At 68.6% G+C, this 55,546-nt stretch carries 53 protein-coding genes, 4 tRNA genes and 1 pseudogene (2 of these 58 running past the window's edge); 34 read left to right on the top strand and 24 right to left on the bottom strand.

Features of this window, described 5'->3' with window-relative positions:
• The 5 genes from dut to dxs form a co-directional block, all read left to right on the top strand.
• A protein-coding gene (dut, locus tag D7I44_RS16760; protein ID WP_120790533.1) for a dUTP diphosphatase crosses the window boundary here: on the top strand, positions 1-401 show its 3' portion. The gene continues 79 nt to the left of window position 1, outside the view; 401 of the gene's 480 nt are visible here — the last part of the coding sequence; the start codon falls outside the window, past its left edge; it ends in the stop codon at positions 399-401.
• On the top strand, positions 398-994 hold the full coding sequence (locus D7I44_RS16755) for a DUF3710 domain-containing protein (protein WP_245979770.1): 597 nt from the start codon (positions 398-400) through the stop codon (positions 992-994). The genes dut and D7I44_RS16755 overlap by 4 nt, the downstream gene beginning before the upstream one ends.
• Positions 994-1,752 (top strand): DUF3159 domain-containing protein, encoded by a 759-nt coding sequence (locus D7I44_RS16750; protein ID WP_120790532.1) that lies wholly within the window; start codon positions 994-996, stop codon positions 1,750-1,752. The genes D7I44_RS16755 and D7I44_RS16750 overlap by 1 nt, the downstream gene beginning before the upstream one ends.
• 65 nt (positions 1,753-1,817) lie before the next feature.
• Complete coding sequence (gene acnA / locus D7I44_RS16745) at positions 1,818-4,628, top strand: aconitate hydratase AcnA (RefSeq protein WP_120790531.1); 2,811 nt, start codon at positions 1,818-1,820, stop codon at positions 4,626-4,628.
• Positions 4,629-4,692: 64 nt separating this feature from the next.
• Positions 4,693-6,633 carry a 1-deoxy-D-xylulose-5-phosphate synthase gene (dxs, locus tag D7I44_RS16740; protein ID WP_120790530.1) on the top strand — a complete coding sequence of 647 codons (1,941 nt, stop codon included), beginning with the start codon at positions 4,693-4,695 and terminating at the stop codon, positions 6,631-6,633.
• Between the two features lie 3 nt (positions 6,634-6,636).
• Here the strand turns inward: dxs and D7I44_RS16735 are convergent, their stop codons facing one another.
• The 4 genes from D7I44_RS16735 to D7I44_RS16720 form a co-directional block, all read right to left on the bottom strand.
• Positions 6,637-8,814, bottom strand: a complete 2,178-nt coding sequence (locus D7I44_RS16735) for a 3-hydroxyacyl-CoA dehydrogenase NAD-binding domain-containing protein (protein ID WP_120790529.1) — start codon at positions 8,812-8,814, stop codon at positions 6,637-6,639.
• A gap of 6 nt (positions 8,815-8,820) precedes the next feature.
• Complete coding sequence (locus tag D7I44_RS16730; RefSeq protein WP_425459316.1) at positions 8,821-10,011, bottom strand: thiolase family protein; 1,191 nt, start codon at positions 10,009-10,011, stop codon at positions 8,821-8,823.
• An 83-nt stretch (positions 10,012-10,094) separates the two neighbouring features.
• Positions 10,095-11,318 (bottom strand): HRDC domain-containing protein, encoded by a 1,224-nt coding sequence (locus D7I44_RS16725; protein WP_120790527.1) that lies wholly within the window; start codon positions 11,316-11,318, stop codon positions 10,095-10,097.
• A gap of 13 nt (positions 11,319-11,331) precedes the next feature.
• Positions 11,332-11,934, bottom strand: coding sequence for a DUF3000 domain-containing protein (locus tag D7I44_RS16720; protein WP_120790526.1), 603 nt, complete (start codon positions 11,932-11,934; stop codon positions 11,332-11,334).
• Between the two features lie 64 nt (positions 11,935-11,998).
• Between D7I44_RS16720 and D7I44_RS16715 the strand changes: the two genes are divergently transcribed.
• Positions 11,999-13,207 carry an alpha/beta hydrolase gene (locus tag D7I44_RS16715; RefSeq protein ID WP_162940341.1) on the top strand — a complete coding sequence of 403 codons (1,209 nt, stop codon included), beginning with the start codon at positions 11,999-12,001 and terminating at the stop codon, positions 13,205-13,207.
• Here D7I44_RS16715 and D7I44_RS16710 read toward each other — a convergent pair.
• Positions 13,188-13,616, bottom strand: coding sequence for a SufE family protein (locus D7I44_RS16710; protein ID WP_120790524.1), 429 nt, complete (start codon positions 13,614-13,616; stop codon positions 13,188-13,190). The two genes, D7I44_RS16715 and D7I44_RS16710, sit on opposite strands and share 20 nt — an antisense overlap.
• The gene (locus tag D7I44_RS16705; RefSeq protein WP_120791030.1) at positions 13,609-14,496 is read right to left on the bottom strand and encodes a sulfurtransferase; all 888 of its coding nucleotides are present in this window, start codon (positions 14,494-14,496) and stop codon (positions 13,609-13,611) included. Before D7I44_RS16705 ends, D7I44_RS16710 begins: the two co-directional genes overlap by 8 nt.
• 105 nt (positions 14,497-14,601) lie before the next feature.
• Here D7I44_RS16705 and zapE point away from each other — a divergent pair, with 105 nt between their 5' ends.
• The 5 genes from zapE to D7I44_RS16675 all read left to right on the top strand — a co-directional run bounded on the left by zapE (position 14,602) and on the right by D7I44_RS16675 (position 20,665).
• Positions 14,602-15,651, top strand: coding sequence for a cell division protein ZapE (gene zapE / locus D7I44_RS16700; RefSeq protein ID WP_120790523.1), 1,050 nt, complete (start codon positions 14,602-14,604; stop codon positions 15,649-15,651).
• A gap of 213 nt (positions 15,652-15,864) precedes the next feature.
• Entirely contained in the window at positions 15,865-17,136 is a 1,272-nt protein-coding gene (locus D7I44_RS16690) for an ammonium transporter (RefSeq protein ID WP_120790521.1), read from the top strand.
• A 135-nt stretch (positions 17,137-17,271) separates the two neighbouring features.
• Entirely contained in the window at positions 17,272-18,573 is a 1,302-nt protein-coding gene (locus D7I44_RS16685) for an ammonium transporter (RefSeq protein ID WP_245979763.1), read from the top strand.
• 109 nt (positions 18,574-18,682) lie between these two features.
• Positions 18,683-20,398, top strand: coding sequence for a TIGR03767 family metallophosphoesterase (locus D7I44_RS16680; protein ID WP_120790520.1), 1,716 nt, complete (start codon positions 18,683-18,685; stop codon positions 20,396-20,398).
• A gap of 30 nt (positions 20,399-20,428) precedes the next feature.
• Complete coding sequence (locus D7I44_RS16675) at positions 20,429-20,665, top strand: hypothetical protein (protein ID WP_120790519.1); 237 nt, start codon at positions 20,429-20,431, stop codon at positions 20,663-20,665.
• 18 nt (positions 20,666-20,683) lie between these two features.
• Here D7I44_RS16675 and D7I44_RS16670 read toward each other — a convergent pair whose 3' ends face one another.
• From D7I44_RS16670 to D7I44_RS16640, 7 genes are all read right to left on the bottom strand, one after another.
• On the bottom strand, positions 20,684-21,286 hold the full coding sequence (locus D7I44_RS16670) for a pyridoxine/pyridoxamine 5'-phosphate oxidase (RefSeq protein WP_220093793.1): 603 nt from the start codon (positions 21,284-21,286) through the stop codon (positions 20,684-20,686).
• Between the two features lie 11 nt (positions 21,287-21,297).
• Positions 21,298-22,080: a creatininase family protein gene (locus D7I44_RS16665; protein ID WP_120790517.1), complete on the bottom strand. Its 783-nt coding sequence runs from the start codon at positions 22,078-22,080 to the stop codon at positions 21,298-21,300.
• On the bottom strand, positions 22,077-23,408 hold the full coding sequence (locus D7I44_RS16660) for an FAD-binding oxidoreductase (RefSeq protein WP_120790516.1): 1,332 nt from the start codon (positions 23,406-23,408) through the stop codon (positions 22,077-22,079). Before D7I44_RS16660 ends, D7I44_RS16665 begins: the two co-directional genes overlap by 4 nt.
• Before the next feature lie 65 nt (positions 23,409-23,473).
• Positions 23,474-24,670 (bottom strand): ABC transporter substrate-binding protein, encoded by a 1,197-nt coding sequence (locus D7I44_RS16655; protein ID WP_120790515.1) that lies wholly within the window; start codon positions 24,668-24,670, stop codon positions 23,474-23,476.
• A gap of 75 nt (positions 24,671-24,745) precedes the next feature.
• A complete protein-coding gene (locus D7I44_RS16650; protein WP_120790514.1) occupies positions 24,746-25,612 on the bottom strand; it encodes an ABC transporter permease in 867 nt (288 codons plus the stop codon).
• Positions 25,609-26,376 carry an ABC transporter ATP-binding protein gene (locus D7I44_RS16645; protein WP_245979762.1) on the bottom strand — a complete coding sequence of 256 codons (768 nt, stop codon included), beginning with the start codon at positions 26,374-26,376 and terminating at the stop codon, positions 25,609-25,611. The genes D7I44_RS16650 and D7I44_RS16645 overlap by 4 nt, the downstream gene beginning before the upstream one ends.
• A 28-nt stretch (positions 26,377-26,404) precedes the next feature.
• Complete coding sequence (locus D7I44_RS16640) at positions 26,405-27,688, bottom strand: amidohydrolase family protein (RefSeq protein ID WP_120791028.1); 1,284 nt, start codon at positions 27,686-27,688, stop codon at positions 26,405-26,407.
• Positions 27,689-27,850: 162 nt separating this feature from the next.
• Here D7I44_RS16640 and D7I44_RS16635 point away from each other — a divergent pair, with 162 nt between their 5' ends.
• Both D7I44_RS16635 and D7I44_RS16630 read left to right on the top strand, forming a co-directional pair.
• On the top strand, positions 27,851-28,462 hold the full coding sequence (locus D7I44_RS16635; protein ID WP_120790512.1) for a helix-turn-helix domain-containing protein: 612 nt from the start codon (positions 27,851-27,853) through the stop codon (positions 28,460-28,462).
• Positions 28,459-29,418: a PDR/VanB family oxidoreductase gene (locus tag D7I44_RS16630; RefSeq protein ID WP_120790511.1), complete on the top strand. Its 960-nt coding sequence runs from the start codon at positions 28,459-28,461 to the stop codon at positions 29,416-29,418. The genes D7I44_RS16635 and D7I44_RS16630 overlap by 4 nt, the downstream gene beginning before the upstream one ends.
• 7 nt (positions 29,419-29,425) lie before the next feature.
• On the opposite strand, the gene D7I44_RS16625 is transcribed toward D7I44_RS16630, so the two are convergent.
• Entirely contained in the window at positions 29,426-30,838 is a 1,413-nt protein-coding gene (locus D7I44_RS16625; protein WP_120791027.1) for an amidohydrolase family protein, read from the bottom strand.
• Positions 30,839-30,899: 61 nt separating this feature from the next.
• Here D7I44_RS16625 and D7I44_RS16620 point away from each other — a divergent pair, with 61 nt between their 5' ends.
• Positions 30,900-32,189 carry an amidohydrolase family protein gene (locus D7I44_RS16620; protein WP_120790510.1) on the top strand — a complete coding sequence of 430 codons (1,290 nt, stop codon included), beginning with the start codon at positions 30,900-30,902 and terminating at the stop codon, positions 32,187-32,189.
• Positions 32,190-32,200: 11 nt separating this feature from the next.
• Here the strand turns inward: D7I44_RS16620 and D7I44_RS16615 are convergent, their stop codons facing one another.
• Positions 32,201-32,818, bottom strand: coding sequence for a GNAT family N-acetyltransferase (locus tag D7I44_RS16615; protein ID WP_120790509.1), 618 nt, complete (start codon positions 32,816-32,818; stop codon positions 32,201-32,203).
• Positions 32,819-33,208: 390 nt separating this feature from the next.
• Positions 33,209-33,928: pseudogene (locus D7I44_RS18610) on the bottom strand (IS5 family transposase); the annotation flags it as partial.
• A gap of 457 nt (positions 33,929-34,385) precedes the next feature.
• On the opposite strand from D7I44_RS18610, the gene D7I44_RS18340 reads away from it, so the two are divergent.
• The gene (locus tag D7I44_RS18340) at positions 34,386-34,577 is read left to right on the top strand and encodes a hypothetical protein (RefSeq protein ID WP_162940340.1); all 192 of its coding nucleotides are present in this window, start codon (positions 34,386-34,388) and stop codon (positions 34,575-34,577) included.
• A gap of 135 nt (positions 34,578-34,712) precedes the next feature.
• Here D7I44_RS18340 and D7I44_RS16600 read toward each other — a convergent pair whose 3' ends face one another.
• Together D7I44_RS16600 and D7I44_RS16595 are read right to left on the bottom strand one after the other, a co-directional pair.
• The gene (locus D7I44_RS16600; protein WP_120790507.1) at positions 34,713-34,892 is read right to left on the bottom strand and encodes a hypothetical protein; all 180 of its coding nucleotides are present in this window, start codon (positions 34,890-34,892) and stop codon (positions 34,713-34,715) included.
• Between the two features lie 88 nt (positions 34,893-34,980).
• Entirely contained in the window at positions 34,981-35,949 is a 969-nt protein-coding gene (locus tag D7I44_RS16595) for a hypothetical protein (protein ID WP_162940339.1), read from the bottom strand.
• Positions 35,950-36,506: 557 nt separating this feature from the next.
• Between D7I44_RS16595 and D7I44_RS16590 the strand changes: the two genes are divergently transcribed.
• Positions 36,507-36,968, top strand: coding sequence for a hypothetical protein (locus D7I44_RS16590; RefSeq protein WP_120790505.1), 462 nt, complete (start codon positions 36,507-36,509; stop codon positions 36,966-36,968).
• A gap of 426 nt (positions 36,969-37,394) precedes the next feature.
• Complete coding sequence (locus D7I44_RS18335; RefSeq protein WP_162940338.1) at positions 37,395-37,535, top strand: hypothetical protein; 141 nt, start codon at positions 37,395-37,397, stop codon at positions 37,533-37,535.
• 712 nt (positions 37,536-38,247) lie between these two features.
• On the opposite strand, the gene D7I44_RS18330 is transcribed toward D7I44_RS18335, so the two are convergent.
• On the bottom strand, positions 38,248-38,505 hold the full coding sequence (locus D7I44_RS18330; protein ID WP_162940337.1) for a hypothetical protein: 258 nt from the start codon (positions 38,503-38,505) through the stop codon (positions 38,248-38,250).
• Between the two features lie 76 nt (positions 38,506-38,581).
• Between D7I44_RS18330 and D7I44_RS16575 the strand changes: the two genes are divergently transcribed.
• Entirely contained in the window at positions 38,582-38,887 is a 306-nt protein-coding gene (locus D7I44_RS16575; protein WP_120790503.1) for a hypothetical protein, read from the top strand.
• 9 nt (positions 38,888-38,896) lie between these two features.
• Here the strand turns inward: D7I44_RS16575 and D7I44_RS18325 are convergent, their stop codons facing one another.
• Both D7I44_RS18325 and D7I44_RS16570 read right to left on the bottom strand, forming a co-directional pair.
• Positions 38,897-39,157, bottom strand: a complete 261-nt coding sequence (locus D7I44_RS18325) for a ferredoxin reductase domain-containing protein (RefSeq protein WP_162940336.1) — start codon at positions 39,155-39,157, stop codon at positions 38,897-38,899.
• 227 nt (positions 39,158-39,384) lie between these two features.
• Positions 39,385-40,365 (bottom strand): diacylglycerol/lipid kinase family protein, encoded by a 981-nt coding sequence (locus D7I44_RS16570; RefSeq protein ID WP_245979759.1) that lies wholly within the window; start codon positions 40,363-40,365, stop codon positions 39,385-39,387.
• Positions 40,366-40,816: 451 nt separating this feature from the next.
• On the opposite strand from D7I44_RS16570, the gene D7I44_RS16565 reads away from it, so the two are divergent.
• Complete coding sequence (locus tag D7I44_RS16565) at positions 40,817-41,821, top strand: tyrosine-type recombinase/integrase (RefSeq protein ID WP_120790502.1); 1,005 nt, start codon at positions 40,817-40,819, stop codon at positions 41,819-41,821.
• Positions 41,822-42,109: 288 nt separating this feature from the next.
• Here the strand turns inward: D7I44_RS16565 and D7I44_RS16560 are convergent.
• Positions 42,110-42,182: transfer RNA gene (locus D7I44_RS16560), tRNA-Val, on the bottom strand.
• A 151-nt stretch (positions 42,183-42,333) separates the two neighbouring features.
• Between D7I44_RS16560 and D7I44_RS16555 the strand changes: the two genes are divergently transcribed.
• From D7I44_RS16555 to D7I44_RS16540, 4 genes are all read left to right on the top strand, one after another.
• A tRNA-Gly gene (locus D7I44_RS16555) sits at positions 42,334-42,406 on the top strand.
• A gap of 54 nt (positions 42,407-42,460) precedes the next feature.
• Positions 42,461-42,534: transfer RNA gene (locus D7I44_RS16550), tRNA-Cys, on the top strand.
• 54 nt (positions 42,535-42,588) lie between these two features.
• A tRNA-Val gene (locus tag D7I44_RS16545) sits at positions 42,589-42,660 on the top strand.
• 65 nt (positions 42,661-42,725) lie between these two features.
• Positions 42,726-43,193: a hypothetical protein gene (locus tag D7I44_RS16540; protein WP_220093792.1), complete on the top strand. Its 468-nt coding sequence runs from the start codon at positions 42,726-42,728 to the stop codon at positions 43,191-43,193.
• A gap of 41 nt (positions 43,194-43,234) precedes the next feature.
• Here D7I44_RS16540 and D7I44_RS16535 read toward each other — a convergent pair whose 3' ends face one another.
• On the bottom strand, positions 43,235-46,105 hold the full coding sequence (locus D7I44_RS16535) for an ExeM/NucH family extracellular endonuclease (RefSeq protein WP_120790500.1): 2,871 nt from the start codon (positions 46,103-46,105) through the stop codon (positions 43,235-43,237).
• A 218-nt stretch (positions 46,106-46,323) separates the two neighbouring features.
• Between D7I44_RS16535 and thrS the strand changes: the two genes are divergently transcribed.
• From thrS to D7I44_RS16510, 5 genes are read left to right on the top strand one after another with little or no spacing between them, the layout of a single operon-like run.
• On the top strand, positions 46,324-48,297 hold the full coding sequence (gene thrS, locus D7I44_RS16530) for a threonine--tRNA ligase (RefSeq protein ID WP_120790499.1): 1,974 nt from the start codon (positions 46,324-46,326) through the stop codon (positions 48,295-48,297).
• A gap of 2 nt (positions 48,298-48,299) precedes the next feature.
• Positions 48,300-48,893 carry an HIT family protein gene (locus tag D7I44_RS16525; RefSeq protein ID WP_120790498.1) on the top strand — a complete coding sequence of 198 codons (594 nt, stop codon included), beginning with the start codon at positions 48,300-48,302 and terminating at the stop codon, positions 48,891-48,893.
• 12 nt (positions 48,894-48,905) lie between these two features.
• On the top strand, positions 48,906-49,796 hold the full coding sequence (pdxS, locus tag D7I44_RS16520; protein WP_120790497.1) for a pyridoxal 5'-phosphate synthase lyase subunit PdxS: 891 nt from the start codon (positions 48,906-48,908) through the stop codon (positions 49,794-49,796).
• Positions 49,793-50,386 carry a pyridoxal 5'-phosphate synthase glutaminase subunit PdxT gene (gene pdxT, locus D7I44_RS16515; RefSeq protein ID WP_120790496.1) on the top strand — a complete coding sequence of 198 codons (594 nt, stop codon included), beginning with the start codon at positions 49,793-49,795 and terminating at the stop codon, positions 50,384-50,386. The genes pdxS and pdxT overlap by 4 nt, the downstream gene beginning before the upstream one ends.
• Before the next feature lie 9 nt (positions 50,387-50,395).
• Entirely contained in the window at positions 50,396-50,923 is a 528-nt protein-coding gene (locus D7I44_RS16510) for a DUF1697 domain-containing protein (RefSeq protein WP_120790495.1), read from the top strand.
• 6 nt (positions 50,924-50,929) lie between these two features.
• Here the strand turns inward: D7I44_RS16510 and D7I44_RS16505 are convergent, their stop codons facing one another.
• Entirely contained in the window at positions 50,930-51,742 is an 813-nt protein-coding gene (locus D7I44_RS16505; protein WP_162940335.1) for an alpha/beta fold hydrolase, read from the bottom strand.
• A gap of 64 nt (positions 51,743-51,806) precedes the next feature.
• Here D7I44_RS16505 and D7I44_RS16500 point away from each other — a divergent pair, with 64 nt between their 5' ends.
• The 6 genes from D7I44_RS16500 to secD all read left to right on the top strand — a co-directional run.
• Complete coding sequence (locus D7I44_RS16500; RefSeq protein ID WP_120790494.1) at positions 51,807-52,568, top strand: YebC/PmpR family DNA-binding transcriptional regulator; 762 nt, start codon at positions 51,807-51,809, stop codon at positions 52,566-52,568.
• A gap of 6 nt (positions 52,569-52,574) precedes the next feature.
• Positions 52,575-53,150 (top strand): crossover junction endodeoxyribonuclease RuvC, encoded by a 576-nt coding sequence (gene ruvC, locus D7I44_RS16495; RefSeq protein ID WP_120790493.1) that lies wholly within the window; start codon positions 52,575-52,577, stop codon positions 53,148-53,150.
• Positions 53,151-53,207: 57 nt separating this feature from the next.
• Complete coding sequence (ruvA, locus tag D7I44_RS16490; protein WP_120790492.1) at positions 53,208-53,852, top strand: Holliday junction branch migration protein RuvA; 645 nt, start codon at positions 53,208-53,210, stop codon at positions 53,850-53,852.
• Positions 53,849-54,889, top strand: a complete 1,041-nt coding sequence (gene ruvB / locus D7I44_RS16485) for a Holliday junction branch migration DNA helicase RuvB (RefSeq protein WP_120790491.1) — start codon at positions 53,849-53,851, stop codon at positions 54,887-54,889. Before ruvA ends, ruvB begins: the two co-directional genes overlap by 4 nt.
• Before the next feature lie 92 nt (positions 54,890-54,981).
• Positions 54,982-55,407: a preprotein translocase subunit YajC gene (yajC, locus tag D7I44_RS16480; protein ID WP_120790490.1), complete on the top strand. Its 426-nt coding sequence runs from the start codon at positions 54,982-54,984 to the stop codon at positions 55,405-55,407.
• Between the two features lie 66 nt (positions 55,408-55,473).
• Positions 55,474-55,546, top strand: partial view of a protein translocase subunit SecD gene (secD, locus tag D7I44_RS16475; RefSeq protein WP_120790489.1) — the 5' end (the start) only. Its footprint extends 1,673 nt past the window's final position; the window shows 73 of its 1,746 coding nt (coding positions 1-73); its start codon is at positions 55,474-55,476; its stop codon lies beyond the right edge, outside the window.

The following is a 55,546-nucleotide window of genomic DNA, read 5'->3' as shown; positions in this document are numbered from 1 at the left end:
TGGTCTCGACGGAAGCCGTGCGCATCGCCCCTGGCCAGCGGGTCACCGTCGGCACGGGCGTCGCGGTGGCGCTGCCCGACGGCTATGCCGGATTCGTCGTGCCGCGCAGCGGACTGGCCGCACGGCACGGCATCACGATCGTCAACGCACCGGGCACCGTCGATGCAGGCTATCGGGGCGAGATCAGGGTCACCCTGCTCAACACGGACTCATCGGAGTCCTACGAGGTCGCCGTCGGCGACCGCATCGCCCAGCTGGTGCTCGTTCCCGTCGCCCGTGCGACCTTCGTGCCCGTCGTGGCGCTGCCCGACAGCGTGCGCGGCACAGGCGGTTTCGGGTCGACGGGGTATTCGAGCGAGCGCATCACGGGGGAGAACACGACCACAGGAGAGAGCGCGTGAGCGACATCGAGCCGACCGAGTACGAGAAGTCCGCCCCTGAGGACCGCGAGACAGAGGGGCCGCTCGATGACGGCGAGGCGAACCCCGTCCGTCCGTACATCGACCTGGGCGGCGTCAAGGTGCTGCCGCGCGAGGGCCTGCACCTGCGCCTCGAGATCGAGGAGGAGACCCAGCGCGTCGTCGCGGTCAGCCTCGACTACGCCGGCTCGACCCTGCAGGTGCAGCCGTTCGCTTCGCCCCGTTCGAGCGGGCTCTGGCACGAGATCCGCGGCCAGATCGGCGAGCAGGTGGGCGCCCAGGGCGGGCGCGTGACGGAGCGCGACGGGGTCTTCGGCCCCGAGCTGGTCGCCGAGGTCCCCGTCGCCGGCGGCGTGCCCGGCGAGACCCGCATCGCGCGCTTCATCGGCGTCGACGGCCCGCGCTGGTTCTTGCGCGGCGTGATCTCCGGCGACGGCGCCATCAAGCCGGAGGCGGGCGAGGCGGTCGAAGACCTGTTCCGCAGCATCGTCGTCGTGCGCGGCTCTGTGCCGATGCCGCCCCGCGACCTCATCCCCCTCAAGATGCCGCCGACCCCCTCGGCACCGAGCGCCTGATGACCGACGACCGCGAAGCGCAGGGCGACGCCGAGGCGACGGATGCTTCAGCCGAGGAGTCTCTGAGCACGGCGCTCGGCGCCGCGGCGGCCAAGAACACAGGGCTGGGCGCGCTCGCGGGCGAGCAGGCGCCGAGCGGCGATGCGCTGCTGCGCGCCATGGGCGGTGTCCGCGGCATCTGCGAGGCCGTGCTGCCCGGTCTCGCCTTCATCGTCCTCTACACGGCGCTCATGACACCGCTTCCCGACACCGCGGTGCCGATCGCGCTGGGGGCATCCGTTCTCATCGCACTGGTCTTCACGGTGTGGCGCGTCGCCCGGAAGGAGAACGTGACCCAGGCGGTCGCCGGGCTCATCGGCGTCGGCGCGAGTGCGATCCTCGCGATTGCGACCAACCGGCCCGTCAACAACTTCGCGCTCGGCCTCGGCATCGACGCGCTCTACGGGCTGGCCTTCCTGGTGTCGGTGCTGGTGCGCTGGCCGATCATCGGCATCGCCGTCGGCTACCTCTACGGCGAGGGCGTCGCGTGGCGGAAGCACAAGGCGACCTACCGCGTCGCAGTCGTCTCGACACTGCTCTGGCTCGCCCTGTTCGTGGCGCGGCTGGCGGTGCAGGTGCCACTGTTCCTGGCCGGGAACACCGCGGCCCTCGCGATCACGCACCTCATCATGGGCGTGCCCCTCTATGTGCCCGTTCTGCTCGTCACGTGGCTGCTGGTGCGCGACGTGTACGCTCGCAAAAACGGCGCGCAGAGCTAGGCGCACTGCTACAGTTATCTCGACGTCAAGATAAATTCCATCGGAACGCCAAGGAGGCCGACCCCGTGTCAGCAGTCAACAGCTTCGGCGCGAAATCAACGCTCTCAGTCGGGGGAACCGACTACGAGATCTTCCGCGTCGACAGCGTAACCGGGTACGAGAAGCTCCCGTTCAGCCTCAAGATCCTGCTCGAGAACCTGCTGCGCACCGAAGACGGCGCCAACGTCACGGCCGGGCAGATCGAAGCGCTCGGCAGCTGGGTTCCGACGGCGGAGCCCGACACCGAGATCCAGTTCACGCCCGCCCGCGTCGTCATGCAGGACTTCACCGGCGTGCCCTGCATCGTCGACCTCGCCACCATGCGCGAGGCTGTCGCGGCCCTCGGCGGCGACCCGAAGAGGATCAACCCGCTCGCGCCGGCCGAGATGGTCATCGACCACTCGGTGATCGCCGACCTGTTCGGCCAGGCCGACGCGTTCGAGCGCAACGTCGAGATCGAGTACGAGCGCAACGGCGAGCGGTACCAGTTCCTGCGCTGGGGCCAGACGGCCTTCGACGACTTCAAGGTCGTGCCGCCGGGCACCGGCATCGTGCACCAGGTGAACATCGAGTACCTGGCGCGCGTCACCTTCACGCGCGAGGTCGGCGGCGTCCTGCAGGCCTACCCGGACACGCTCGTCGGCACGGACTCCCACACGACGATGGTCAACGGCCTCGGTGTGCTGGGCTGGGGCGTCGGCGGCATCGAGGCAGAGGCTGCCATGCTCGGCCAGCCCGTGTCGATGCTCATCCCCAAGGTGGTCGGCTTCAAGCTGACCGGCGCGATCCCGACCGGCGTGACCGCGACCGACGTCGTGCTCACGATCACCGACCTGCTGCGCAAGCACGGCGTGGTCGGCAAGTTCGTCGAGTTCTACGGCGAGGGGGTGAGCGCCGTGCCGCTCGCGAACCGCGCCACCATCGGCAACATGAGCCCCGAGTTCGGCTCGACCGCCGCGATCTTCCCGATCGACGACGTGACGCTCGACTACCTGCGCCTCACGGGCCGCCCCGCCGAGCAGGTCGCGCTCGTCGAGGAGTATTCGAAGCAGCAGCACCTGTGGCACGACCCGTCGCACGAGGCCGAGTACTCGGAGTACCTCGAGCTCGACCTGTCGACCGTCGTGCCGTCGATCGCCGGGCCGAAGCGCCCCCAGGACCGCATCGTGCTCTCCGAGGCGAAGACGCAGTTCGAGAAGGACCTGCCGAACTACGCCGACGGCATCGATGAGACCGACGTCGACGAGGCGATCGCCGAGACCTTCCCGGCATCCGACCCGATCGCCGTCGGCGCGCACGCGCACAACGGCGTCGCGCACCACCACGTGAGCCACGCGCCGGCCGTCGCCTCGAAGCCGTCTCAGGTGACCCTGGCCGACGGCACGAGCTACACGCTCGACCACGGAGCGGTCACGATCGCGGCGATCACCTCGTGCACCAACACGTCGAACCCGTCGGTCATGCTGGCCGCCGGCCTGCTCGCCCGCAATGCGGTGAAGAAGGGTCTCAAGGCGAAGCCGTGGGTCAAGACCACGCTGGCCCCCGGGTCGCGCGTCGTCACCGAGTATTACGAGAAGGCCGGTCTCACGCAGGACCTCGAGGACCTCGGCTTCTACACGGTCGGCTACGGCTGCACCACCTGCATCGGCAACTCGGGCCCGCTCATCGAAGAGGTCTCGGCCGCCGTCAACGACAACGACCTCGCCGTCACCGCGGTGCTCTCCGGCAACCGCAACTTCGAGGGTCGTATCAACCCCGACGTCAAGATGAACTACCTCGCCTCGCCGCCGCTCGTTGTGGCGTACGCGCTGGCCGGGTCGATGAACTTCGACTTCGAGAACGACGCTCTGGGCGCGGATGCCGAGGGCAACGGCGTCTACCTGAAGGACATCTGGCCCTCCGCGGATGAGGTGCAGTCGACGATCGACTCGTCGATCAACAACGAGATGTTCACCCGCCAGTACGCCTCGGTGTTCGAGGGCGACGACCGCTGGAAGAACCTGCCCACCCCGACCGGCTCGGTCTTCGAGTGGAGCGACGAGTCGACCTACGTGCGCAAGCCCCCGTACTTCGAGGGCATGACGCTCGAGACGAGCCCCGTCGCCGACATCGCCGGCGCGCGCGTTCTCGCCAAGCTGGGCGACTCGGTCACGACCGACCACATCAGCCCCGCGGGCTCGATCAAGAAGGACTCGCCGGCCGGGCAGTACCTCGACGCGCACGGCATCGAGTACAAGGACTTCAACTCCTACGGCTCGCGCCGTGGGAACCACGAGGTCATGATCCGCGGCACCTTCGCGAACATCCGTCTGAAGAACCAGCTGCTCGACGGCGTCGAGGGCGGGTACACCCGTGACTTCACTCAGGCCGATGGTCCGCAGTCGTTCATCTACGACGCATCCGTCAACTACAAGGCAGCCGGAACGCCGCTGGTGATCTTCGGCGGCAAGGAGTACGGATCGGGCTCGAGCCGCGACTGGGCGGCCAAGGGCACCAACCTGCTGGGCGTCAAGGCGGTCATCACCGAGAGCTTCGAGCGCATCCACCGCTCCAACCTCATCGGCATGGGCGTCGTCCCGCTGCAGTTCCCCGCGGGCGAGTCGGCCGATTCGCTCGGCCTCGACGGCACCGAGGTCGTCTCGATCTCGGGTCTCGAGCAGCTGAACGAGGGCACCACGCCGAAGACGGTGCACGTCACCGCTGAGCCGAGCGAGCACTCGCCGGCCGGCAAGCAGACGGTGGAGTTCGACGCGGTCGTCCGCATCGACACGCCCGGTGAGGCCGACTATTACCGCAACGGGGGCATCCTGCAGTACGTCCTCCGGAGCCTCGTCTAGCACACGGGTCAGCGCCGCGGTACCGCACCATGAGTGCAGGTACCGCGGCGTAACCTTTCTTACGATGTCTCTTCTCGACCAGATCCGCAGCCCGCGCGACCTCGATCGCCTGTCGGACGCGGAGCTTGTGCAGCTGGCAGCCGAGGTCCGAGAGTTCCTGATCGAGAACGTCTCGAAGACGGGCGGCCACCTGGGCCCCAACCTCGGCGTCGTCGAGCTCACGATCGCGATCCACCGTGTCTTCGAGAGCCCGAAGGACCCGATCGTCTTCGACACGGGTCACCAGGCGTACGTGCACAAGCTGCTGACGGGTCGGCGCGACTTCAGCCACCTGCGCCAGCGCGGCGGGCTGGCCGGCTACCCGCAGCGTGCGGAATCCGTTCACGACATCGTCGAGTCCTCGCACGCCTCCAGCTCGCTCTCGTGGGCGGACGGGATCAGCCGCGCCTTCACCGTGACCGGGCAGACGGGCCGCCACGTGATCGCCGTCGTCGGCGACGGCGCCCTGACGGGCGGCATGACGTGGGAGGCGCTCAACAACATCACCGACGACAACGACCGCAACCTCGTCATCGTCGTCAACGACAACGGGCGCTCGTACGCCCCGACGATCGGCGGCATGGCCCGCTTCCTCAACGGCGTGCGCACGCAGAAGACCTACCGCGACCTGTACCTCAAGTCGCGCAGCGCGGCCGACCGGCTCGGCACGCCCGGCTCTGCGCTGTACAGCGGCATGCGCGGTGCGATGCACGGATTCCTGTCGAGGGTCACCGGCAACGAGCAGCTCTACTCGAACCTCGACATCAAGTACATCGGGCCCATCAACGGGCATGACGTGGCCGCGATGGAGGAGGCTCTGCGGCAGGCGAAGAACTACGGTGCCCCCGTCATCGTGCACGCGATCACGCAGAAGGGCCGCGGCTACCAGCCCGCCCTCGACGACGAGGCCGACCAGTTCCACGCCGTCGGCCAGATCGACCCGTCGACCGGCGTGCCGCTCGCCGCCGCGGCGAGCACGCCGTCGTGGCCGTCGGTGTTCGCCGACGAGCTGCTTCAGCTCGCCGAGCGCGACCCGAAGATCGTCGGCATCACCGCCGCGATGGAGCGCTCGGTCGGCCTGCACAAGCTTGCGGAGAAGTACCCCCAGCGCGTGCACGACGTCGGCATCGCCGAGCAGCACGCCGTCGCCTCTGCCGCCGGGCTCGCGTTCGGCGGCCTGCATCCCGTCGTCGCGCTCTACGCGACCTTCATGAACCGCGCCTTCGACCAGGCGCTGATGGACGTCGCGCTGCATCGCGCCGGCGTGACCTTCGTGCTGCCGAGCTCGGGCGTCACGGGGCCGGACGGGCCGAGTCATCACGGCATGTGGGATCTCGCGCTGCTGCAGCTCATTCCCGGCATCCGCCTCGCCGCGCCCCGCGACGCCGCTCGCTTGCGCGAAGAGCTGGCGGAGGCGGTCGCCGTGCAGGACGGCCCCACCGTGGTGCGGTTCCCGAAGGGGAACGTGGGGGAGGACATCCCGGCACTGCGGCGCCTCGCCGACGGCGTCGAGGTGCTGCGCGAGTCCGACCGGAAGGACGTGCTGTTCGTCGCCGTCGGCCCGTTCGCCCGCCTCGCGCTGCAATCGGCCGAGCTGCTGGAGGCTCAGGGCATCGGCGCGACGGTCGTGGACCCGCGCTGGGTGGTTCCCGTGCCGCGCAGCATCGTCGAGCTCGCGGCCGAGTACCGCATCGTGATCAGCCTCGAAGACGGCATCCGCGTCGGCGGAGTCGGCACGCGTCTGCGGCAGGATCTGCGAGCGGCCGGCATCGACACGGCCGTCGACGAGCTGGGCCTGCCCGATGAGTTCATCGCGCACGCGACGCGCGACCAGATCCTGGCGGATGCGGGGCTCACCCCCCAGCGCATCGCCCGCGACGTCGTCGCGCAGGTGCTCGGCAGCAAGGTGCCCCGGGCCCGTGCTGCGGAAGACACGGACACCGGGGCACTGCAGCAGCGCCGCTGAGCGCTAGCCGACCAGCTGCGCCTCGCGGCTGCGCGTCTCCGCACCCACGATGCGCGGGTCGTGGAACGTGCCGCCGAAGACCCGCTCGCTCGCGCCGACGCGGTCGAGGTACGGCGTCAGACCGCCCATCTGGAACGGGAAGCCCGCGCCGAGGATGAGGGCGAGGTCGATGTCCTCAGGGGCCGAGACGACGCCCTCCTCCAGCATCCGGTGCACCTCTTCGGTGAAGCCGTCCTGCACGGCCTGCAGCACCTGCTCCTTCGTGTGCGGCGTGGCGCCCGGGTTGAGGTTCGCCTTGACGATGCGCTCGGCTTCCTTGCTGACGCCCTTCGACTTGCCCTTGGCATCCTTCTCGATCAGCTGGCCGGCAGCCGCGACGCGGTGCAGGTTCTCGGAGCGGTAGAAGCGGTCCGGCCATGCGGCGTGGTGGGTGTCGAGCACGTGCGCGCCGACCTTGAGCCCGACCAGATCGAGCAGCACCGACGGGGGCATCGGCAGGCCGAGGGGCGCGAGCGCCTCGTCGACCACACTGAACGGCGTGCCGTCGTCGACGGCGCGCATCGACTCGCCGAGCACCTTCGCGAGCACGCGGTTCACGACGAACCCGGTCGAGTCGGTCGTGATGATCGCGTTCTTCTTGAGGTTCTTCGCGACGGCCATCGCGGTGGCGACGGTCGTGTCGTCGGTCTGCGGAGCCTTGACGACCTCGATCAGCGGCATGACCGCGACCGGGTTGAAGAAGTGGAAGCCGACGAGCCGCTCGGGGTGCTCGAGCTTCGCACCGATCGCGTCGACCGACAGCGACGAGGTGTTCGTCGCGAACACTGCCTCGGGCGACACGATCTTCTCGAACTCAGCGAAGACGTCCTGCTTCACAGAGAGCTCCTCGAAGACGGCCTCGATGACCCAGTCGCAGTCCGCGTATTGCGAACGGTCGGTCGTGCCGGAGATGAGGCCCTTCAGCTTGTTGTGCTGATCGGGGTTCAGCCGGCCCTTGTCCGCCAGCTTCTGCAGCTCGTCGTGGATGTACGCGAGGCCCTTGTCGACGCGCTCCTGGTCGAGGTCGGTGATGACGACCGGCACCTCGAGGCGGCGCAGGAAGAGCAGCGCGAACTGGCTCGCCATCAGGCCGGCGCCGATCACGCCGACCTTGCCGACCTTCTTCGCCAGCGACTTGTCCGGTGCGCCCACGGGGCGCTTTGCCCGGTGCTGCACCAGGTTGAATGCGTAGATGGATGCCGCGAACTGATCGCCCGAGATGAGATCGGCCAGCGCGTCGTCCTCGCGGGCGAAGCCCGCCTCGATGTCGCCGTCCTTCGCCTTCGACAGCAAGTCGAGCGCCACGTAGGGGGATTTCGGCACCGTGCCGATGCGGCTCTCGAGGGAGTCGCGTGCGATCTTGATCGCGACCGGCCACTTGACGGTGCGCTCGATGCGCCCCGGCTGGTTCGGGCGCTCGACCTTCGTCGAGCCGGCGAGCACGCCGTCGGCCCACTTCAGCGAGTCCTCGAGGTAGTTCACATGGTCGAACATCGCGTCGAAGATGCCGAGCTCGTAGGCATCCTTCGCGCTCAGCATGCGGTTCATCTTGAGCGGGTTCTCGATCACGACCTTGAGGGCGTTCTCGATGCCGATGAGGTTCGGCAGCAGGGTCGCGCCACCCCAGCCGGGAATGATGCCGAGGAAGACCTCGGGAAGCGCGATGGCCGCTGCCGACGAGTCCACCGTGCGATACGTCGAGTTCAGCGGGATCTCGACGCCGCCGCCGAGGGCGAGGCCGTTCACGAACGCGAACGACGGCACGCCCAGCTTGCCAAGCTTCAGGTAGGTGGCGTGGCCGAGCTGAGCCAGCAGCTTCGCCGCGTCGCGGCTGGGGATCTCGGTCACCTTGCTGAGGTCTGCGCCCGCCGCGAGGATGAACGGCTTGCCGGTGATGCCGACCGCGTCGATCTCACCGGCGGCCGCGCGCTTCGTGAGCTCGTCGAGCACGCCGGAGAGCTCGATCAGGGTGGCCGGCCCGAGCGTCGAGGGTCGGGTGTGATCGCGGCCGTTGTCGAGGGTGATCAGCGCGAGCCTCTTGCCGCTCGGCAGCGCGACGTCCTTGACGAACGAATGGGTGACGACCTCGTCATCGCTGAACTGCAGCAGGGGCGAGAAGTCGATCTTCGAGTAGTCAGTCATCGCGACTTATGCCTTTCCGTTCCAATTCGGGTTCTCCCAGATGACCGAGCCGCCCTGGCCGAGGCCCACGCACATGGCCGTCAGGCCGTAGCGCACCTCGGGGTGCTCGGCGAACTGGCGCGCGAGCTGCATCATGAGACGGGGGCCGGATGCTGCGAGCGGGTGCCCGATCGCGATGGCGCCGCCCCACAGGTTGACGCGCGGGTCGTCGTCGTCGATGCCGAAGTGGTCGAGGAACGAGAGCACCTGCACGCTGAAGGCCTCGTTCAGCTCGAAGAGGCCGATGTCGTCGATGGCGAGCCCCGCCTTGCGCAGCGCCTTCTCGGTGCTCGGCACCGGGCCGAGACCCATCACCTCAGGCTCGACGCCTGCGAACGCGAAGTTGACGAGGCGCATCTTCGGGGTGAGGCCGTACTTCTCGACAGCCTCGCCGCTCGCGATGAGCGACATGGTCGCTCCGTCGGTGAGCGGGGAGGAGTTGCCCGCGGTGACCCGGCCGTGCGGGCGGAACGGAGTCTTGAGAGTGGCGAGGCCCTCCATCGTGGTGGCGGGGCGGCGGCCTTCGTCCTCGGTGGCGAGGCCCCAGCCGGCGGTGCTCTGGATGGCGACCGACACAAGGTCCGGCTGGATCTTGCCTGCCTGGTACGCGGCCTCGACCTTCTGCTGGCTGCGCATGCCGTAGAAGTCGCTGCGCTCCTTGGTCAGCGACGGGAACCGGTCGTGGATGCGCTCGGCGGTGTTGCCCATGAAGAGTGCGTCCTGCGCGACCATCTTCTCGGTCAGAAAGCGCGGGTTCGGGTCCGCGTCGAGGCCCATCGGGTGGCGCCCCATGTGCTCGACGCCGCCGGCGAGGGCCACGTCGTACGCGCCGAAGCCGATGGCCGACGCCATCGTGGTGACGCTGGTCATGCCGCCCGCGCACATGCGGTCGATGGCGAAGCCGGGAACCGACTTCGGCAGGCCGGCGAGGATCGCCGCCGTGCGGCCGAGAGTCAGGCCCTGGTCGCCCTGCTGGGTGGTCGCCGCGATGGCGACGTCGTCGATGGCGTCCTTCGGGAGGTTCGGGTTGCGCTCAAGCAGGCCGACTGTCGCCTTCACCACAAGGTCGTCTGCGCGGGTTCCCCAGTACATCCCCTTCTCGCCCGCCCGCCCGAAGGGGGTCCTGGCGCCGTCGACGAAATACACCTCGGCTGTCATGGCCACACTGCCTTTCCAAGTTCGTGGATTCTCATCGATCCTAGGAATCCGGGTGCGCCGCGGGCCGAATGGACTGTCGGAACCTACGAAGCGCTCTCTTCATCCTCTGCCGCAGGCTGTTCGGCCTCCACAAAGGCGGCGGCGATGAGCGACGCCGTGGCTTCGATCTGCCAGGGGCGCGCGCCCCCTGCGGCGAGCTGCTCGCCGATGGACCGCGCATCGATGTCGGCCGGCGGCTCCCATGCGGCGCGGCGCAGCAGCTCGGGCGTCAGAACGTTCTCGACCGGGATCTCGTGCTCGTCCGCGTAGGCGACCACGCGCTCGCGCGCGAGGCGATACCGGGCATCCGCCTCGGGATTGCGGTCGGCCCACGCGCGCACGGGCGGCACGTGGTCGCCCGATGGCCGAGACACCGGCAGGTCGTCCGTCGTGCGGCCGAGCTCGACGGCGTTCCACCACCGGTCGAGCGCGCTGCGGCTTGCGCGCCCCGTGAACTCCTTGAGGTCGGCGAGCTCCCGTTTCGATGCGGGCATCGCCTTCGCGACGGCCGTCAGGGCGGCATCGGGCACCAGCCGCCCCGGTGCGGAGTCCTTCTCCCTTGCCAGCTCATCGCGTGCGATCCAGAGCTCGCGGGCGACGGCGAGATTGCGCACACCGCGCACCGCATGGATGCCTGACAGCCGTCGCCACGGCTCGGCGCGGGGCGCCTTCGCCTCTTTCACCAGCTCTCCGTGGAACTCCTGCCTGGCGATCTCGGTCTTGTGACTCTCCTCGAGCAGCTTCTCGACCTCGTCGCGCAGATCCACCAGCAGCTCGACATCGAGAGCCGCATAGGTCAGCCAGGACTGGGGGAGCGGGCGGGTCGACCAGTCGGCGGCCGAATGCTCCTTGGCCAGGTGGATGCCGAGCAGGCTCTCGGTGAGCGGGCCGAGCCCGACGCGCGGCAGCCCGAGCAGGCGCGCGGCCAGCTCGGTGTCGAAGATCTCGACAGGGTCGAGGCCGACGTCGCGCAGACAGGCGAGATCCTGGCTGGCCGCGTGCAGCACCCACTCCGCGCCGACGATCGCCTCCTGCAGAGCGGTGAGGTCGTGGCCGACCTCGGGCTCGAGCGCCACGGGGTCGAACAGGAAGACCCCGGAACCCCTGCGGAAGACCTGAATCAGATACGCGCGCTGCGAGTACCGGAATCCGCTCGCCCTCTCCGCATCGACCGCGACGGGCCCGTGCCCGCCTGCAAGGGCCGCCACCGCGGCCTCGTAATCGGCGGCGGTGGCGGTCACCGAATACTCGACGGCGTTGTTCGTCACAGTGGCTTTCGTATCAGGCACGCTTGCTCTTGGGTCTCCTCAGTGAGAGTACGCTCACACCCTCCGCCGTCGGGGGGATTCCGGCCAGCATGCACACCAGATCGCCCCATGCCTCGACGTGGGAGGCGAGGTCGAAGTCAGTCGGGGTCCACGAGGCGCGCAGCTCGATCTGGGCGCCGTCGCCCTGCTTCGCGAGCTGGCCGAAGCCGGTCGAGATGATCTTGGTCGCGGTGCCGGAGGCCGAGTGGTACCCGGTATGCCGGCTCTCGAGGGCGTCCACCAACCACGACCACGTCACGTCCGCGAGGAACGGGTCGAGGCCGATGTCGGTCTCGAGTGGCGCCTGCGCGAAGCACACGACCCGGAAATTCCCGCCCCATTCCTCGGAGCCCTCCGGGTCGTGGAGCAGCACGAACCGCCCGGTGCCGAGCTCGGAGTCGACGCCGTGCCGCTCGGGCGTCACGTCAGCGGCAAGCGCGAACGACTCCGGAGCGAGCTGTCCGGGGGCGCTGATCGGCGTGAGGCGCAGATCAGGCCGGATGACAGCCTGCTTGATGGAATCCAACGCGGCGGTGAACTCAGGCGAGGCCCCGCGCCCGGACGGTGTGGACGACACAGCAAGAACATTAGGGTTCAAGGTGAGGGTGCGCGATCAGGCACGCCGCGCGAAGGGGGTCGACATGGCCGGTTGGCGCAGGCGCGTCGGTTATCCGCTGGTGTTCGGCGCAGTCGGGGCCGCGACCTTCGCGGTCGTGGCCGCCGCGTCGTCGGTGCTCATCGCGCGCAAGGTGCTGACGCCGCCGCGGCGCCGCGACGAGGACGTCATCGTCCGAGCTGTGGCACCCGACGCGTCCGTCATCACCCTCTCGCCGACACCGGAGTCCCTGCTGCGCGGCGACTACAGCTTCTGGTTCGACCACGACGCGGGGCACGCGCGCCTCGGTCCGATCCTCTCGCGCAGCGGCGTCTCGGTGACACGCCGCGTCGAGCGCGTCAGCTTCGGCGACCTGACGCGGGCGAAGCGCGGGCGCATCAGCGGCTGGTGGTATGTGCGGCCGGAGGAGCTCGGCGTGCCGGTGAAATCGATCGGCATCGACACCGACGGGGGAGTGGCGCCCGCCTGGCGCTTCAATGCGCCGAAAGGCGACGACGGCGTGCGCAGCGGGAAGTGGGCGATCCATGTGCACGGTCGCGGAACGCAGCGGCAGGAGTGCCTGCGCGCCGTGCCGACCTTCCGCGAGCACGGCTGGACGAGCCTCGTCATCTCCTACCGCAACGACGGCGACGGCCCGCGCAGCGACGATGGCCGATACGGCCTCGGCTCGACGGAGTGGCGCGACGTCGAGGCAGCGATCGAGTACGCCGTCGACCACGGCGCCACCGACATCGTGATCATGGGCTGGTCGATGGGCGGTGCGATCGCGCTGCAGGCCGTCACCCGGTCGCCGCACTCCGAGCTGATCCGCGGGGTGGTGCTCGACTCGCCGGTGATCGACTGGGTCGACACGCTGCGCTACCAGGCGGGCGAGCTGCACGTGCCGGACCCGATCACCGAGAGCGCTCTCAAGATCCTCGACGCGCCGTGGGGCGGCCACCTGACGGGCGCCGCCGCGCCGATCGGCCTGCCGGAGCTCGACTTCGTGCAGCGTGCCGATGTGCTGAGCACGCCGATCCTGCTGCTGCACAGCGATGACGACGGCTACGTGCCCGCGTACGCCTCGCGAGCCCTCGCAGCCAGGCGCCCCGACATCGTGACGTTCGTGCGGTTCACACGCGCGCGCCACACGAAGCTATGGAACTTCGACCCGAAGAAGTGGACGAAGGCGATCAGCAGGTGGCTCGACCAGCTCGACGTCGGAGACGGGACGCCTACGCCGCCCGGCGTTTGACGGTCACCTGGTGCTTCGCGCGCCCCAGCAGCGCGCCCATGCCACGCAGCCGCAGCGGCGACACCGCCTGGGTGAGCCCGAGCGTCTGCGGGTAGTCGTCCGGCACGGCCAGCACCTCGTCTGCCGTGAGCCCGGCGAGCCCCTGCACCAGGATCGACGCGAAGCCGCGCGTCGTCGGCGACTCCTTCGGCGCGGTGACGAACAGATGCACCACGTCCTCATCGTCGACCTCGACGAACAGGAACACCGGGCTCTGGCACTCGGCGACGCGCTCGAACAGGTCGGGGTGGTCCTGGTACCGCTCCGGCAGCTCCGGCAGCTCGTTCGAGAACTCGAGCAGCAGCTGAAGCCGCTCGCTCTGCGTCAGCGCGAGGAACTCGTCCCTGATCTCCGCGAGCGCGTCAGGCATCCGCACCCTGCTTGATCGGCACGCGCACGGCCGAACCCCACTCGGTCCACGAGCCGTCGTAGTTCTTCACGTTCTCGAAGCCCAGCAGGTGCGTGAGCACGAACCAGGTGTGGCTCGATCGCTCGCCGATGCGGCAGTACGCGATGACGTCGTCGCCGGGCTTCAGGCCAGCGCCGCCGAGGTACACCTCTTCCAGCTCCGCGCGGGTCCTGAAGGTCGCGTCCGCGGCGGCTGCCTTCGCCCACGGCACGGATGCCGCCGACGGGATGTGCCCGGCCCGCAGAGCGCCCTCCGTCGGATAGCCGGGGATCTCGGTGCGCTCGCCCGTGTACTCCTCGAAGCTGCGCACGTCGATCAGCGGGCGGCGGGCACCGAGGTGGGCGAGCACGTCGTCCTTGAAGGCGCGCACGGCCGAGTCATCGCGGGTGACGACCGGGTAGTCGACGGATGCCACGGCGGAAGGCTCCGTCGTCACCTCGCGCCCCTCGGCGATCCACTTGTCACGGCCGCCGTCGAGGAGCCGCACGTCCTCGTGGCCGAACAGCGTGAACACCCACAATGCGTAGGCCGCCCACCAGTTGTTCTTGTCGCCGTAGATGACGACGGTCGAGTCGCGCGAGATGCCCTTGGAGCCGAGCACCTGCGCGAAGCCCTCGCCGTCGATGTAGTCGCGCACAACGGGGTCGTTGAGGTCGGTGTGCCAATCGATCTTGACGCTGCCGGGGATGTGGCCGGTCTCGTACAACAGCACATCCTCGTCGGATTCCACGACGACCAGCCCGGGTTCGCCGAGGTGCGCGGCGAGCCACTCGCTCGAGACGAGCCGCTCGGGGTGCGCATAGGCGGCGAACTTCTCGTACGGGTCTGCCTGGACGGTCATCATGTGCTCCTCAACTAGGCTTGACTGACGTTCCCAACGCTAGGCGCGTGCGTGCAATGCCGCATCGGCCGCGGGTAAGACTTCGACATCTGACTGAGCACCCGCATGACGCTGACCAGCCTCACCCAGCTCGCGCCCACCATCACGGGTGAGCAGCTGCTGGCGAGCCTCACCCCGCCCGCGCAGTTCGCTCACGCGAGCTTCGACGACTACCGACCCGACGTCGACTACCCATCGCAGCAGCAGGCGGTTGACGCACTGCGCGCGTTCTCGGCCGGTGCGGCAGAGAAGAAGGGCGGTGGATTCCTGGGGCTGGGCCGCCGCAAGAAGCAGGACGACCCCGAGCAGAAGCCCGGCATCTACCTCGACGGCGGATTCGGCGTCGGCAAGACGCACCTGCTCGCAGCGCTCTGGCACGCGGCATCCGGTCGCAAGCTGTTCGGCACCTTCATCGAGTACACCGCCCTCGTCGGCGCGCTCGGCTACGCGAAGACCGTCGAGCTGCTACGGGGCTCCTCTCTCATCTGCATCGACGAGTTCGAGCTCGACGACCCCGGCGACACGATGATGATGACGCGGCTCATCACCGACCTGGTAGGAAGCGGCACGCGCTTCGCCGCGACCAGCAACACGCCGCCGAACGCGCTCGGCGAGGGTCGGTTCGCGGCGAGCGACTTCCTGCGCGAGATCCATGCGATGTCGGGCAACTTCACCACCCTGCGCATCGACGGCCTCGATTTCCGCCGCCGGGCGACGAGCGGCGAGGCGGTCGTGACGGACGGCGCGGGCGTGGCCGCCGCTGTCGATGCCGCACGCGCGGCCGGCCGCGTCGCGACCCGAGACGACTTCACCGTCTTCGTCGACCATCTCGCCACCGTGCACCCGTCGCGCTACCTGCTGATGGTCGACGGCGTCGATCTGATCGCCCTCGACGACGTCGTGCAGCTGCACGATCAGATGCAGGCGCTGCGGCTCGTGGCCTTCATCGACAGGGCGTACGACGCGGAGCTGCCGATCGTCGCTTCCGGCACGCCGCTGTCCGCGGTGTTCGACGAGCCGATGTTGAACGGCGGGTTCCGGAAGAAGTACCTCCGGTCGGTGTCGCGCATGATCGCCCTGACCGCCGCCCCGCCAACGGGGGACAATCCGAGCTGATTGCCACCGGCTTCCCGGCAATCGGAAACACGATGTTTACGCATCTCATTTCACCGTAACGACGTCGAAACACACTTCGATAAGACGTGAAACCTCTTCTCGCGAAACTGGCCGAGTCCTAGCAACCCGAAGAGAGAGGTACCTGACGTCATGTCGGTTCTCACCACTGCGACAACGGACGCGATCACCAACAACTTGAATTCGTTGTGGCTGATGGTCGCCGCCGCCCTCGTGCTCATCATGACGCCTGGCGTCGCGTTCTTCTACGGCGGCATGGTCCGCGCCAAGTCGGTCATCAACATGATGATGATGAGCTTCGGCGCGATCGCGCTCGTCTCCGTGCTGTGGGTCATCTACGGCTACTCGATGTCTTTCTCATCGGGCGACGGCTGGCTGATCCCGCACGTTCTCGCCAACCCCTTCCACGACTTCCTGCTGCACAACGAGATCCACTTCAAGGGCGGAACTGAGCTCGGTCTGCAGAGCCTCGACGTGCACGGCCTCGCGTTCGCCGGCTTCCAGGCGACGTTCGCCATCATCACCGTCGCCCTGATCTCGGGTGCCATCGCCGACCGCGCCAAGTTCGGCGCGTGGATGGTCTTCGCGGGCATCTGGGTCACCGTGGTGTACTTCCCGGTCGCCAGCTGGGTGTTCAACTTCACCGTCGGCGGCAGCACCGCGGGCGGCTGGGGTCAGCATGGCTTCTCAGACGGCGGGTGGTCGGTCTGGGGCCTCGGCGTCAACGACTTCGCGGGTGGCACGGCGGTCCACATCAACGCCGGTGCGGCCGGCCTCGCTCTCGCCCTCGTCCTCGGCAAGCGCGTCGGATTCGCGAAGGGCATGGCCAAGCCCCACAACGTGCCGCTGACCCTGCTCGGCGCCTCGCTGCTGTGGTTCGGCTGGTTCGGCTTCAACGCCGGCTCCGAAGGCGCCGTCGACGGCATCTCGGCCCTCGCGTGGGTCAACACCCTCGCAGCTCCGGCCGCAGCCACCATCGGCTGGCTCATCACCGAGAAGATCAAGGACGGCAAGCCCACCTCGATCGGCGCCGCCTCGGGCGCTGTCGCGGGCCTGGTCGCCATCACCCCGGCCTGTAACATCCTGTCGCCCGGCTGGGGCATCGTCCTCGGTCTGATCACCGGTGCGATCTGCTGCCTCGCGATCGAGCTCAAGTGGCGTCTCGGCTTCGACGACTCGCTCGACGTGGTCGGCGTCCACCTCATCGGCGGTCTCGTCGGCACCCTCTACATCGGCTTCTTCGGCAACGGCATCGGCCTCCTCGACACCGGCTCGTTCTACCAGCTCGGTGCGCAGGCGATCGGCGCCTTCGGCGTCGCGATCTACTCCTTCGTGCTCGCGTTCGTCATCGGCTGGATCATCCAGAAGACGATGGGCTTCCGCATCACGAGCGAGGACGAGAGCGCAGGCGTCGACTCGGTGGTCCACGGCGAAGAGAGCTACGCGCTCGACGCCGCCATCGGCTGAGGCATCCGCACTCACTGCATACCCGAACAGAAGGGCCGCCGGTTCACCGGCGGCCCTTCGTCGTCGAAACATCCCGTTAACACCGAGCCAGGAGACTGACACAACCCCGAAACATACGAGAGGCGAGCCCCAGCAATGTCGGTCCTCAACGGCGACTCCCAATGGCTGATGATCTGCGCAGCCCTCGTGCTGCTGATGACGCCGGGCCTCGCCTTCTTCTACGGCGGCATGGTCCGCGCGAAGTCCGTCATCAACATGATGATGATGAGCTTCGGCGCCATCGCCCTGGTGAGCGTGCTGTGGCTGCTCTACGGCTATTCGATGTCGTTCGGCGTCGCCGACGCGTCGGGCCGCATCACCGACTGGCTGATACCGCACGTGCTGCTCAACCCGTTCGCGAACGTCGGCCTGCATGACTTCCTGCCGATCCACGCCGACGGCACCATGTCGGCGCTCAACGCCCACGACACCTACTCGCTCGCGTTCGCCGGCTTCGAGGCGACCTTCGCGATCATCACCGTGGCACTCATCTCGGGCGCGATCGCCGACCGTGCGAAGTTCGGCGCCTGGATGATCTTCGCCGGCGTCTGGGTCACCGTCGTCTACTTCCCGGTCGCGAGCTGGGTGTTCAACTTCACGACGGATGCCAGCGGCAGAGTCGTCGACGGCGGCTGGCTGGTGCACCGGCTCGGCCTCAGCGACTTCGCGGGCGGCACCGCCGTCGAGATCAACTCGGGGGCGGCCGCGCTCGCCCTCGCGATCGTGCTCGGGCGGCGCATCGGGTTCACGAAGGGCATGGCCAAGCCGCACAACGTGCCGCTCACCCTGATCGGCGCCGCGCTGCTGTGGTTCGGCTGGTTCGGGTTCAACTCGGGGTCGGCGCTCGGGGTGAACACCTCGGCGGCGCTCGCGTGGGTGAACACGCTGGCCGCGCCCGCCGCCGCGACCATCGGATGGATGGTCGCCGAGAGGCTCAAAGAGGGCAAGCCGACGTCGATCGGGGCGGCGTCCGGCGCGGTCTCCGGCCTCGTCGCCATCACCCCGGCCGGCAACGTGCTGACGCCGGGCTGGGCGATGGTGCTCGGTGTCGTCACCGGCGTGCTCTGCTGCCTCGCCGTCGAGTTGAAGTGGCGATTCGGGTTCGACGACTCGCTCGATGTCGTCGGCATCCACCTCGTCGGCGGCCTCATCGGCACCCTGTTCATCGGCTTCTTTGGCGCCGGGATCGGGCTGCTCGACACGGGCTCATTCCGTCAGCTCGGCGTGCAGGCGATCGGCTCCATCGCGGTCGGCATCTACTCGTTCGCCATCGCCTACGCGATCGGCTGGGCGCTGCAGAAGACGATCGGCTTCCGCATCACCAACGAGGACGAGAGCGCGGGAGTCGACAGCATCGTTCACGGTGAGGAGAGCTACGCGCTCGACCCGCGGTTCTGATCCGCTGACCCGGTCCGTTCACCGGCAGGTACGGATGCCGCGACCGTTGTTCACCGGACACGGGCACTGAGGCCACCTCAGAGCAACCCGCGCTGGCGAGCCTGGCCGCGTGCAGAAGGTGTCTCGACGCACGGCCCTGATCGGTGGGGCCGGTGTCCTCGCACTCGCTCCAACCGCACTGGCCGTCGGTCTCGCGCCGCGCAGGTTCGCCGCGGCGCTCGTGCCCGCCGCGCACCGACCGCTCGAGACCCGGGGCACGACGCTCGAGTCCGCGGCGGCGCCGCAAGGGAACGGCCCCTACCGGCGCCTCACCGCTGGTCCCGGCTATGCGCCTGTGCTGCGCGAGGACCTGGCGTCACGGGCATCCGCCACCCCGTCTCTCATTCCGCTCGCCGCCGTCGTGCAACTCACCGACCTGCACATCGTCGACGCGCAGTCGCCCGCTCGGTTCGAGATGTTCTCTGCGGCGAACGGCTCCGCGTTCCGACCGCAGGAGGCCCTCGGCACCCACGGAGCGGCGCGCCTCATCGCACGCATCAACGCGATCGGCGCAGCGCCGTTCACCGGGCGCGCGCTCGACGCGGTCGTCTCCACCGGCGACAACACCGACAACGGCGAGACGCTGGAACTCGACTGGTACCTCGCCGCGCTGAGCGGCGGCCAGGTCGTCGCGAACTCGGGCTCGCGCACCCTGTGGGAGGGCGCACAGAGCTCGGGCAGACCGCAGTGGTACAACCCCGAATCGCCCGTCGCCGATGTCTACAAGAAGGCGGGATTCCCCGAGCTGCCCGGGTTCTTCGGCCGCGTGGCCGCGCCCCACACCAGCGCGGGCCTCGCTGTGCCCTGGTACGCCGTCTTCGGCAACCACGACGACTCGGTCTGCGGCTCGCTCTCGAATCTGCACTCCGCATGGGACGACGTCTACACAGGCGACGTCAAGTTCACACGATTCACGACGGATGCCGCGAACGCGGCAGTGCACACGCTCTGGACCACCTCGGCGACGACTGCCGCTGCACGCGGCGCCGTGCGCGAGCTCGGCGAACTGCCCGCCCTCGACCGGCAGTGGGAGGTCACCGCCGACGAGCGTCGCCGCCCGTTCAGCAAGGCTGAGTACATCGGCACGCATCTCGCGCCAGAGAACACGGGTCCCGGCCCCGTCGGCCACGGCTTCACCGCCGACGACCTCGCGGCCGGCCGCACCTACTACACGGCTCAGCTCGCGCCCGGCGTGCTCGGCGTCTCGCTCGATTCGACGACGCCCGCGGGCCTCGCCCACGGCTCGCTAACCGATCAGCAGTTCCGCTGGCTCGAGCAGACGCTCGCCGCGCATCCCGACGAATACATCGTCGTGTTCAGCCACCACACGAGCACCTCGATGGACAACCCGCTGCCCGACCCGGACGACCCCGCGTCGCCGTGCCACAGCGGCGACGAGGTGCGGAACGTCCTGCACCGGCATCCCCAGGTCGTCGCCTGGGTCAACGGCCACGTGCACGCCAACCGGATCACGCCGCAGCGGGGGAGCGATGCCCTGCACTCGTTCTGGGAGATCACGACGGCGAGCCACATCGACTTCCCGCAGCAGGCGCGCATCATCGAGCTCGCGCGCAGCGGGCGCGGACTGCTGTCGATCTTCACGACGCTCATCGAGTCCGATGCGCCGTATCAGGCCGGCTACAGCGACGGGTCACAGACGGCACTCGCCTCGCTCTACCGCGAGCTGTCGTTCAACGACCCGCATCGGGCGCCGGGCCATGAGGGCGAGCCGACCGACCGGAACACCGAGCTGCTGCTCGCCGACCCCCTCGGCAGTGCTCTCTAGCCCACAGCGAGCGTCTTCTAGGCTGGGTCGGTGACCGTCGCCCGCGTCTTCGCGCTCGTGTGGGGAGCCCTCGCCATCAGCTGGGGCCTCTTCCTCATCATCCGCCGCAACTGGCTCTCCGAGCTCGCGCGCGAGCTCAAGCAGCAGAACGGCATGCGCATCGCGTTCGGGTCGCAGTCCCCGGTGTGGATGCTCGCGGGCGGCATCGCCTTCGTCGTGCTCGGCATCGCCTGCCTGACGGCGCTCGGCGTCGTCGCGCTGCGCTGACCGCAGCCGCACGGTCGCTCAGCCGGCTTTGCGCTCGATCGACCAGCCGTCCTCGCCGCTGGTGTACATGATGCGATTGCTCGGTCCCTCCGCGTGGCCCCGCCAGAACACGACTCGCCGAGGGGCGAGCGTGAAGCCGACCCACGTCGACGGCGGCACAAGCGGAGTCTCAGCGTGTTCGGCGTCGAACCGCGCCCACGCCGCCTGGCGTTCGGCCGCGGGGCGCGCCGCCAGCTCATCCGTGTTGAGCCACGCGAGCAGCTGCAGCGCGCGTGACCTCGTCGGGTAGGTCTCCGCGGCCTCCGCGGGGGCCTCCGGGGCGACATCGCCGGTCACGACGACCTGGCGCGCGGCATCCGGCCACACCAGCGTCATCGTCGCCCGCGGCACCGCAGCGAGCTCCGACGCCTTTCTGCTGCGCGCGTCCGTGTGGAAGCGGAGCAGCCGGCCGTCGAAGGCCGAGAGCAGCACCGTGCGCGCATCCGGGTAGCCGTCCAACCCCATGGTCGACAGGGTCATCAGCGGCTTGACCGGGTCGGCGGGGTCCGGCAGCCACATGCCGAGCAGCGCCAGCGGGTCGGCCGGTGAGGCATCCGTGTCCTCCAGGTCGCGGCCGAACATGCCGGGCAGGCTCATCCCGCGCCCGCCGGGTTGAAGCGTGCGATCTCGGTCAGGGATGCCGCGGCCTGCGCGACGGAGGCGTCCCACAGCGCCTTCCCGAACTCGGCCGACGCGTGCCGCGGGTCGCCCACGACCCCGGGGGTGCCGAAGTCGTTCGAAAGCCACCCGAAGCTCACGGGGCCGCCGTTGAACCTGATGTACTCGTAGCCTGCGAGGTGCGGCGGCGCCCAGTTCTCGACGCCGTCGAGGTTCACGAGGTCCGGCCGCAGGTGCATCACGATGGCGGTCTCGGCCGCTCCGCCATGGATACCGAGCCCGTGCTCGTCCCGGTCCTCTCCGTTCGGCGCGGGGGTGCGCGTCAGGGTCGGCATGAGGAACGTCTTGAGGCCGTACCGTCTGCGCACCTCGCGCAGCACCACCTGGAGCAGCGCCGTGTTGCCGCCGTGGCCGTTGGCATAGACGATCGTCCCCGCGCCCATGAGCGCCACCGCACGACCGGCCTGAACGAAGGTGTCGAATGCCGTCTGGGCGTCGAGCCACACCGTGCCGGGGGCCCAGCTGTGCTCGTCCGACTTCGTGTAGGCGATGGTCGGCAGCTGCCACACGTCGAGGCCCTGGTCCGCGACTCGGTCGACCGCAGCGGCGGCGATCTCGTCGGCCATCAGATAGTCGGTGAACAGCGGCAGGTGCGGCCCGTGGTGCTCGATCGCGCCGGTGGGCTGCACGACGATCGTGTCGGGGCCGAAACCCGCGGCGACCACCGGGCCGCTCAGCTCGGCGATCTTGCGGCTCATTTGCCGAACCCGCCCGTCATGACCGAGGCGGGCGCGCCGAGATGGCCGGGGTTCAACAGTCCGTCGGGGTCGGTACGAGCCTTCAACTCCGTCAGTTCCTCGACTCCGTGATCGACGTAGTACTGGTGCGGGCTGTGCACGCGGACGCCCAACTCCTGCAGCCTGGGGTAGCCGGCGTAGACGTCGCCGGCGCCCGTGTACTCCGCGGCCAGCATCCCGATCGGTGCGAGGTGACCTGCCTCGATGTGCAGCATCCCGCCCGGATAGACGGCGTGCACCTCGTCGATGCGGTCGATGAGCGCGTCACCGCCGACCTCGACGTGGAAGTACACCCTGTCCGGCGAGTTCTTCTTGAGCCACCAGATGGGGTGGTTGTAGGACAGCATCGACACCTTGACGGTCTGGTTCGCGCCCTCGCGCACGTCGGTCACGGCGCCGCCGTTCGCGGCGATGATCGCGGATGTCTGTTCCAGCGTGGCGACGTCGAGGATCGCCCGCAGCGACGACTTCCCCTTCACGATGGCTGCATCGTCAGGCAGCTTCGCTGAGATGAACGGCAGGTCCGCGCTGACGAGCCGCGGCTGCGGAGACAGGGCATGCAGCTCGCGGAGCGCCGCCTGCGCGCCCTCGAAGGAGTCGAACGCGGCATATACGGCGCGCCAGTCCTGCAGCGGCTCGAGACCGACGGTTGCCCTGACGATGATGCCGGCGGTGCCGTACGTGTGCACGAAGGTCTGCGCCTCGGCCCCCTCGACGTGCACGATCGTCGGCTCGGACGCGGGCAGTGCGACATCGAGAGCGGTGACGAAGCCCTCCCAGTTCGACCCGTGCACGATCGTCCCTGTGCCGCCAGAGCCTCCCGACAGGAATCCGCCGATCGTCGACTGCGCGGTCGACGGGTACATCCAGAGTTGCTGGCCCTGCGCGTTCGCCGCCTGCTCCATGAGGATCATCGGGGCTCCGGCCTCCGCCGTCATCCACCCCTCCCCGATCTCGACGACGGCGCGCGCCCGTGTCGTGTCGAGCACCAGCCCGCCTTCGAGCGGGATGCCCTGGCCGTAGTTGCCCGTGCCCTTCCCGCGCGTCGTCACCGGGACGCCGCGGCGCGTCGCGGCGGCCAGCACCTCGGCGATCTGCTGCCCGCTCGCCGGGTAGGCGACCAGCTCGGCGAGCCCGAGCGGCAGCTGCTCGACGAGGATGGGACTCATCAGCGCCTCGTCGACCGACGCTCGCTCGCGCGTCCTGGGGTCGGCACTGACGCCGCGTTCGCCGAGCAGCTCGGCCAGCTCGAGACGCAGCGCCTCGATGTCTTCAGCGGTGGCCCGCATGGTGTGCTCCTTCCGTGCGTAGGGGCGGCCGGACGGGAATCCGACCGCCCCCGATTCGATGCGGATTACCAGCCGAGGCTGATCTTCTTGTCGAGGAACTGGTTGGTATAGAGATCGGACGGCTGCAGGCCTGCCTTCACGTGACCGCCCGTCGCGTTGAAGATCGGCGTCGCCACCTTGAGGAAGTCCGCGACGCGGGTGTCATCGAGGTCGCCGACATAGCCGTCGCTGCCGTCGGTGGCGATCTTGAGCGCCTTCATCTGCTTCACCGCGAAGGCACCGACGTTCGCGTCATAGGTCCAGCCGTTGTTGTACGACTGCACGAGCTTGTCGATGAGGTCGTTCGTCGCCGACGGGTTCTTCAGGTAGTCGACGTCGGCCTGCTGCATGATCGGCACGAGCTTCTCGAGGCAGGGCGTGAGCGTCTGCAGATCGCCCGTGCGCACGGACATCGTCTCGGGGTACGGCGACCAGCCGGTGTCAGCGATCAGCTGGGACTTGACCGGCTTTCCCCACGCTTGGACCTCGTTCTGGTAAATGTACGGCTCGGCCGTCGCGAAGCCCTGCTGCGCGTCCTTGCCCTGCGCCGTAACGAACTTCGACGGGGTGCCGTCGTAGCTGCCGTCGAGAGTGTCCTTCGGCAGGTAGCCGGCCTCGGTCAGGTAGTCCATGTAGGCGGCGCCGCTGAAGTAGCGGACGACGCCGCCGTCCTTGTCGAGCGCTGCGCCGAGGTCCTTGATCGTGGAGACCTTGGGGTACTTGGCCGGGTCCCACATGATGATCATGGGCGACTTGTCGTTCTCGGCGAACACGGCGGTGGTGGGCAGGCTGCCCGAGAACTCGACGGCCTCGTCGGTCGAGACGTAGCCGATCGTGATCGACTTGTCCTGATACATCTGCGCGCTGACCGTCGAGTAGCCGATGGCTGGGCCGCCCGCGCGGATCTCCAGCTTGACGCCGGTCGGCTTCCCGTTGGCGTACAGGTCGCCGGTGACGCTCTTCTTGTCGGCGTCGATGGTGGGGTTCGGCCCGAGCATCTGGTACAGGTGCCCGTGGTCCGCCTCGGGGTTCCAGTCGGTCTGGGCGACGACGGTCGCCGGGCAGACGCCGGAGAGGTCGACGGCCGGTCCTGAGGCGGCGGCCGGGGCGGCCTTGCCGGTCGAGCTCGCGGTGCTCGCCGGGCTGCTCGAACAGCCGACGAGGGTGATGGCGGATGCCGAGAGCACGGCCGCCGCGATCACGAGACGCTTCTTGGTGCGCATTGATTGCTCCGTTTCGCAGGGGTGATGTGGTGCAGGTTGTGACGGTGCGTTGTGGTGCGAGAAGAGGAACGAGGGTCAGTTGAAGTCGAACCAGCGGCCGACGGCCAGCCGCCCGATCAGCCCGAACAGCAGGAAGACGACGACACCGAGCAGCGAGGCGATGATGATGGTCGCGTAGAGCTCGGGGCCCTGAAGCCGCGAGGCCGTCACCTGGATGAGCACGCCGAGCCCTGGGTTGCCGCGCTGGAAGAACTGGTCGCCGACGATCGCGCCGACGACGGCGAGGCCGGCCGAGGTGCGCAGACCCACGAAGATCGACGGCAGAGCGCCCGGGATCTGCAGCTTGGTCAGCCGGGTGAGGCGCCCGGCGCCCTGCAGCTGGAACAGCTCGCGCTGCGCCTTGTCGCTCGCCTGCAGCCCGAACAGCGTGTTGGAGACCATGGGGAACAGCGCGATCATCACGGTGACGATGACTCGGCTGAGGAAGTCGTAGCCGAACAGCGCGCCGATCAGCGGGACCAGCGCGAGGATCGGGATGCACTGCAGCACCACCGCATACGGGTAGAGCGCCCGCTCGAGGCCCTTCGCCTGCGCCATCACCATGGCCCACACCACGCCGATCAGGATCGCGACGCCGAGCCCGGTCAGCGTCACGAGCGTGGTGCGGCCGAGCGCGCTCCACAGTTCGCTGTTGAACTGCGTCGGGGTCCCGTTCGGAAGCGTGTCATGGAACATCGCCTTGAGGACGAGGTGCGGGTACGGAACGAGGAACGCGAGGCCGCGGGCGCGGTCGTAGTAACTCGCCACCGCGTACCAGCCCGCGACGAAGATCGCGAGCACGATGAGCGGCTGCCACCAGGACGCCCGCCGACGCGTCCGACGCAGCCGGGCGACGGCGACCTCGGCCTTCCGCTCGGCGACCTGCTGAAGAGTTGCGGTCACTTGTGGCCCTCCCTGAGCGCGTGCGAGACCTCGCCGACGAGTTCGGCGAATTCGGGGGTGAAACGGATGTCGGGATCGCGCGGCATCGGGAACGGGACGTCGAACCGACGTACGACCGTGCCGGGTCGCCCCGACATGACGATCACGCGCGTCGACAGATAGACGGCCTCCGACACCGAGTGCGTGATGAACAGGCCCGCGAAGCGCTGCTTGACGAACAGCCGCAGCAGCTCGTCGTTGAGACGCTCGCGGGTGATCTCGTCGAGCGCGCCGAAGGGCTCGTCGAACAGGAACAGCTCGGGGTCGAGCGTGAGGGAGCGTGCGAGGGAGGCGCGCATCCGCATTCCGCCCGAGAGCTGCTTGGGCAGGTTCTTCTCGAAGCCCGTCAAGCCGACGAGGTCGATCGCCTCCTGCGCCTTCGCCTTCCTGACCGCCTTGGGCAGCCTGTTCAGCTCCGCCAGCAGCTCGACGTTGTCGGCGACGGTGCGCCAGGGCAGCAGGGTCGCATCCTGGAAGACGTAGCCGATGCGGCCGGCGTCGACCGAGACGCTGCCGGCACTTGCCGCCTCGAGGCCCGAGGCGATGCGCAGCAGCGTCGACTTGCCGCAGCCGGACGGCCCGACGACGGAGACGAACTCACCGCGGTCGACCGCCAGGTCGACGCTGTGCAGGGCGACGGTGCCGTTCGGGAACGTCATGGCGACGTCCGAGAAGTCGAGCAGCGTCGCGCCCGTCATGACGGGCGCGGGGGTGGCTGTGCTCACGGTTTCCTCTTTCTCGGGGCGGGGGTGCTCAGGCGGTCGCTGCGAGCGATCGGGCTGCGGGTGCGGCGATGTTCCTGGTCACCTCGGTGACCGCGACGACTCGGCCGCGATGGATGACGATGCGGTCCTCTGGCGCGCGGGCGATGACGTCGACGAGCCCGGTGCCGCGGACGGCGAGGAACTCCGCGGCGGCGCCGGGCCGCGCGCCGGCATCCGGCAGCCCCATCACGCTGCGCGCGCCGTCGCTCACCAGCGCGTACGCCTCCGTCGGCGTCAGGTGCCCTGCGGTGACCAGGAGCGACGCCGTCTCGAGGGCGTCGGAGCGGCCGACCGGGTTGAACGGGTCGCGGACGTTGTCGGCGCCGGCCGCCACACGCACGCCTGCCGCGATCAGCTCGCGCAGCGCGGTGAGCCCGCGCGGCGTGGAGACCGGGTGCTGCCAGCCCTGCAGGTACAGGTTGGTGATGGGCAGCGAGATGACCCCGAGATCGGATGCCTTCACCTCGGCGATCACCTCGGCGAGCCGCTCGCGCGACAGCGTGCCGAGGCGCACGCAGTGGCCGGCGGAATACTGGCGCTCGCGCGGCCAGTCGCGCACCGCGCGGGCATAGCGCTCGATGGTGAGCGGGCCGTCGAGGCTCTCATCGGTGTGCAGATCCACCCCGAGCCCGCGGCGCTCGGCGATCGCGAGCAGCCGGTCGAGGTCGCGCTCTGGGTCGTCGGCGAGATGCGGCGCGCCGCCGACGAGGTCGACGCCGAGGTCGAGCACCGCATCGACGTGCGCGTCGGGCGAGAGGTGTCCGGCCAGCGCCACCAGCTCGATGTCCATGAGGTCGGCGAGCTCGTCGCGCACCTGGATCAGCGCGCGTGCACCACGCACCGCCTCCGCGCTCGTCGCCGTGCCGTGCGAGCTCAGGACGTCGACATGCGAGCGCACCGCGGTGATCCCGGCGGCGAGCATCGCGAGAGCCTGGGTCCGCGCACGGTCGGCGATCGATTCGATCGTCATCTCGTGCGCGTAGGCGACCCAGGACTGGATCGCGGACCCCAGATCGCCGAGCGGTGGCTGGATGAGGTCGAAGCTCAGCGCCTTGTCGAGATGCGCGTGCGGTTCGGCGGGTGCGGTGAGGAGCACATAGCCCGTGAGATCGACGACCTCGGCGCCGGACGCCGCAGCGGACGCGCCGCCGAGGGTTCCTGTCGCCCCCACCGCGGTCACGATGCCGCCCTCGATCGCCACGTCGACGACCTGGCCGTCCGGCAGCGTCGCGGCGCGCAGGAGGCGGGCGGGGCGGGGGAGTGCTGCGGTCACATCGGCCTCCGGGGCACGCATAATGTTGATGTCATCAACATTGGGAAGATGATGTTGACGCTAGGGAAACCGCGTTTCCCGCGGATTACAGCGCGGTTGCTCTTTGTAAAGAGCCGACCTTCGTCCCTTGCGTCGGTCGATTCCGTGCTGAAGTGAGGTCCTGTGACTACCGAGTTGACCCGCGTGATCGATGAGCAGGCGCTGCGCATCGGCGAGCGGATCCGCGCGCTGCGGCGTGCGAGCGAGCTCACTCTCATCCAACTCGCCGAGCGGACAGAGCTCTCCCACTCCTTCCTGAGCCAGCTGGAGCGGGGGCACGCCCGCCCGAGCATGGTGTCGCTTGAGCGCATCGCGCGCGCTCTCGGCACGAGCCAGGTCGAGCTCCTCGCAGCCGGCGACCCGCATCAGCACGACCCCGACGACCCGCGACCCGACATCATGCGCGCCCCAGAGGGCGCCAGGGGTCCGTTCTCCCAGGGCGAGGCGCGGCTGCTGGTGCACGGCGCCAGCGCGTTCGCCTTCGAGCCCATGGAGTGGGTCGGCGCCAACACCGACCCCGGGCCGTACTACGAGCACCAGGAGGACGAGTTCGTCTATGTGCTCTCCGGTCGCGTGTTGCTCGATCTGCAGCGGGAAGGAATCAGCGAGCTCGCGCCGGGCGACTCCGCCTACTACCGCGGCGGGACCCAGCATCGCTGGTGCTCGGCAGACGGAGCCGAATTCCGCATGATCGTGGTCAAGCAGGCGCCATCAGGTGTCGGGACGCGCGGATGAGCGCCGTCGAACCCGAGATCGATGTGGTCGTGGCAGAGCGCGCGCAGCTCGCCGACGGTGTCGTGCAGCTCGAGCTCGCCTCGACCGACGGCGCTGATCTGCCGTCGTGGCAGCCGGGCGCCCACATCGACCTGCTGCTCGCGCCGGGCCTCGAGCGCCAGTATTCGCTGATCGGAGCGCAGGACGACGGGCGCTGGCGCGTGGCCGTCTATCGCGAGCACCCTGGCCGCGGCGGCTCAGCGCTGGTCCACGATTCGCTCGCGATCGGCGACCTGCTGCGCGCCCGAGCGCCGCGCAATCACTTCGCCTTCTCCGCGGACCGGGCCGCGATCTTCATCGCCGGCGGCATCGGCATCACACCGATCGTCTCGATGATCGCGGCTGCGGAGGCAGCGGGAACCGAGTGGGTGCTGCACTACGCCGGGCGCTCGCGCGCCGGCATGGCGTTCGGCGAGGAGCTCGCCGCCCGGCATCCGTCGAAGGTCTTCCTCCACATCGGCTCCGAGGGAACCCGAATGGATGTGCCTGCACTGCTCGCCGAGCCAAGCGGCGCCTCCGTGTTCTGCTGCGGCTCCACCCGGCTCATGGAGGCGGTCGAGGCCGCCGTCGACTCTGCCGGGTGGCCGAGCGGGGCGCTCCACCTCGAGCGTTTCACGCCGAAGGCGCACGCGGCGGTGACCGATGAGGAATTCGAGGTGGAGCTGGAGTTCTCAGGGATGACCCTGACCGTGCCACCCGGCCGCTCGATCCTCGACACGGCGGACGAGGCGGGCGTTCTCGTGCTGTCGTCCTGCCGCGAGGGCACGTGCGGAACCTGCGAGACGCACGTCGTCTCCGGCGAGGTCGACCATCGCGACTCGGTGCTGAGCCCGGAGGAACAGGCGGAGAACCGCACCATGATGATCTGCGTGTCGCGCGCGGCGCCCGGCTGCCCACGACTGGTGCTCGAGCTCTAGGACCGCCCTACGGCTGCTCCGTGGCGGCGAGCGGCGCCCCGGTGAAGGCGGAGAGCCGCTCGAGCCCGGCCTCGGCGACGAGCCTCGCCGCGATCGGGCGAGCCCGGGCCGAGACCTCACGCGGATCGACGCGTGTGACGTCGAAGTCGGCGACGCTCTGCTTGCCGTCCACCCAGACGTCTTTGACCTCGCGCGGACCGGCGACGAACACCAGCGCCTGATACGGGTCGTGCACGACAGCCAGCGTGGGGGATTCGCCGTCGAAGACGACCACGTCGGCCTTCTTCCCCGGCTCGAGCGAGCCGATGCTGTCCTGCATCCGCAATGCCCGGGCACCCCCGATCGTCGCCAGTTCGAACGCCTCGCGTGCGGACATCGCGGTCGCCTGCAGGTCGCGGATCCGGGCGAGCAGCGGCGCGGTCTTCATCGCCTGCAGGAAGTCCTGGGCATCGTTGGACGCGGCGCCGTCGACGCCGATGCCGACATCCACGCCGAGCGCGCGCAGTTCGGCGACGGGGGCGACGCCGCTCGCGAGGATCGCGTTCGCCACCGGGTTGTGAGCGACTCCGACGCCGTGGGCGGCGAGGATCTCGCGGTCGCTGCGGTCGACCCACACGCAGTGGGCCGCCAGCGTCGGAGCATCGAACAACCCCTCATGCGCGCAGTGCGCGATCGCCGTCCTGCCGGTGCTCTGCATCGTCGCGGTGACCTCCTCGCGCACCTCGTGCAGGTGGATGTGCACGCCGTGCCCCCCTCCCGCCGCGTACTCGACCGCCTGGGCGAAGGACGCCGGCGTCGTCCGGCCGAGCGCGGCGATCCCGACACGGAAGGTCGAGTACCTGCTGGCGGCGGCCGACTCCCTCAGCGCATCCCACTCGTCGATGATCGGGGACATCTCGAAATCGCGGTCGGCGTCGCCCGAGCCGAACGACAGCACACCCCGCAGGCCGATCTCGTCGAGCGCCGCGACCACCCCAGGGGTGATCGGACCCGACGGGTCCGGGTCGGAGCAGAACATGTCGTTCGCCGTCGTCACGCCTGAGCGCAGCAGCTGCACCGCCTGCAGCAACGTGCCGTGGTAGGCCTTCTCACGGTCCATCGTCGGGTTGACAGGAGTGATCAGGTTGTGCAGCCACTCCCAGAGCGTGTATTGCGACGCGATCCCGGTGATCAGCCCCTCGCTGAAATGTCCGTGCGCGTTCACGAAACCGGGAGCGACGATGTCGAATTGGCCGCCGCGCTCCGCAGCACCGGGGTGCTGTGCGCGAAGGGCCTGATAGTCACCGACTGCGACGATCCGGTCACCCGCGATCACGACGGCGCCGTCGCGGATCGCCGCGGCCACCCCCGATCCCGCGGGTGCGGAGGTGAGCACCCATCCGCCTCTGATCAGGGTCTTCGACTGCGACGCTGCGTCCATGCCGCCGAGCGTATGCATCGCGTGTCACATCCCTGTTACACGCCCTTGCTAGAACGAGCCCATGCTCACCATCGCGGGTGCCGAGCGCATTCTCATCGACGTCGGCAGTGAACGAGACGGCGATCTGCTCATCGACGACGGGCGAGCGGATGCCACGACCATCGACGCCACCGGCTGCGTCGTCACCCCGGGTCTCGTCAACGCGCACCACCACCTGCTGCAGAGCGCATTCCGCACCCTTCCCGGCACGCGCGGCGTTCCCATGGCCGACTGGCTGCCCGCGATGGCGGCCGCATACAACCGCGCCGGCCACGATCCGGAGCTCTACGCGGCGGCGGCCGCGATCGGCGCCGCCGAGGGGCTGCTCTGCGGGGTCACGACCGTCGCCGACCATCACCTGAACTGGCCGCACGGCGCCTCCATCGCCGACACCGTCGATCTCGCGCACGCCACGGCAGTCGCAGTGCGCGCCGTCGGGGGCCGCCTCGTCTTCGTGCGCGGGTCGGCTAGGGACGACCCGGAGTGGGCAGCGCAGTCCGCCGAGGCGATCGTCACGGCGCTCGTACCCGACGCCGCCGAGACCGGGGGGATCAGTGCGGGCGGCATGCTGCAGGTCGCCGTCGGACCGGCCGGCGTGCATTCGGACTCCCGCGAGACCTTCGCCGCGCTGGCATCCGTCGCCCGCCGCTTCGGATTGCGCCGCCGCACCCAGGCCAACGAGCAGGTCGACACGGCGATCGCGCTCGACCGCTACGGGAAGCGCCCGCTCGACCTGCTCGAGGAGTGGGGCTGGCTCGAGCCCGGCGTCACCGTCGCGCACCTCTGCGATGTGACCGACGGCGAGATCTCGCGGCTCGCCGCAGCCGGCGTGACGGCGACGCACGCCCCCGGCTGTGACGTGCCGATGGGCTGGGGCATCGCTCCCGTCGCACGGCTGCTCGACGCGGGCCTCGCCGTCGGGCTCGGCACGAGCGGTGGTGGAAGCAATGACGCCGGCCACCTGCTCGCCGACGCACGCCTCGCGATGCAAGTCTCGGCGCTCGTCGGACCGCAGCTTCCCGCGCGCACCGTGCTCGGCATGGCGACACGGCACTCGGCAATGGGCCTCGGTCGCGCCGAACTCGGGCACCTCGGCGACGGGTCGGCAGGCGACGCCTGCATCTGGGACGTGTCCGGCGTCGCAGACGCGGGCGTCGACGACCCCGTTGCCGGTCTGCTCTGGGCCGCGCCGGGGCGCCGCCCGCGTGACGTCATCGTCGGCGGGCGCCCCGTCGTGCGCGACTACCGCCTGGTCGATGCTGACGAGCAGACGCTTGTCGCGCGGCTGCACTCGCGTCTCGCGCGCGGCTGATCGGCACGGATTCAGCGAATCTTCGCCGCGACCCGCGCCGCGAGCGCCGACTTGGTGTTCGGCCACTGCGCTGCGGTGATCGAGAACATCGCGGTGTCCCGCAGCAGATCCTCCTCGCCAGGCACCGCCGACGGCTGCCAGTTGCGCAGGATGCCCTCGAAGCTCGCGCCGACGGCGGCGATGCCGGCGCGCGAACGTGCGTTGCGGGCATCCGTCTTCAATTCGAGTCGCAGCACACCGAGCGCCTCGAACGCGTGCGTGAACAGCAGCAGCTTCGCAGCCGAATTGACGGCGGTGCCCTGCGCACCGGGAACCAGCCAGGTGTGGCCCACCTCGACCGCCAACAACTGAGCGCGGCCGGGCCAGTCGCGCGCGTTCGTGAACGAGGTGTGACCGACGAGCCGGCCGGATGCCTGGTCGAATTGCGCGAACGAGAGATGCGTGCCGGTTGCGGTCTGTGCGAGCCGCGCGGCGATGTATGCGTCGACGGTTTCCACGGTCGGAACGATCGTGTAGCCGAAGCTCTCCCTCCCCACGTCGACAGCCGCCCTCATGGCGTCCGCATGCGCAGCCGAAAGCGGCTCGAGTCGAACGACAGAGTCAGCGAGAACACGGGCAGACAGGGTCATGCATCGACTCTAGAGAACCCAAAACGAACAAAAGGCCCTGATCGACGGGGGAATCATCGGGAGAACCTCGGAGCGTGCTCCCCGCCGCCTACGACGCGCTCCGGCGCTGTACCCCGAACTGGGCTTTACCATCGGCGGTTTAAGTGAGCAATCATCACCATGCAGGAGGCGCTCCGGCGCAGTCTGTGACACCCGCAGTGGCGGGTCCCGGGCGCGAAACCCCGAAGATCGCGGCCGGGTCCTAGCGGGCGGTGCGCGCTTCCCCCAACCCCCCGGCGCACGCCGCCCGCGTCCACGGCGACCGTTCGCGCGGGGCCTGCCGAGAAGTTGGACGTGGCTGCGCACAGCTGTCTTCGAAGGAACTGCGTAGATCCCGGCAACGGCGGGGCGGCGTCCGCCGTGGGAGCCGCGCCGCTTGCGGTGGGCGATCTGGTCGGATGGCTCCGGGATGACGGCCGCGATGCCCCGCGCGCGCAGGTGCTGCCGGATCGCGCGAGAGGAGTACGCCTTGTCGCCGCGCACCCGGTCCGGGCGGGTGCGGGGCCGACCGGGTCCGTGGCGGCCCACTTCGAGGTGGCTCATCAGAATCGGGAACATGGGTGCATCGCCGGCCTCGCCGCGTCCGACACAAGGACGACCAGGGGAAGCCCGGTGCCGTCTACGAGGTGGTGGATCTTCGTGCTCAGCCCGCCGCGGGAGCGGCCGATCGCGTGATCAGGGGGCTCGATGAGCAGATTCGTGTAATTCGACGGGTCCCTTTTTTAGGCGCGGCAACGTGGCCGCGTGCTGGTGGGTGCGGTTCACGGTCGAGTCCACTGAGACAGCCCAGTCGATCTCCCCGGCCGTCTCCGCATCCGCCAGCAGCGCGGCCAGGACACGGTCCCAGGTGCCGTCACCCGAGTAGCGGCGGTGCCGCTTCCACGCTGTCTGCCATGGCCCGAACTCTTCCGGGAGATCCCGCCACGGCGAGCCCGTGCGGAACCGCCACACGATCGCCTCGACCACCAGACGATGATCACGAAACGGGCGTCCACCCTTCGGCGAGGCGTGCGGGATCAGCGGCTCAAGCCGCTCCCACGCTGCATCCGACAAAACCCGAGTACGCGCCACGCACCCAGACTGCCGCCAGCACCCAGCACCGGTTAGGAGACACGCCCTAGGGCCGCGAAGGCGGCGTCGAGCTGCTGCGACCCGGTCGGGGGCCGTGTCCTGGCACGCACACTTGAGCAATGACTCCGATTCAGCAGACCCGTATGAGGACGCGACGAGATTCCCAAGAGGGTGGTGGAGGACTGCCCCCGGGTGTGCAGCTTGCCGGGCAGTGGGCGTGGCGGTTCCTGGTGGTGGCTGCGGCGATCACGGTGTGTGTCTACGTCGTCGCGGCGTTGAGCGAGATCGTGATTCCGGTCCTGGTCGCGCTGCTCGTGTGCGCGTTGGTGGCTCCGCCAATGCAGTTCTTTCAGCGGCTGCGGTGGCCGAAGTGGCTGGCGTTGGCGGTATCCCTGATCGGCGTTCTTGTCATCGTCGGTGGTCTCGCTCTGCTGCTCACGGTGCAGATCCGATCCGGATGCGGGTTCACCCGCTGGCGGTCGTGCTCTCCGTTGCCGGCGGCTCCATCGTCGCCGGCATTCCCGGGGCGCTCTTCGCTGTCCCAGCCGTTGCGGTGATCCACGTGATGATCAGCTACATCGCCTCCGGCACCTGGCGCGGCGCACCTCGTGCGCGACACACGGGCATCCCGGACGGACTGACCCCCTGAGCACACGCGTCAGGGCGTCGGCGGTGCGAACGAACGCCCTGCTGGCGCGGAAGGGGCAGCTATGGTCGGTGCCGGAGCGGTGAAGGACAAAGAAGCGCCCCGGCGCGAACGCGGGGACGCTGTGAAAGCTGCGAGCTACTTTCCCGGGCTCTTCGGGTGGCTTGCCGCACGGTGGACGCTGTCTGCCGCCCGGCCGACCGCACCGGCTACCGCCGCAGTCGCGCCGTTGATGACACCCTCGACAGAGTCCACGACCTTGTCAGTGACGTTCTTCGTCCCCTCAGCACCACGCTTGATGCCTTCTCCAGCGGTCATGATGACCTTCTCTCAGTAGACCTGTGACGCTACACGCCGAACCTGTCGATTCGCCTGTGCTGAGGACACCGGCGGTTCTCCTCGCCGCTCAACGACGTCCATCGAACCCGCCGCCCTCGTCCTCCCACGCGTCGACCTCGGTCGGGCCGTCCGCGGTCTGGCCGATGACCGCGTCGAAGCGCACGGCAGCGACGGCCTGCGCCACATAGCGCTCGCGTTCTCGTTCGGCCGCCGCGAGCTTCTCAGCCTCCGCGACCATGAGCGCGTCCGCCGCACTGGCCGCCTCCGTGATCTCCGCCAGGACCATCCCCACTACTCGAGCAAGTCCGCTCTCGAGTTCATCAAGACTGGTATCTCGGATCTCGAACAGCCGGTCACGAACCGCCAACTTCGTCGCGGCGTATCCGGCAGCATCAAGGCGATCGCGAGCGGCAGCCCCGGAGATCATCGCGAGCTCGGTTCTTGTTGGCGGCCGAGTGAACTCGGCGGCTACCGCGTAGCTGCCGGGGCCTGAGTCGGTAGCGAGCGTTGCCGGCAGAAGACCGGCGACGATATGGGTCAGGCCGAGGGGCGTCGCTGTCGGCCGTGCCGCAGATTCGGCGGACTCCGCGAACTGAATGGCGCCCGCACGGGCGCGGACTTCCTCCCACCGCTTCGCTTCATACTGCTCAGCGCCATCGAGATTCCGAGCCAGAGTTTCCAGGCGCGCAGCATCTGACGCGCTGATCTCGGCCAAGAGGCGGCCCAGGACGGAACCAAGCCCGGCTTGCAGCTCTTCAAGGCTCGTGTTCGCGATCTCCAACCGCCGATCGCTGACCCTGGTGGTGACCTGGGGGTAGCCGGCTCGGTCCAGCCACGCCCGAGCCTCCGGGCCGTTCAGCGCGAGGATCTCCCCTCCAGAGGGGCGCCGCGTGAAAACCGCGTTGATCATGTAACGCTCCGGGCCGCCATCCGTGTGGACGGTCGCGGGCAGCAGGCTGGTGAGAATATGGCTGAGTCCCAAGGCAGTACCCGATTCCGTCGACTCAGACGTCGAGGATCGTGTTGTTTGCGTCATGACCGGACGGTACGCGCCCAAGATGCGAGCGCTCACATCTGCGTGTGCAGCGACGCTCTGGAACCAACATGCGATCACGCCGTGCATGGCGCGGGAGGAGCGGGTGAACGCGTCGCGCCATGCCACATGTTATTTAGCTTTGGTGGACGCGATTCGGCGAACACAAAGGCCATGGGCTCGTCGGGCGCCAGGCGTCGCGGCTCTGTGAGGTCAATGTAGTACATCGCAGCCTGTGCAGAATGCCGAGAGCCCGCGCGACGTCACCGAGGCGCAGCGTGCTCGGAGCGCTACCCGATGAACACGAGTTCGCAGTACGGGCACCAATTCGGTGGGGCGCCCGATAGCTCGTAGTCGCAGATGGGGCAATGGGGATGCACGTCTCGGTCCACCATGTGACCGCAGGTCATCGGCTTTGCGTCGTCTCGGGGGTTGACAGCCACCGGCCGCCCACGCGGGAAGCATGCGCTCCCAGATATGCCGGCGCTCGTTTCTCGACGAGAGAAGCCCAACCCTTATGTCTCGTTAGCGCATGCGGCACCGCGCGTAGTGTGAGGCCCATGACGAACTCAGTGCCTGTTATCCGTCCGGCCGACGACGGGCACCTCGGACTGTCGCGCGTCCTCGCAACCACGCTCCCCGACGCGCTTGGGACGCCCGAAGCTCCGGACCGGTACTCCGTCACCGCGATGCTCACCCGCAGACCTAGCCATTTCGAGATCGCCGCGATCCACAGCCGCGAAACCAGCGACCGCCTTGACCGCGCCGGCTACCCGACCGTTGAGCTCTCTGTGTCCGATCGACGACTGCAGATCGCCAACACAAGCCTTGAGGAACTCCGCGACGGGCTCGCGACCGTGCTCGCAGACCTGATCCGGGATATCAGCCTCGATGGACGCGAAAACGCCGCCGCTCTCGCGGAGATTCAAGAAGATCGGTCTCAGGAGGAGCTCGACCGCGTGTCAGCCGTCCTCGAGATCGCTGAGTCGGTCCACTTTCTTCCTTCGCGGCCGGCCCGTTAGGAGAAAATGCGTCGAACGCCTGTGGGGCGCCATCGCCGAGCAGCCAGCCCGTGAGGGGAAGCAGTACCTCTGCGCGGCGACGGGCCTCTCCAAGCACATGGTCGTACCGGTACTGGGCGAGGAGTGGGTTGTCGACGTCTGCCTCGCCGATCTCGAGGCGCAGGCAGGACGCTAGAGCGGAGCATGGTGGGCGACAACGGGTCGATGGACGCCACGTCGGAACTCGTGTTCCGAGATCCGGCCCTCACACTGCTGCTCGAATCGGTGCGGCCGGTCCCAGTCACCTGGCTAGTCTCTGCGACTCTCTTCGATGCGTTTGCCGCAACTTCTGTGCAGGATGGCCCAGAGCGGATGGGCTGACGTCGTCTACTTGGAGCGTATGCTCCGATCACAGGGTCACGGTGGCTCTCGATGGAGGCCAGTCCGATGGGTGACAAGTCCGCTCGTAAGAGCACTACCAAGACCCCGGCGTCGAAGACGCTGAAAGAAAAGCGGCTCGACAAGGCCGACAAGAAGGCGCGTGCCCTTCGCAACGAGAACGCCGACATGGTCGCGAGAAAGCGCTAGATCGGTGGTTCGTTCCCGGCGACCGCATCGCATCTGCCGCGGTCGCCGGGAGTGGAACCGTTTGAACGGTTCATAGGTTCCCAGCACATAGAAAAGTCTGTTTTATGGGCGCTTGTCGTGTCCGTCGGCCGCTCTCTCGATGTGCCCTCGCCAAGCTCTACGCCTCTTTCATGTGAGCGCACTCATCCGATCTCCGTAGAGTCGGCAGTCCGCGTGGATGGCGCGCCGGAAGTTCGGCTGATGCTGACTCATAGAGGCGGTCTGTTTATGCGTTGACGCCCACGATGACGGGGGCGGTTCATGGTGGAATCCCGTCCGCCCGTTGGGCGGGCGGGATTCCTTCAAATGAGGAGAACCGATGGACACTCCGAAGCCAGGACGGCCGCCCCGCCGACAACGCCAACACCCGCGCCTGCCTGTACGGGAGCCGGCTTAGACGATATGAGTCTTCGGCCGGGTTGTTGAGGCTGGGGCCTCGATTCGAGTATGCGTGGGTTGCCAGCCGAGATGGTTGGCCTATCCGACAGGCGAATGTGGAGGCCCCAGTTGTTTGCTCAGCGTACGAGCGTCGGGCTCGATGTGCACGCGCGCAGTGTGGTTGCTTGCGCGATCGATGAGGCCACCGGAGAGGTGGTCCACAAGCGGAGCCGGTTCGCACCCTGACGACGACGTCCTCGGTTCCGTCCATGACCGATGCGTCGGCTCGGCGATGCTAGAGAGTGTCCTCGTCGACGAGGAGCAGGTCCAGGCCACGATCGTGAATCGAGTCCCGCGCATTGGTTCGCGAGAGAGGGTCGTTGCCGCGTGCGAGTTCCTGCAGGACATCCAACGCTTCCCCCAGCGCCCCGTCACGGATACGATCACCGCGCAGCATGCGTCGCGGGTACAAGTCGACATCTCGCAAGGCTTGTCTTAGCCGCGCTTCATCCGGCTCCGGCGCGGAATCCTTTGAGCCGGGCTCATCATTCATCATCCGACACTAGTCCCGTTCCATCGGCTTACCTGTTGCCGGTCTCGCCGGTCCGGCAGTGCCGTAGAGTCACACGATGACAACCCGTTTCCGCAGCACCTCCTTCGTGACCGTCTCGGCGGGTTCTCTTGCCGGCTTCGGCAAAGCGATCAACCGCTTCGGCCCGCGCGAGCATGCCGGCCTCACCTTCGGATACACCTCGGTGATCCGGCAGACCACTGGCGCCGAGCGTGGCAAGAACAAGGTCCTCATCGATGCGCTCAGCGAGAGCGGCGACGAGGATCAAGCTCACACGGCAGCCCTGGAGACCGTCGTTCGTGCGTTAAGGCATGTCGGTGCCAACCTCGACCAGGCGGTCGTGGAAACCGTAAGCATCGCCTAGCAGCGGCGGCTAACGAAGCCGGGCGAGACAGATGTCAATGGCCGTTTCGTAGTCGACCGGCTCTGAACGAACGTCTCTCTCGCCGGGCCCCGTCACGATATAGCGCCCATTAGGCTGCGGATGAACGACCGCTAAGCGGTCATCTTGGCTGATGAGATAGAGGCCGCTCTCGGTGCGGGTGACCGTCACAGTTCGGCCGCCGATGACGAATTCGCGGGAATGCCCGAACGGGACAGCAGTCTGCGAACGGATAGCGGTAGTGGCATTCATCGGGAGTCTCCGTTCGTCGAGCATCCCGCCCGCGATGCGGACGAACGGGATGCTCCCATGAACCGTCCGCGGTCATTGGCTGGACGACAGCGCCCCTACGGCCGCCGCTGCGGGAGAGCGGCCTCCATCTCGACGTGCGCGCGGAGCGACAACCCTGACGTTACGCAGGCCTCCTGTGCGTCCTCACAAGAAGCAGGGATACGGCCGAGCGGTCGGGCCTGATCGCCCTAGCTGATGAGCTGCAGGGCTCCCGGCCTGATGGTGATGTTCGCGGCGGTGATCGCACCGAAGCTGTCACCGTCCAACTCCACCTCTTGTGGCGTATTGAACGTGACGTCGATCCGGCGCGCTCGGGCATAGCGCAATGCGAAAGGCTGACGGACCAGCTGACGGAGGAATTTGCCTGTGGTCGTGCGGTGTAGGAAACGAGAGAGGGCAAGGCGGACGCCGATCTGAAGCCATGCGCCTTTCCGCCGTGGCCGAAGGATGACGGTATCTAGGATCCCGTCGTCCGGGCGTGCGTCCGGGATGAGCAAGATGCCTCCGGTGAGGGTGCCACAGTTGCCGACGATGACGGTGTGCGCGCGGGTGGAGTGACGACGACCGCCATCCAGCCGGTAATGAAGCGCGAAATCCGCGTTCGCGAGCACGGACCGGCCGATCGGCTCGGCATAGGCAACCCAGCCCAGGCGTTTCTTGAGTCGAGGATTGGTTCCGGCTGCCATCCGCGCATCCAGGCCGATACCGGCCATCACGAGGAACACGTGGGACGCAACCATGCCGTCGGCATGCTGCAAGGTGGCATGCCCGACATCGATCGCATGCGCGGCGCCGTCGAAGGCGGACTTCACCGCCGCCGGCAGATCACTCACCGGCAGACCGAGCGCCCGCGCCAACAGATTGCCGCTTCCCGCGGCAGCGACCGCGAGCGGGACCGCGCTGCCCGCCAGCTGCTCTGCAACCGTTCGGACCGTGCCGTCGCCTCCGGCGACGAGCACGAAAACCGGGTGAGTTGCCGCGGCGTCGACCGCAGCCTGCTCGCCATCGTCGCCCGGGGCGGTCTCGAACCAGAAAGCAGGTTCATATCCGGCAGCGGCTTCGGCCTCCTCAAGGAGAAGGCGCAGGCGCACGACATCTACTTTCGCCGGGTTGTACACCACAGCCACCCGGAGCACCTTTGCTGGCAATAGAGAAGGCGCGCGCATCATCTGCGAAGGCTATGTCACGATCGCCACGCGACCGTGCAGGAGCATCCAGGAACCACAGCCATCACTGTGCAGCGCGGCGCCTCCAAAGCCGGTCAGGCTTCGGTGCTCGTCTGCGTTAGACTGCAAGCACAGCATCAGTACGACGCTCCGTCGCCGCAGCGTCCATCCGCAGGCGAGATGTGCCGACATCGGACAACATCTGCGTATCAACTGCCACTGATCTTCCCGCGATAACGGACTGCTCGTCTCGACGTGCTGGATGAGGTACCAGCGGCCTTCGTCGACGCGGTTGTGGCTCGTGGTGAGCTTGCGGTTCAGGCCCGGCGCATTGTCGACCCAGACGGCGTAGCGCAGCGTCTATCTCGGCGCTGTCGCGCTCAGGGTCGATGGGCGACGGGTCGGGCATCTGCCAGCCGGCCGGCAGAGGCGTCAGTCGGGGGAGGGACCGACGGTGTACTGGCTCACCGAGGGAGTGCCGCGCTACCGTGCTGCGGATGTCGAAGTATGGCTGACCGCACGCTCCACCGCGCGGCCGCGTCTGCCGAGAAGGGGGATCACGCATGCCGGCGCATCGCGGTATGACCCGAGCACCGGGAAGGTCGCGGTCGAGAATCTGCATCCCGAGTACCTGGAGCAGCGCGAGGGCCGCATGAGCAAGACCACCCTGGACACCGACCGCTACCTAATACCGACCGCGGGCCAGCTCGCCGGCACGAGCAGGCGGGAGCCGGTGCTGCCGCTGTGGTTCCGCAAGCTCCACGTCGGCAAGGTCACCAGCGCCGCGATCGAGAAACGGCAGGACGACCTCGGCAAGCGGGGCCTGGTCGCGAGCACGGTGATCCGTTACCGCGACTCGCTCTCTTCCTTCTTCTCCTGGTGTGTCTCGGAGGGCTACATCGCCTACAACCCGGTGACGGCGACCAAGCCGCCGAAGGACCGCCGCGCCCGGGAGGATATGCGCCCGTTGCCGGCGCCCGAGTTCGATGCGGTGGTCAAGGACATTACCGGGCTGAGCCCAGTGTTCGGCGACCTCGTCCTGGTGCTGGGCCGGACGGGGTTGCGCTGGGGCGAGGCGCGGGCGATGCAGGTCCGAGACTTCGTCGGGGTGCCCATGCCGATGCTGCACGTCATCCGCAACCAGCCCGAGGGGGCCGCGGTCAAGGCTCCGAAGCCGGGTAGAGGCCGTAACGTGCCGGTGCCGGACTATCTTGTGCCGGTCATCTGCCGCTTCGCCGCTGGCAAGGCGCCGACCGATCTGCTGTTCACCCGCCCGCGCGGCGCGCAGCTCCACCGCACCTCGTTCGTGCGGGCGACCAACTGGGAGGCCACCGGGCGTGGACGCACCCGGCACGATCTGCGGCACACGGCCGCGTGCGAATGGCTGATCCAGGGCGTGCCGTTGACCACGGTGCAGCACTGGCTCGGCCACGGCTCCATCGCGATCACCGCCCGCTAGCTGCACCACCTCGGCGACTTCGCCGATCGAGCCGCGCTCGATGTCCTCAACACCGCCGCGAAGAAGGCCCTGGGCGAGCGTGCTGCACGGCTGGGTCGAATCGCCCCCGCGGCGCCACTTGGACGGACGCCTGACCGCGGACGCGGGCTCGAACTGGGATAGACCAGCAAAGCAGGCCGATCCTCCACCTCGGGGTGATTCCGGGGTGATCCCGAAGCATGCGACGGCGAAGGCGTCTCGGTTATGGAAACGAAAAATCCCTAGTCCGGCCAGGGATTTTTCTTGCGGTGGGCGATGCCGGACTCGAACCGACGACCTCTTCCGTGTGAAGGAAGCGCGCTACCAACTGCGCCAATCGCCCGCTGTTGTGCCCCTCGATGCTAGCCGACGAAAAGGACATTTCACGAATCGGGACGCGGCCTCGCGCCGATTTGAACTCAGTGCAAAACGTGGGTTATGGTTGACAAGTCGCCGGGACGGGGCCGAGAGGAACCGGGCCGGAAAGACAAAATGCGGATGTAGCGCAGTTGGTAGCGCATCACCTTGCCAAGGTGAGGGTCGCGAGTTCGAGTCTCGTCATCCGCTCGAGTGTGCGGTGTCGGTTCTGAAATCCCAAGTTCCGGCTCTTCATGCGGGCCTGGTGGCGTGGCCGAGAGGCGAGGCAGCGGCCTGCAAAGCCGTGCACACGGGTTCGAATCCCGTCGCCACCTCCACACTCACTTCGATTCCTGCTTCTCATTCTGGTTCGCTAGAGTGTTGAGGTCTGGGCGCGATTGGCGCAGCGGTAGCGCGCTTCCCTGACACGGAAGAGGTCACTGGTTCGATCCCAGTATCGCGCACAAGACAAAACCCCCGGCTTGCCGGGGGTTTTCTTGTATCCGGTCAAGCCTGCGCGAGGGGTCTGATGCAATTCGGGTTCTCCTACGTCGGGGCCGCGTTCCTCGTGGCTCTTTTCGTGCCGAATCTGATCTGGGCGAGGCATCCGCCCGACGGCTATGACCCGAGCGGCGAGAACCGCGTGTTGCGCGCGCTGGAGCGCATCGGCCAGGTCGCGGTGACGGGGCTCACGTTGTTCGCCGCCGACACGAATCCGCGCCCGTGGTCCGCCCTGTCATGGTTCCTCGCCGCCGCAGTTCTGCTGATGATCGCCTACGAGGCCTGCTGGGTCCGTTACTTCCGCAGCTCACGAACCCTGTCCGACTTCTACCGCAGCGCCGTCGGCGTTCCGGTTCCGCTTGCCACCCTGCCGGTGACGTCGTTCGTGCTGCTCGGGATCTACGGGGAGTCGTGGCCCGTCGTGGCGGCGGCGGTCGTGCTCGGGGTGGGGCACCTCGGCATCCACCTGCGCCACGCGGCAGACACCCGGAACTGATCGGCCCCCGGGTCACCCCGGGGGCCGACGTTCCGTTCAGCTCACGGGGTCACGAGCTGCCACGGGCCGTTCTTGTCACCCGGCTTCTGGTTGCGGGTCCACCACTTGGCGGTGTATTCCGCGCCGTTGTACTCGACAACATCTCCCGTGTTGAACACGCGGCTCGCCGTCCACACTGCGGTGCCGTCCTGCGTGGTCGCGATCTGCTCCCACGGACCGTTCGGGTCACCGGGCTTCTGGTTCTGCGTCCACCACTGGGCGAGCCACGTCGACCCGTTGTAGAAGACGTAGTCGCCCGTGTTGTAGACCGACTTCGCGCTCCAGTTCGGTGACACTGTCGGGTTCAGGCCGACGACCACGGGGTCATGGTCGGAGGCCGCGAACGGGTCGGTGCCGTCGAACAACTGGGTCGCGTTGTAGTTGTACCGGCTGTAGGCGTAGGCGACGGATTCCTGCGCGTTGATCTGCCACACGTCGGCGCCGGTCGCGAGCTTCACCGCGGCGCCGTTCGCCAGCACGTGGTCGAGCGAGCCCTCAAGGCCGTTGTACGAGTAGGTCTGCTCGGTCGGGTCGAAGGTGCTGCCGAGGTCGGTGTAGCCGTCCGCGTACAGCGTCTCCAGCGGGTCCTCGTGCGTGTAGGCGTTGAAGTCGCCGACGAGGAACACCGGCTGACCCGCCTTGGCGATCGAGCCCACCCAGGTGTTCACCGCCTGCGCCTCGTGGACGCGGGTCTCGTTGAACGCTCCCTGGTCGACGGCCGGAGACGACGTGTCCTCGGTGTCGCCGGGGTACAGGTTCGCCGAGTCGGAGCCCTTCGACTTCCAGTGGTTCGCGACCACGAGGAAGGCCTGGCTGTCGAGCGCCCCGGCTGCCTTGAACTGCTGCGCGAGCGGCTCACGGGCGATCGAGAACGGCTGGCCGTCACCCGACTGGTCGGCGAGGACCAGCGAGGCGCCCACCGGGCTGACGTCCGCCGGCTTGTAGATGAACGCCGTGCGGATCACGTCCTGACCGTCGAGCGGGGGCAGCTTGTCGGCCGCAGGCGAGGGGACGTACGCCCAGACATCCGCCCCTGCCTTCGCATTGAGCGCATCGACCAGGCCGGCCAGCGCGGTGTCGCGCGGCTCGCCGAACTTCGCCGAGTTCTCGACCTCTTCAAGAGATACGACGCTCGCACCGAGCCGGCTGATCCCGGTGACGATCTTCGACTGCTGGCGCGCGAAGCTCGCATCGTCTGCGGCGCCGCGCGGTCCAGCCCCGCCGTCCGTCGTGGTGCATGTGTTCACCGCGATGCGGTTCCCGTCGCGGTCGGTGTAGTACGAGCACGTGCCCAGTCCGCTGTTCACGAAATCCTCGCCGGTCGTCGCGAAGTAGTTCTCGACGTTGAAGGTCGCGAGGCGGATCGCGCCGCCGACGGCGCTCGGCTGCTGGTTGCCGGTGCGCAGGTCGCTGAAGGTGGCGACGGCCTTGCCCTCGTCCGTCACCGGCGTCGTGGGCTGGAAGCTCCACAGCGAGAAGCGGTAGTCGAGCACAACGGGCGCGTGGAAGGTGACAGCGGAGCCCACGGTCACCGGGTTGTCCGGCGCAAGCCAGGGCAGCGGGATGTCTGCGGAGGCGCCGGTGCTGAAGTTCGTGCCTGAGCCGTCGTCGAGGGTGATCGTGCGCGCCGCGTTGTCCGCAGCAGCGGCTTGCGCCGCCGGGGAGCCTGCTGGGCCGGCATCCGTTGGCTGGCGCAGCGGTGTCGAGCCCGCAGCCAGCGTGAACGAGCCGTACCAGTTGGCGTCGTAATTGTCGGTCACCGTGAACGCGCCCTGCGGGGCGAGCAGCTCGCCCTCGTGCGCTTCCTTCTGCGCGTCGGTCGTGAGCTCGGACCACGGCAGCGCCTCTGGCACCACCGGGGCGAGCGCGGTCGTCAGCTCGGTGACCGTCGGCGAGCTGATCTCCGTCTCGCCCTGGTACTCCTGCACCTTGCCGGTGACCGTGACGCTGTCGCCCAGGTGAACGGCCTTGGCCGAATTCGTGCCGTAGACGAAGACCGCGTCGGACTCGCCCGGGGTCTGGTCGGCGCCGGTCCCGGTGCCTGCGGTCTCGATGAAGAATCCGTTGAATCCGCCCGTCGCGTAGACAGCCGTGACGATGCCCCGCGTGCTCACGCTCTGGCCGACGTACGGCGAGGTATCGGTCGTGCCCTGGATCTGGGCGATCGTGAGGGTTGCGCCGGGGTCGGTGCCCGTGCCGCCGCCGTTGTCGGGGGGAGTGGTGCCGCCGCCGGTCGAACCCGAGCTCTCGGGCGTCGGCGCCGCCGTTGTGAAGTCGGCCGCGTTGTCGTCGGTGTCGGTGCCGCCCGCGTCGCGCTGGTAGCTCATCGTGGCCGAGTTGCCGGTCGGGGCGGTGCCCTCCGGCGAGTTGCTCGTGCCCCAGCCGATCTTGTCGATCACGCTCGGGTCGGTGGGAAGGACGCCTGTGGCGCTGGCCGCCACGTACAGCGTGCCGCCGCCCGCGCCGGGGTTGATGCTGCCGCCGGTCGAGAGGTCGGGCGTCGGCAGGGCGGCGCCGGGGTTCGTGCTCGCGTTGTTGCTCGGCAGCTGGATGAGGAAGTGACCGTGCGCCGCGACCGAGCCGCTCAGCGCGAACAGCTGCGAGCCGCTCGGCGTCACGGTGCTGGCCGGGGCCCGGTACTGCAGCGAGTCGCCGTCGAGCGGGATCGCGGCCGCGGTCGGGTTGTACAGCTCGACGAACTTGTTCAGATAGCTGGCCCCTGAGGAGCCGCCGTTGACATACGCCTCGCTGATGACGAGGCCGGTGCCGGCCCGGTTGGCGAACGCCGGGGCCGAGAGTCCTGCGCCGAGCAGGCACGCCGCGGTGGCCGCGGCGCCGGCGATGACGAGTCGCCGCGAGAGAGCAGAGGGCATCAGTGCCCACCTCCAGTTGTGTGGATGTGCGTGTGGGTCTTGGTCGCGCGTGGCGCAGCCCAAGATCACGACGCTAGGCCTGAGCGGTAGCGCACGGCCAGAGCGTGGTGTTAACAACTGGTGACGGATTCCCCGTTCGAGGGTCACCTGGGGGCTCACGCACCCGCCGCTAGAGTTGAGGCATCCCTCGTACAGACGTCTAGCTAGGAGTGGTTCACGTGGCCGATGGCTTCGAGCTCTTCCCTGATCGGAACGTTGTCGCGATTCGCGTCAACGGCGAGCTGAAGGACAAGGCCACCACGACGACGACGGATGACCTGGTCGAGCCGGTCACCGTCGATTCGCCCGACGGCCTGAGCATCTTGCGCCACTCGGCCGCTCACGTGCTCGCTCAGGCCGTGCAGCAGGTGAACCCCGACGCCAAGCTCGGCATCGGCCCGCCGATCACCGACGGGTTCTACTACGACTTCGGCGTCGCCGAGCCGTTCACCCCCGAGGCCCTGAAGGACCTCGAGAAGGTGATGCAGCGCATCGTCAACCAGGGCCAGCGCTTCGTGCGCCGCGTGGTGACCGAAGACGAGGCGCGCGCGGAAGAGGCGGACGAGCCGTTCAAGCTCGAGCTGATCGGGCTGAAGGGCGGCGCCGGCAAGGCCGACGACAACGAGAGCGTGGAGGTCGGCGCGGGCGAGCTGACCATCTACGACAACGTCGACCCGAAAACCGGCGAGACGGTCTGGAAGGATCTCTGCCGCGGACCGCACCTGCCGGACACCAAGCTCATCTCGAACGGCTTCGCGCTCACCCGCGTGGCCGCCGCCTACTGGCGGGGGAGCGAGAAGAACCCGCAGTTGCAGCGCATCTACGGCACCGCCTGGCCCACGAAGGACGACCTGCGCGCCTACCAGGAGCGACTTGCAGAGGCCGAGCGCCGCGACCACCGCAAGCTCGGCAAGGAGCTCGACCTGTTCTCGTTCCCTGACGAGATCGGCTCGGGCCTCTCGGTGTGGCATCCGAAGGGCGGCATCGTCCGCTACGAGATGGAGCAGCACGCGCGCCGCCGCCACCTCGAGCAGGGCTACTCGGTCGTCTACACGCCACACCTTGCGAAGTCCGACCTGTTCTCGATCTCCGGCCACCTGCAGACGTATGCCGACGGCATCTGGCCGCCGATCCGCATGGATGAAGAGCGGAACGCCGAGGGCGTCGTCGTCAAGCAGGGCGCGGACTACTACCTGAAGCCTATGAACTGCCCGATGCACATCCTGATCTACAAGGAGCGCGGGCGCAGCTACCGGGACCTGCCGCTGCGGTTCTCCGAGAACGGCACCGTGTACCGCAATGAGCTGTCGGGCGCACTGCACGGCCTGACCCGTGTGCGCGGCTTCACCCAGGATGATGCGCACCTGTTCGTGGCGCGCGACCAGCTCGAGGCAGAGACCACGAAGGTGCTCGAGTTCGTGATCTCGCTGCTGAAGGACTTCGGACTCACCGACTTCAAGCTCGAGCTGTCGCTGCGCGACGACGAGAAGTCGAAGTGGATCGGCGACGAGCAGCACTGGGCCGAGGCGACGGACGCGCTGCGGCGCGTGGCGCTCGCCTCCGGGCTCGAGCTCACCGAGGAGCCCGGCGAGGCCGCGTTCTACGGACCGAAGATCGACCTCAAGACGACGGATGCGCTGGGCCGCAGCTGGCAGCTGTCGACGGTGCAGGTCGACTTCAACCTGCCGGAGCGGTTCGGGCTCGAATACACCGCAGCCGACGGCTCGAAGCAGCAGCCGATCATGATCCACCGCGCGCTGTTCGGCTCCATCGAGCGCTTCTTCGCGATCCTGCTCGAGCACTACGCGGGGGCGTTCCCCGCCTGGCTGGCGCCGGTGCAGGTGCTCGGCATCCCGGTGGCCGACGAGTACGCGCCCTACCTCGACGACGTGATCGCGAAGCTCGCGGCGCAGAGCGTCCGGGCCGAGGTCGACCACTCCGACGACCGCATGCAGAAGAAGATCCGCAACGCCGCCAAGTCGAAGGTCCCGTTCCAGCTGATCGCTGGGGAAGAGGACCGCTCGCACGGCACGGTGAGCTTCCGCTTCCGGGACGGCAGCCAGCTGAACGGCATTCCCGTCGACGACGCGATCGCCAGGATCACCGCGTCGATCGCGTCGCACGAGCAGGTCGACACCGCCTGGGCCGAGTAGACATGGCGCGGCTCTCCCTCGGCGACTACGAGGATCACGAGGGGGCGGATGCCTCGGCATCCGTTCACCTCGATGACCCGTCGCACCTCGCAGGCGTGCCCGACGAGTTCCAGCGCCTGTGGACGCCGCACCGCATGGTCTACATCCAGAACGGGCAGCAGCAGCCGCACGGCGACGACTGCCCGTTCTGCGTGGCCCCAACGCTGCCCGACGAGGAGTCGCTGATCGTCCACCGCGGCCAGGCGGCGTTCGCGCTGCTCAACCTGTTCCCTTACAACAGCGGGCATCTGCTCGTATGCCCGTACCGGCATATCTCGCTCTATGACGAGGCCAATGCGGAAGAAGTGGCTGAGATCGGGGAGATCACCCAGACCGCGATGCGGGTGATCCGTGAGGTGTCGCGCAACGACGGCTTCAACCTCGGAATGAACCAGGGAGCCATTGCCGGCGCGGGAATCGCGAGCCACCTGCACCAGCACGTCGTGCCGCGCTGGGCCTCCGACGCGAACTTCCTGCCGATCATCGCGAAGACGAAGGCGCTGCCGCAGCTGCTCGGCGAGGTTCGGGCGACGATCGCCCAGGCGTGGCCCAGCTAAACTGGAGGAACTATGACCAACGGAGAAATCGGCTCGAGCCGCGTCAAGCGCGGGCTCGCCGAAATGCTGAAGGGCGGCGTCATCATGGACGTCGTCACCCCCGAGCAGGCGCGCATCGCCGAGGACGCGGGCGCAGTGGCCGTCATGGCGCTGGAGCGCGTCCCCGCCGACATCCGCTCACAGGGCGGTGTTGCACGTATGAGCGACCCCGACCTGATCGACCAGATCATCTCCTCCGTCTCGATCCCCGTCATGGCGAAGGCGCGCATCGGCCACTTCGTGGAGGCGCAGGTGCTGCAGGCGCTGGGCGTCGACTACATCGACGAGTCCGAGGTGCTGTCGCCGGCCGACTACGTCAACCACATCGACAAGTGGAACTTCACCGTCCCCTTCGTCTGCGGTGCGACCAACCTCGGTGAGGCGCTGCGCCGCATCAACGAGGGCGCGGCGATGATCCGCTCGAAGGGCGAGGCCGGCACCGGCGACGTCTCGGAGGCGACCAAGCACATCCGCAAGATCACCTCAGAGGTGAACGCGCTCAAATCGATGACGAAGGACGAGCTCTACGTCGCCGCGAAGGAGCTGCAGGCTCCCTACGAGCTGGTGGCCGAGATCGCCGAGACCGGCAAGCTTCCCGTCGTGCTGTTCACCGCGGGCGGCGTGGCCACCCCGGCCGACGCGGCGCTCATGATGCAGCTCGGCGCCGACGGCGTGTTCGTGGGCTCCGGCATCTTCAAGTCGGGCGACCCGGCCAAGCGCGCCGCCGCGATCGTCAAGGCGACCACCATGTACGACGACCCGCAGACGATCGCCGAGGTCAGCCGCGGGCTCGGCGAGGCGATGGTCGGCATCAACGTCTCCGACCTGGCAGCCCCGCACCGCCTGGCCGAGCGCGGCTGGTGAGCTCGGCTCCTCGCGTAGGCGTCCTGGCGCTCCAGGGGGATTTCCGCGAGCACTTGGCGGTGCTTCGCGAGCTGGGCGCCGACGCGGTGCCCGTGCGACGGGCTTCTGAGCTGGCATCCGTTCGGGGCCTCGTGATCCCCGGCGGCGAGTCGACCGTCATGGACAAGCTGTCGCGCGCCTTCGACCTGCGCGAGCCGCTGCTCGACGCGATCGCGGGCGGCCTGCCGGTCTACGGCACGTGCGCGGGGCTGATCATGCTGGCCGACCGCGTGCTGGATGCCATCGAGGGGCAGCAGACGCTCGGCGGCCTCGACGTCACGGTGCGCCGCAACGCCTTCGGCTCGCAGCTCGACTCGTTCGAGACCGACCTCACGATGCCCGTGCTCGGCGATCCGCCGGTGCATGCGGTGTTCATCCGCGCCCCGGTGGTCGAAGCGCTGGGGGAGAAGGCGACCGCGATCGGCTCGCTCGAGGACGGGCGCGTGGTCGCGGTCGAGCAGGGCAACCTGCTCGGCACCTCGTTCCACCCCGAGGTCACCGGCGACTACCGCTTCCACGAGTACTTCCTCTCGAAGGTGCGCGCGGCCTAGCGTGGGCTCATGATCGCGTACGTCGCCCTGCTCCGCGGGGTCAACGTCGGGGGCATCACGATCAGGTCGGCCGATCTCGGCGAGCTGTTCCGGTCGCTCGGCTTCGGCGGCGTGCGCACGGTGCTCGCGAGCGGCAACGTCGTGTTCGAGAGCGAAGAGGCGGATGCCGCAGCGCTCAAGGCCCGCATCGAGAAGGCTCTGCGCGAGCGCTTCGGGTATGACGCCTGGATCGTGCTCGTCACCCGCGAGAAGCTCGCCGAGGTCGTCGCGGCGTTCCCCTTCGACGCGGAGCGCGAGGGCTGGCATCCGTATGTCCTGTTCGCCTCGGATGCCGCGCGCCTGCGCGAGCTGGTCGAGACCGCCCCGACGCTCGACCCCGATGAGGAGATCGTGGCGGGCGGCGACGGCGTGCTCTACTGGCAGCTCAACATCTCGGTCGGCAGCACGAACACGAAGCTGGCGAAGCTCACCGCCAAGCCGCGCTTCAAGCCGACCACCACGAACCGGAACCTGCGGACGCTCACGAAGCTGCTCTAGGCGGGCTCAGCGTCGGGCGTTCGCCGCCCAGTGCTCGCGGACGATGCCTGCCACCGCGTCGGCGTCCTCGAGCGGCGCGATATTGCGCACGCCGTGCAGCGTGCGCGTGCGAGCGTTCATCATGCGGTTGGTCACGCGCTCGGCCTCGGCCGGGCCCCAGCCCGTGCGCGAGTCGCCCGCGACGAAGACGGTCGGCGCCTCGACCGCGACGGCCGCGTCATCGAGCGAGGGACGGTCGAGGACGAAAGAGCGGGCCGCACGCACGAATCCGCGGCGATCAGCACTCAGGAATCCGTTTTTCACGATGCGCACCGCCTCTGCGTCGACGGCGATCGTGCGCTCGGTCATGATCGAACGCAGCAGTCGCACCTGGACCGGAGCGGGGAAGCCGAACAGTCGGACGAAGGGGAGCGCGGCGGCGAGGTCGCGGCGCTCGCGCCCGGCGAGCGGCGTCGTGGGCGCGCCGATGGACACGAGCGAGCGGATGCGTCGCGGCTCCTCCACGGCCGCGGCGATGCCGACCTGGCCGCCCCACCCGTTGCCGACCCAGTCGACGCGGTCGATGCCGAGCGAGTCGAGCACGTCGAAGGTGGCGATGGCGCAGTCGGCGATCGTCGCCTGGCGGGTGAGCGGGTCGCTGGCTCCGAACGACGGGCCGTCGATCAGCACGACGGTGCGCAGGCGCGTGAGCACGGGAACCACGCGGTCCCAGCTGTGCGAGTCGACGAAGAAGCTGTGCCACAGCACGGCGACGCGCTTGGGACCCTCTTCGACCCGAACCCCCAGGCGCCCGAGGCGCGTGGCGAGCTTGATCGGCATGGTCGCAAGCCTAGTAACGAGGTGCTCGTAGAATTGACCGAACGCTATTTCAACCAGGAGACGTATGTCCGGGCATTCCAAGTGGGCGACGACCAAGCACAAGAAGGCTGTCATCGATCAGCGCCGTGCGAAGTCGTTCGCGAAGCTGATCAAGAACATCGAGGTCGCGGCGAAGATCGGCGGCGCCGACCTCACCGGCAACCCGACCCTCGCCGACGCGGTGCAGAAGGCGAAGAAGACCTCTGTCCCCAACGACAACATCGACCGCGCGATCAAGCGCGGCGCGGGTCTCACCGGCGAGACCATCGACTACGCGACGATCATGTACGAGGGCTACGCCTCCGGCGGCGTCGCGCTGCTCGTCGAGTGTCTGACCGACAACAGGAACCGCGCAGCGGCCGAGGTGCGCACGGCGATGTCGCGCAACGGCGGCACGCTCGCCGACCCGGGTTCGGTGGCGTACAACTTCAGCCGCAAGGGCGTCATCGTGGTCCCGGCTGAGGGCACCACCGAGGACGACGTGCTGGCCGCGGTCCTCGAGGCCGGCGCCGAAGAGGTCACCGCCCAGGGCGAGAGCTTCGAGGTGCTCACCGAGTCGGGCGAGCTCGTCGCGACCCGCACCGCCCTGCAGGAGGCCGGCATCGACTACGACTCGGCCGACGTCGAGTTCGTGGCGTCCGTCAAGGTCAACGCCGACGCGGAGACGGCGCGCAAGGTCTTCCGCCTCATCGACGCCCTCGAGGACAGCGACGACGTGCAGAACGTCTACACCAACCTCGACCTGTCGCCAGAGGTCCAGGCCGAGCTCGAGGAAGACGAGGACTAGGCCCGCATGGCGCTGCGCGTGCTCGGGGTCGACCCCGGCCTGACGCGCTGCGGCTACGGGGTCATCGACGCCGACCGCGCCCCACGACTGGTGCGGGTCGGCGTCGTCCGCACCCCGTCGGACCTCGAGCACGGGAAGCGCCTCGTGCGCATCCTCGCAGGGCTGCGCGAGGTCATCGACGAGACGCGGCCCGACGCGCTCGCGCTCGAGCGGGTGTTCGCGAACAACCAGTTGAACACGGTCATGGGCGTCGCGCAGGTGTCCGGCCTGGTGATCCACGAGGCGGCGAGCCGGGGGATTCCGCTCGAGCTGTTCACCCCCAGCGAGGTGAAGAGCGCGATCACCGGCTACGGCGGCGCCGACAAGCCCCAGGTGGGCGAGATGGTGAGACGGATTCTTCGGCTGGACGCCGTGCCGAAGCCGGCGGATGCCGCGGACGCGCTCGCCCTCGCGATCGCGGCCTCCTGGCGCTCGGCGCGGGGGATTCCGACGGGGGCGGCGCCGCGTGCGGCATCCGGCGCCCTCACGCCTGCGCAGCAGGCCTGGCTCAACGCCGAGAAGGCGACCCGCAAGCAGTTCTGAACCTATGTTCGAGTGTCGCTACCGCGTGATGTCGGGGGCGGCACATAGCCTGGGCGCATGATCAGCTCACTGCGCGGCACCGTCCTGCGCGCCTCAGGCGCCGAGCTCGTGATCGAGGTGGCCGGGGTCGGCTACCTCGTGAGCGTGACGCCGGAGCATGCGCTCGCGCTGCGCGTGGGCGATGAGGCGCTCGTGCACACGGCGCTGATCGTGCGGGAGGACGCCCTCTCGCTCTTCGGCTTCGAAGACGTCGAGCGGCTCGACGTCTTCCAGCTGCTGCTCGGCGTGAACGGCGTCGGGCCGAAGTCGGCGCTGGGGGTGCTGTCGGCGCTCACGCCCGACCAGATCGCCCGTGCGGTGCAGTCCGATGACGACGCCGTGTTCCGCAAGGTGAGCGGCATCGGGCCGAAGACGGCGAAGCTCATCGTGGTGCAGCTCGCCGGCAAGCTGCACGTCGTTGCGCCCGCGGCTGCGGCGCCGGCTGCGAAGCAGAAGACGACGGTCGGCGACGACGTGCGCGTCGCGCTGGTCGGGCTCGGGTGGCCTGAGAAGGTGGCTGCGGATGCCGTGGCCGAGGTCCTCGCCGAGCTGGGCGACGCAGCGGCCGACGCCACCGCGGCATCCGTGCCCGCCCTGCTGCGCCGCGCACTGGCCGTGCTCGGGCCCGCCGCCCAGCATCAACCCGCGGGGGCCGGCCGATGAGCGACGACCTCACGACGCCCCAGGCGCAGAACGAGGCGGAGCTCGCCTTCGAGGGCGCGCTGCGGCCCAAGTCGCTCGGCGAGTTCGTCGGCCAGTCGAAGGTGCGCGGTCAGCTGCAACTGCTGCTCACGGCCGCGCGGATCCAGGAGCGCACGGCCGACCACATCCTGCTCGCCGGCCCGCCGGGGCTCGGCAAGACGACGCTCGCCATGATCGTCGCGACCGAGAGCGACCGGCCGCTGCGCATGTCGAGCGGCCCCGCCATCCAGCACGCCGGCGACCTCGCCGCCGTGCTCTCGTCCCTCGTTCCCGGCGAGGTGCTCTTCATCGATGAGATCCACCGCATGGCCCGCAGCGCGGAGGAGATGCTGTACCTCGCGATGGAGGACTTCCGCATCGACATCATGGTCGGCAAGGGGGCGGGCGCGACCAGCATCCCTCTCGATCTCGCACCGTTCACCCTCGTGGGCGCCACCACGCGCTCCGGCCTGCTGCCCAACCCGCTGCGCGACCGCTTCGGCTTCACCGCACACCTCGAGTTCTACTCGGACGACGAGCTCGAGAAGGTGCTCGACCGGGCGGCTGGCATGCTCGAGCTCGACATCGACCGGGAGGCCCTCGCCGAGATCGCCGGCCGCAGCCGCGGCACTCCGCGCATCGCGAACCGGCTGCTGCGGCGCGTGCGCGACTACGCCCTGGTCCACACGGGCCGAGCCCACCTTGCGGCCGTGCGCGCCGCGCTCGAGCTGTACGACGTCGACGAACTGGGGCTCGACCGACTCGACCGCGCCGTCATGCAGACCGTGCTGACACGATTCGACGGCGGTCCGGTCGGCCTGTCGACGCTCGCGGTGTCCGTGGGGGAGGAGGCGGAGACGATCGAGTCGGTCGTCGAGCCGTTCCTCGTGCGCATCGGGCTGATCTCGCGCACCCCGCGGGGGCGCGTCGCGACCGCCCGGGCCTGGCGGCATTTCGGGCTGGAACCCAGCAGGCCGACAGGTGGCGCCCAGCAGGCGCTTTTCACCGATGACCTATAATCCTGCGAAGGGCCAGATCGGCCCGCAATCCCCGCGTGAGGCCGTGCTCCGACCGTTGAGCGGCTCCCTCACACCGAAAGGACTTCCCCTTCATGGGCAGTAACCCCACCCTCATCGTCTTGATGGTCGTCATCGTCGGGTTCTTCTTCTTCTGGACGTGGCGCAACAATCGCAAGCGTCAGCGCGATGAGGCCGAGAAGTCGTCACAGCTCGTCAAGGGCGTCGAGATCATGACGAACTCCGGCATCTTCGGAACCATCGAGTCCGTCGACCTCGAGAACAACAAGGTCGTCCTCGAGACCGCGCCCGGGCAGTTCCTCACCGTTCACCGCCAGGCGATCTCCCGCATCGAGACGCCCGCTCAGGCATCCGTCGACGACGACGCGAACTCGACCGACGCGACCACCGCGAGCGCCGTCGAGCAGGCGAACGCCGAGGCTCAGGCCCAGGCGGCGAAGACCGCCGACCAGAAGCCCGAGTTCGGCGAGCGCATCCAGCCGAGCAAGAACGACGAGTAAGTCCCGCTCCAACTCCCAGCCGCACGGTGGTCCCTACCGCCTGCGGCAGAAAGCTGAGTCCCGCCCGTGGCCAAGACGTCACCTGTTCGGCACGCGTCCCGCTCCCTGATCTGGCTGGGCGTGCTCGTCGTCGCCCTCG

The sequence above is a fragment of the Gryllotalpicola protaetiae genome (genome assembly GCF_003627055.1).
GTDB lineage: Bacteria > Actinomycetota > Actinomycetes > Actinomycetales > Microbacteriaceae > Gryllotalpicola > Gryllotalpicola protaetiae.
This window is presented reverse-complemented; position numbering and strand designations above follow the sequence as displayed.

What these genes read in the sequence shown, in the direction of transcription:
- D7I44_RS16750 (WP_120790532.1), top strand. Translation starts at nt 994, where the DNA reads ATGACCGACGACCGCGAAGCGCAGGGCGACGCCGAGGCGACGGATGCT.
- dxs (WP_120790530.1), top strand. Translation starts at nt 4,693, where the DNA reads ATGTCTCTTCTCGACCAGATCCGCAGCCCGCGCGACCTCGATCGCCTG.
- D7I44_RS16735 (WP_120790529.1), bottom strand. Translation starts at nt 8,814, where the DNA reads ATGACTGACTACTCGAAGATCGACTTCTCGCCCCTGCTGCAGTTCAGC.
- D7I44_RS16730 (WP_425459316.1), bottom strand. Translation starts at nt 10,011, where the DNA reads ATGACAGCCGAGGTGTATTTCGTCGACGGCGCCAGGACCCCCTTCGGG.
- D7I44_RS16715 (WP_162940341.1), top strand. Translation starts at nt 11,999, where the DNA reads ATGGCCGGTTGGCGCAGGCGCGTCGGTTATCCGCTGGTGTTCGGCGCA.
- D7I44_RS16710 (WP_120790524.1), bottom strand. Translation starts at nt 13,616, where the DNA reads ATGCCTGACGCGCTCGCGGAGATCAGGGACGAGTTCCTCGCGCTGACG.
- D7I44_RS16705 (WP_120791030.1), bottom strand. Translation starts at nt 14,496, where the DNA reads ATGACCGTCCAGGCAGACCCGTACGAGAAGTTCGCCGCCTATGCGCAC.
- zapE (WP_120790523.1), top strand. Translation starts at nt 14,602, where the DNA reads ATGACGCTGACCAGCCTCACCCAGCTCGCGCCCACCATCACGGGTGAG.
- D7I44_RS16690 (WP_120790521.1), top strand. Translation starts at nt 15,865, where the DNA reads ATGGTCGCCGCCGCCCTCGTGCTCATCATGACGCCTGGCGTCGCGTTC.
- D7I44_RS16685 (WP_245979763.1), top strand. Translation starts at nt 17,272, where the DNA reads ATGTCGGTCCTCAACGGCGACTCCCAATGGCTGATGATCTGCGCAGCC.
- D7I44_RS16670 (WP_220093793.1), bottom strand. Translation starts at nt 21,286, where the DNA reads ATGTTCGGCCGCGACCTGGAGGACACGGATGCCTCACCGGCCGACCCG.
- D7I44_RS16665 (WP_120790517.1), bottom strand. Translation starts at nt 22,080, where the DNA reads ATGAGCCGCAAGATCGCCGAGCTGAGCGGCCCGGTGGTCGCCGCGGGT.
- D7I44_RS16660 (WP_120790516.1), bottom strand. Translation starts at nt 23,408, where the DNA reads ATGCGGGCCACCGCTGAAGACATCGAGGCGCTGCGTCTCGAGCTGGCC.
- D7I44_RS16655 (WP_120790515.1), bottom strand. Translation starts at nt 24,670, where the DNA reads ATGCGCACCAAGAAGCGTCTCGTGATCGCGGCGGCCGTGCTCTCGGCA.
- D7I44_RS16630 (WP_120790511.1), top strand. Translation starts at nt 28,459, where the DNA reads ATGAGCGCCGTCGAACCCGAGATCGATGTGGTCGTGGCAGAGCGCGCG.
- D7I44_RS16625 (WP_120791027.1), bottom strand. Translation starts at nt 30,838, where the DNA reads ATGGACGCAGCGTCGCAGTCGAAGACCCTGATCAGAGGCGGATGGGTG.
- D7I44_RS16620 (WP_120790510.1), top strand. Translation starts at nt 30,900, where the DNA reads ATGCTCACCATCGCGGGTGCCGAGCGCATTCTCATCGACGTCGGCAGT.
- D7I44_RS16615 (WP_120790509.1), bottom strand. Translation starts at nt 32,818, where the DNA reads ATGACCCTGTCTGCCCGTGTTCTCGCTGACTCTGTCGTTCGACTCGAG.
- D7I44_RS18340 (WP_162940340.1), top strand. Translation starts at nt 34,386, where the DNA reads ATGCGGGTTCACCCGCTGGCGGTCGTGCTCTCCGTTGCCGGCGGCTCC.
- D7I44_RS16600 (WP_120790507.1), bottom strand. Translation starts at nt 34,892, where the DNA reads ATGACCGCTGGAGAAGGCATCAAGCGTGGTGCTGAGGGGACGAAGAAC.
- D7I44_RS16595 (WP_162940339.1), bottom strand. Translation starts at nt 35,949, where the DNA reads ATGACGCAAACAACACGATCCTCGACGTCTGAGTCGACGGAATCGGGT.
- D7I44_RS16590 (WP_120790505.1), top strand. Translation starts at nt 36,507, where the DNA reads ATGACGAACTCAGTGCCTGTTATCCGTCCGGCCGACGACGGGCACCTC.
- D7I44_RS18335 (WP_162940338.1), top strand. Translation starts at nt 37,395, where the DNA reads ATGGGTGACAAGTCCGCTCGTAAGAGCACTACCAAGACCCCGGCGTCG.
- D7I44_RS18330 (WP_162940337.1), bottom strand. Translation starts at nt 38,505, where the DNA reads ATGAATGATGAGCCCGGCTCAAAGGATTCCGCGCCGGAGCCGGATGAA.
- D7I44_RS16575 (WP_120790503.1), top strand. Translation starts at nt 38,582, where the DNA reads ATGACAACCCGTTTCCGCAGCACCTCCTTCGTGACCGTCTCGGCGGGT.
- D7I44_RS18325 (WP_162940336.1), bottom strand. Translation starts at nt 39,157, where the DNA reads ATGAATGCCACTACCGCTATCCGTTCGCAGACTGCTGTCCCGTTCGGG.
- D7I44_RS16570 (WP_245979759.1), bottom strand. Translation starts at nt 40,365, where the DNA reads ATGATGCGCGCGCCTTCTCTATTGCCAGCAAAGGTGCTCCGGGTGGCT.
- D7I44_RS16540 (WP_220093792.1), top strand. Translation starts at nt 42,726, where the DNA reads ATGCAATTCGGGTTCTCCTACGTCGGGGCCGCGTTCCTCGTGGCTCTT.
- D7I44_RS16535 (WP_120790500.1), bottom strand. Translation starts at nt 46,105, where the DNA reads ATGCCCTCTGCTCTCTCGCGGCGACTCGTCATCGCCGGCGCCGCGGCC.
- D7I44_RS16525 (WP_120790498.1), top strand. Translation starts at nt 48,300, where the DNA reads ATGGCGCGGCTCTCCCTCGGCGACTACGAGGATCACGAGGGGGCGGAT.
- pdxS (WP_120790497.1), top strand. Translation starts at nt 48,906, where the DNA reads ATGACCAACGGAGAAATCGGCTCGAGCCGCGTCAAGCGCGGGCTCGCC.
- D7I44_RS16510 (WP_120790495.1), top strand. Translation starts at nt 50,396, where the DNA reads ATGATCGCGTACGTCGCCCTGCTCCGCGGGGTCAACGTCGGGGGCATC.
- D7I44_RS16505 (WP_162940335.1), bottom strand. Translation starts at nt 51,742, where the DNA reads ATGCCGATCAAGCTCGCCACGCGCCTCGGGCGCCTGGGGGTTCGGGTC.
- D7I44_RS16500 (WP_120790494.1), top strand. Translation starts at nt 51,807, where the DNA reads ATGTCCGGGCATTCCAAGTGGGCGACGACCAAGCACAAGAAGGCTGTC.
- ruvC (WP_120790493.1), top strand. Translation starts at nt 52,575, where the DNA reads ATGGCGCTGCGCGTGCTCGGGGTCGACCCCGGCCTGACGCGCTGCGGC.
- ruvA (WP_120790492.1), top strand. Translation starts at nt 53,208, where the DNA reads ATGATCAGCTCACTGCGCGGCACCGTCCTGCGCGCCTCAGGCGCCGAG.
- ruvB (WP_120790491.1), top strand. Translation starts at nt 53,849, where the DNA reads ATGAGCGACGACCTCACGACGCCCCAGGCGCAGAACGAGGCGGAGCTC.
- yajC (WP_120790490.1), top strand. Translation starts at nt 54,982, where the DNA reads ATGGGCAGTAACCCCACCCTCATCGTCTTGATGGTCGTCATCGTCGGG.